This window comes from Acinetobacter pollinis (assembly GCF_015627175.1).
Taxonomy (GTDB): Bacteria; Pseudomonadota; Gammaproteobacteria; order Pseudomonadales; family Moraxellaceae; genus Acinetobacter; species Acinetobacter pollinis.
The window spans coordinates 1-57,671 of sequence record NZ_VTDQ01000001.1 but is presented as its reverse complement, the minus strand read 5'-3'; the positions used below and the strand labels follow the sequence as shown (position 1 = coordinate 57,671).

The window sequence follows — 57,671 nt, the reverse complement described above, 5'->3', positions numbered from 1 at the left end:
AGCATCGTAACTTTATAACGTGGTAGCGACATAAAAATTCCTCAGTTAATACGGGCAATGAGCTACAATGGCACTATTAAACCATTAATTGTTCTAATGAGCCAAATGACTTCGATAAATTCTTCTCATTCTAATTGCACTGAAACAGATTTCAACTTACTTGAAGAGACTGATGATGCAGATAATCATAATTCCTCTACAACTGCAACACATTTATCGTTGCAATTTCAGTTGGATGAACAGTATTTAGGTCTACGTATAGACCAAGCTGCTGCAACGGTATGGCCCGATTTTTCCCGTGAAAAGTTAAAACAATGGATGAAAGATGGCTATTTACTGGTAGATGGAAACAAAATAAAACCTAAATATCGCTGTGAAGGACACGAACGCCTGACCTTAGAGGTTGAACTTGAGCCACAAACACGTAGTACACCAGAAGATATTCCTTTAGATGTTATTTACGAAGATGATGATATCTTGGTGATTAATAAACCTGTTGGAATGGTTGTCCATCCTGGGGCAGGAAATCCGTCGGGTACGTTGGTGAATGCGCTTTTACATTATGCACCTAAAACAGCAGAGCTTGCTCGTGCAGGTTTAGTACATCGTATTGATAAAGATACATCTGGTTTGTTGGTTGTTGCAAAAACTTTAGAAGCACAATTTTCCCTATCTAGACAATTGGCTCGAAAATCGGTGTATCGTGTATATGACTTAATTGTCTACGGCAATATGATTGCTGGCGGTACAGTGGATGAGCCGATTAAGCGTCATCCAGTCGATCGTATAAAAATGGCGGTACTCCCAGGTGGTAGAGACGCAGTCACACACTATAATGTAAAAGAAAGATTCCAAAATTTTACTCGTGTACAAGCACAATTAGAAACAGGGCGAACTCACCAAATTCGAGTACATTTTAGTTATATCGGTTATGGTTTAGTTGGTGATCCTGTCTATATGAGCCGTGTGCGTGTACCTGCAGGTGCATCTGAGCGTCTGGCTGAGACATTAAGAGGATTTCGTCGTCAAGCGTTACATGCTGCCAAGTTGGGTCTAATTCACCCAAGAACGCAAGAAGAAATGTTATTTGAAGCACCTTGGCCAGAAGATTTTAATACTTTGGTTACAGTTCTTCGCGAGGAAAATAAAGCATATTAAATGTGTATGATGGTTAAAGAACTATCAAATTATTTGGTATTTCTTTAACCGCGTTTAAATATATACGGAGTAATTCAATTGATTGAATTTGTTCAAGGACTTCCCGAAGGTATATATGTAGGGCAAACGCAACGCACTTATTTGCAAAGTTTAACTGCTTGTGTGTCAGAATTGGAAGGGTTTAACCTTGCACTGCATGTGGGTGATGAAAATGTACGTGTTCACACCCATCGTATGGCTTTAATGTCTTTATTAAGCCAATATAATGTTCATAAAATGACATGGTTAGAACAAACCCATAGCACACTCTGTCATGTAGTAAATGAAAGCAGTAGTAATTTATTACCTTTAGTTGGGGATGGTTTGGTTACTCAGCAACAAAATCATGCATTGATGATTATGACTGCAGATTGTTTACCTATTATTTTTGGTAGTAACGAAGAAATCGCAAATGTACATGCGGGTTGGCGTGGTCTTGTAGAAGGTATTGTCGAAAATACTATTAATCAAATGAACAACCCTCCAACGTGGGCATGGCTTGGGGCATGTATTAGTCAAAACTGTTTTGAAGTCGGATTAGAAGTAAAAGACGTATTTTGTCAAAAATATAATGTCGAATTTGCATTTAAAACAAAAGAGAATCCCGATAAAACGTATGCAGATCTCTATGCGATTGCAAAATATATTTTACAGTCTTATGGCGTAAAACATATTTTAGGTGGTGAGGCATGTACGTTTACTGAATCTGATAAGTATTTCTCTTATCGTCGACAAGCAAAAACAGGAAGAATGGCCACGTTTGCTTTTATGAATAAGTGATTCATTCGTGTTAAGATCATATCGTCTTATAAATTAAATTTAAACGATATGCCGACATCTACAAAAACTTTATCCATCGTCTATCATAGTCCATATGGGCATACTGCAAGAGTTGCGAGTTATATTGCAAAAGGTGCAGAAAAGATGGGTGTGAAAGTTTTTTTGATGTCCATCGAAGATATTCAATGGGATGCACTTGATCAGTCACATGGCATTATTTTTGGTTCACCTACATACATGGGTAGTGTTTCAGGACCTTTTAAAGTATTTATGGACAGTACTTCTAAACGATGGATGTCAAGAGCATGGCAGGGTAAAATGGCAGCAGGATTTACTAATTCGGGTGGTTTAAGTGGCGATAAGCTTTCCGTTTTACAACAGATTAATCTATTTGCTATGCAACATGGAATGCTATGGACAGGCCTACCTTTACTTTCTAAGGGCCATTCAACTTCAGATTTGAATCGTTTAGCAAGTCATTTAGGGTTAATGACCCAGTCCGATAATGCACCTGTAGATATTACACCACCTGAAGGAGACCTAAAAACAGCACTTTGGTTTGGTGAGTACATTGCATTAACTTTGCAAAGAATAAAAGACTAGCTATGGTTTGACTAAATAAAAATAAAGCCCCAGATGAGGGCTTTATTTTTACTTATGAAACAGTCTTGCTTTATCGCGTTTCCAGTCTCGGTCTTTTTCACTGGCACGTTTGTCGTGCAATTGCTTTCCTTTGACCAATGCAATTTCAAGTTTAACCAGATGACCTTTCCAATAGCTTGCTAAAGGTACACATGAGTAGCCTTTCTGATTTACCGCACCCATGAGTACTTCAAGTTCGCGACGAGAGAGCAAAAGCTTTCTGGTGCGTGTTGCTTCTGGAACAACATGTGAAGACGCGGAAAGAAGCGGTTGGATTTGAGCACCAAAGAGGAAAGCTTCACCATTTTTGAAAATGACATAGCTTTCTACAAGACTCATACGTCCTGCACGTAAGGATTTTACTTCCCAACCTTGTAAAGAAAGGCCTGCTTCAAATTTTTCTTCAATAAAATAATCATGGCGGGCACGTTTGTTCTGAGCAATTGTACCGCCATTATTTTTTTTAACTACTTTTACGTTCGCCATAATCTATATATTCCAAATCTGCATCTATTGTGCCGTAAACTTCAGGCGAGGTGAAGTGTTTATTGCTGTTGTGGTTATGGTGTCCATTCTCTAAAAATCAAGTTTTTGATAGAATAGTATTTCATATGACAAAATTTGAGTACAGTTTGGATGTCTAAGCGTCGTATTATTTATCCGGGAACATTTGATCCAATTACAAAAGGTCATATAGATTTGGTTGTAAGAGCATCAAAGATGTTTGATGAGGTCGTAATTGCAATCGCTGTAGGGCACCATAAAAAGCCATTATTTTCTTTAGAGGAGCGTGTAGCACTTGCTAAAGCGTCTTTTCCTCATTTAGATAATATCCAATTCATTGGTTTCGATGGATTACTGGTTAACTTTTTTAATGAGCAAAAGGCAACGGCAGTTTTACGTGGTTTAAGAGCCATTTCAGATTTTGAATATGAATTTCAACTTGCAAATATGAATAGAACCTTAGATCAAAGATTTGAAACAGTTTTTTTGACGCCGTCTGAACAATATTCTTTTATTTCTTCTACGATGGTTCGGGAAATTGCACGTTTAGATGGAGATGTATCTAAATTTGTACCTGAACATGTTGTTCATGCATTCAAGCGTAAATATGGATAGAAGGTAACTTAAAGTGTCATTATATATTACAGATGAATGTATTAATTGTGATGTCTGCGAGCCAGTGTGTCCCAATGAGGCAATTTATCTGGGTGATGTAATTTATGAAATAGATCCTGCCTTGTGCACAGAGTGTGTGGGGCATTATGACCAGCCACAATGTCAGTTGTTCTGTCCTGTAGACTGTATTCCTAAAGATCCTGAGCATGAAGAAAGTGAAGAGACTTTACTTGCAAAATATCATCGTTTAATTGATCAAAAAAATACGAGCAATTCTGAATAAGATTTGGTACTATGTGCGCCGAAGTGAGCTGGACGGTCGCTGCTATTAAGGTCTTCGTGACTAAAATAGGGGAGGAAAGTCCGGGCTTCATAGGGCAAGGTGCCAGGTAACGCCTGGGTGGCGTAAGCCAACGGAAAGTGCAGCAGAGAGTAGACCGCCATATTTATATGGTAAGGGTGAAAGGGTGCGGTAAGAGCGCACCGCATGTCTGGTAACAGTACATGGCATGGTAAACCCCACCTGAAGCAAGACCAAATAGGAATCCACATAGGTATGGCCCATACTGGATTCGGGTAGGTCGCTTGAGCGTATGAGTGATTATACGCCTAGAGGAATGATCGTTCTCGACAGAACCCGGCTTATAGGCTCACTTCACAGATTTTTAAAAAAGTATTGACTATTTATAGTTTAAAACATAGAATTCGCGAACAGTTTCGGCTATGTAGCTCAGTTGGTTAGAGCACAGCACTCATAATGCTGGGGTCACAGGTTCAAGTCCAGTCATAGCCACCATTTTATAGACCATACACCTTTGTATGGTCTTTTTTTATGCAAGATTATACAGAGACAACGTACTTAAACTGTGTATTTAAATCTATGTCAGCATCTGTAAATAAAGTAGAAATTTCCTCGGGTTTTGCATAGTTAATTCGACTAACTGTGCCCACTTTTGTGTGGTCTGCTAAGATAAATGTATTTTTACTATGCTTAATCATTGCTCTTGCAATTTCAGCTTCATCTGAAGAAAAACTGGTAGCACCATGTTTAGGATGGATGCCAACAGGAGATAAAATAGCGATATCGGCATAGTAGCGCTGAATTTCTGAAATCACTTGCTCACCTTGTGTTTGAGGCCGTTGGAAAATTTTTCCTCCCAAAAGAATAATTTCATGTTTTGCGGTAGTGTTGTCTTGATTAGCCACCGTTAAATTAAAAACAGCTTGCAAACTATTGGTAATGATTGTTAGGCCTGAAAAATATCTTAGTTCATCTGCAAGAATAGAAGTTGTGCTACCCGCATCTAAAAAAATAGTGAGTCCAGGTTTTAAATGCTGTAACACTGCACGCGCAATATTTCTTTTTTCTTTAACCATTTGTGATTGACGAATCGTTAAAGGTGCTTCAGCAGTTACTTCATCTAGACATGTAATACCACCATGAACCCGTTTGAGTAGACCTAGTTTTTCTAGTTCTACAATATCTCTTCTGGCAGTTTCTCTAGAGATGTCTAATTCTTGCATAACACGTTCAGTGCTTAGATTTTTTAAGCTAGACAGAAGTCCAAGAATTCTTTGCTGCCGTTCTTGTTGTAGCATAATTTTCAAAATCTCAAAATATCTACTGCAAATCATACTGTCTCTACAGCATAAAATCGATCTTTTTTGTGTATAAAAAAGTATTTGTGTATTTTATTGCATTTTATTAAAACTATATTTATATTGGAATGATTGAAAAACAATCTAAAGTGACAGCAGGTGAACTCGATGGTTACACGATCAACAATTATGGATACAAATAGTTTTCGAGCTGAGCATGCCGCTGCGCTTGATCATGAAACAAAAGCATTAACAGAAAAGAGAGGTGAGGTATTAGGCGAATCTTATCGTTTATTTTATAGAAATCCCGTACATCTTGTGAAAGGAAAGGGACAGTATTTGTGGGATGCAAAAGGTACGAAGTATCTTGATGTTTATAATAATGTTGCAAGTATTGGCCATTGCCATCCACGTGTTATTGAAGCTGTAACTGCACAAATGCAATGTTTAAATACGCATACTCGATATTTACATGAAAATATTTTAAGCTACAGCGAAAATATATTAAAAACAATGCCTTCTGAGATAGATAGAGCAATGTATATGTGTACAGGTTCTGAAGCAAATGATTTAGCCATTCGTGTGGCACGTGAATATACAGGAGGGACTGGTATTATTGTTTCGCAAGAATCGTATCATGGTACCAGTGAGTTAACTTCTGGATGTTCACCTGCTTTGGGCACAGGACAAGTATTGGCCAACACAACAAGATGTGTACCTGCACCAGATCAATATCGCATTGTTACTGAAGATCTTGGACATTGGTTTGCAGATCAAATACAACGACAAATTGACGATATGCGTGCAAATGGAATTCAGTTTGCAGGATTTCTAGCCGATTCTATTTTCTCATCTGATGGTGTAATGTCTCATCCGATTGGTTTTCTGAAACAAGCAGTAGATGTTGTGCATAGAAACGGCGGTGTTTTTATTGCTGATGAGGTTCAACCAGGCTTTGGTCGAACTGGGGATGCATTTTGGGGCTTTGAGCGCCATGGCGTTGTACCAGATATCATAACAACAGGGAAACCAATGGGAAATGGTATTCCGGTGTCTGGACTATTTGCCAAACATGAGGTTTTATCTGCATTTAGCGATCAAATTCCATATTTTAATACATTCGGAGGTAATCCTGTATCTATGGCTGCAGCACAAGCTGTTTTAGATGTTATACAGGAAGAGGAATTACAACAGCATAGCGAAGAGGTTGGAGCAGTACTTAAGAAAGAACTTAGGTATTTAATGAACAAACATGAATGCATAGGGGATGTACGGGGTGCTGGCTTGTTTATAGGATTTGAGTTAGTTACAGATAGAAATAACAAAAAACCTAATAAAAAACTCGCATTGAATGTCATTGAAGAGTTACGTAATCAACATCATATTTTGACTTCTGTAGCGGGACCTCATGGAAATGTATTGAAGTTACGTCCACCACTTGCATTTCAATATAGTGATATTGATTGGTTAGTAAATGCATTAGATCAGACGTTATCTAATGTGAGAATGTTTGATTAGTGTAATAAATATATCTCGGAAATGTGCAGAAAGTATCATCTGATATTTGAATTTTGCTTTATTTTTATTCAACTGATGACAGCAATCTTCATTGATAACGTGGATTGCTTTTACTTAAAAGAATATCTTTTTTAAAAAAATAAGATATTGATATATAAGTAAATTATTATTTTTTTGTACTAAAAAATAATGCGGAAAAGATTATTTTATATATTTTCTTACATTTATAGGCTCGACAAAAGATACCAACTCAGTGATTAATAATAACAATCCAATAACGAAAAATATCGTATGATTACATTATTGTTTATTGGTTTGGTGGTCACAATTTTATTGACTCCCGGCCCAACAAATACATTACTAGCCTCGTCTGGTATTTATAGTGGCATTAAAAAATCTTGTAACTTAATTCCTTCTGAGGCATTGGGTTATCTCATGTCTATTTCCCTATGGGGTGTTCTAATACATTCTGTTTCAGCGACCGTACCATGGTTACCTGCTGTTTTGAAACTGATTAGCGCATGTTATATTTTTTATTTAGCCATTAAATTATGGCGTACTTCATCTGTCAGTCAAGAATTTACACAGCCTACAATTACACCTAAAACTTTATTTGTTGCAACACTCTTAAATCCAAAAGGATTATTATTTGCTTCGGCAATTTTTCCGCAGGCGGCTTGGACAAGTTTAGCTACTTATGGTTTACATATGTCAGCATTCATAATGCTTATTCTACCAATTGCATTTTTTTGGATTTGCGTCGGTTCTGTATTGGTATCAAATAAAATTGCTTGGTTAAATCAACAAAATTTACAGCGTACCGCATCTATTATTTTAATGAGCTTTTCGTTGCCCTTAAGCTATTCTGCAATTACAGCAATTTAAAAAAGAGTCTACGGACTCTTTTTTAAGTTTTTAGAGAACACATAAAATGAAGAATAAAAAATTAATAATATTAATTCATGGTACATGGTGTAATGGAAACAGCTGGGGCAGTGACTTCATTGAGGCATTGGAATCTTTAGGCTTAACTGTATATACACCTAATTTAAGATACCATGATTTACCTTTAGTGGAAGGCGCAACAAAAATAGCTTCTTTGAGTCTCACAGATTATGTGAATGACTTGGTTGCTTTACTTCGTACTTTTTCCGAACCTGTTTATATATTAGGGCATTCGCTTGGAGGTCTAATCGCACAACTTTTGGTTGCTCGTGAACCTGAGCGGTGTCATGGACTCATATTATTGGGTCCTGCGCCCATGGCTGGGATATATGCACTTTATCCCACGATGATTCAGGCCTTTTATAAACATTTTATACAGTGGAAGTTTTGGAAAAAGCCTCTTATGCCGAACAAAACTACATTAGATCGGTATTGTATGAATTTACAGACTCAGAAAGTGAGAGATCAGTTTTATAATCATCTGGTTGCAGAATCGGGGCGAGCATATGCTGAAATGGCTTTATGGTTTTTTGACGCTAAAAAAGCTGCATATGTAGATACGAAAGTATTATTTGCACCAGTTTTGGTAATTAGTGGCAGTGAAGATAAGGTTGTCGTGTCTTCAATTGCAAAGGCCACTGCAAAAAAATACAAGCATGCAACTTATATTCTTTTGCAGGGTGCAGATCATATGTATATGATGGGGCATTCTTTATCTAAAACCATAAGCTATATTCAGACATGGTTAGAACAGCATAGATCTATTCATTAAACATCAATCATTTGAAGTTCTTTGTTATAGTAGTCTGTATTTGAAAATACCACAGCCTATTTTAAATCAATACTAGTACCCACATGAGCCATTTTATCTGTACTACTCAAGTCGAGAAAATCTTTCTCATGCTTCACGCTGTTTCATTGACTGGGTAAAAAAAATTAGTGACGCCACTGCCTAGGGGTAATATGAAACCATCGCTTAAATGCTCTAGAAAATGCACTTAATTCAGAATAACCTAAGAGAAATGCAATCTCTGAAATTTGTATATGAGGTTGTTTAATATAGTTTTCAGCCATTTCACAGCGAACGCTGTCAACCAGTTTTGTAAAATTTGTGCCTTCGCTTTTAAGTTTACGTATGAAACAGGTAGTCGACATATGAAGATCATTTGCAATACGATCTAAACATGGTTCTCCCTTACTCAATGAAATTTGTATGCGTGAACGTGTCTGATTAACAATATCTTGCCGTTGCTGATTTTGATTTAATAATTTTAAAGTATCTTGAATGACTTTGAGCAAAATTGGATCGGCATCTGGCATTTTGACATAAGTATCAGATTTTTTAATTAAAATGGAGTTATAAGGTTGCTCAAAGTAAACAGGTGCATTAAATAGTTTACGGTGTTCCTGCCATTGAATAGGTCGTGAATGTTCAAAATGAACAGCCCGTGGTGAGTAATTTTGTCCCAATACACCACGAATGACATTCATAAGCATACCTAAAGTAAGTTCTGCATCCTGTCGTCTGCATAGTATGGCACCGTGCTGTACTTGATAGTCAATGCGCCAACAATCTTGATGCTCGACAAATTGCATTAGTGTATCTTTTTGGTGAAAATGGAAGTAATTTGCGATATTTCTGAGTGCTGATGCTAAGTCTGGAGAGCATAACCCAATATAGCCAATCAGTCCTAAGGACTTAGGTTGAAACTGTTGGCCATATTCAAGCCCGAAATTATCACATCCAGAAAGAAAGGCAGCTTGTTCAAGCATTTGACAATAATTAGGTAATTGAATGCTTAGCGTAGGACTGTTTAATAGGTCTGGGTGAACACCATTGGTATCAAAGATATAGGCTGCATCTGCTCCTTTGTGTAAAATGAATTCATTAAGACCTGTTGCAGCAGCAGCCAACACCCCTAGATTCCCAGATTGGGTTTCAAAATGGGAAGTCTCTGCAATTGGGCGCATATAAATCATAATGAGATGCTCTTGTCTTTATCTGTAGTGAATAAAGCAAGATATATACCAATTCATAGTATATTTTATGCTGCACCTAGTGGCATCGCATTGTCACTTTTTAAATATTGTTTACATAATCTTATGGTTTCATTAACCCATTCATTTCCTAAACTTTTTGTCATTTCCGTATATGCATGTGAACCTGTCCATGCCAACATTTGAATTCGTCTTTGCATAATAAAACTTGGAATGAGGGCATATTCTAATTGACTAATATGAGCATTTTTTTCGTAACCATTTAACCACTGATCTACCCATTCTGGTGCATTAGGTAAGTGTTCATTAAAGCTAAGGGCGGCTGCTAAGTCATGCATAAACCAACTTAAACCGCAATCATCGAAATCAATTACACCGACCTGATTGTTTTTTAATAAAAGGTTAGTAAGTCGCAAGTCTGCATGAATAAGTCCATAATATTGTGGAGATTTATCTAACTGATTCAGTTGATGTCCAATTTGAGAGACAGTTTCTTGAATTACCAGTTTATCTGTAGCAGTTAAACTGCTTACACTTGCCCAATTTCCCCAGTGTCCTTCTGAACCAATCATTGTTTCATGATTCCAAACAATACGATTGAACTGTTCAGGTCTTTTCCATATTTTACTGTGTTGGTGTAGTTGAGCAGTAATAGAACCCAGTTGTTTGAATGCTTGAGGATCAACATCTGTTGTTGGCATATCACCTTGAACCCAATGAAATAAAACGGCATGTCTTTCAATGTTTGGTGCACAACAGAGTGTAAGTACATATTCATTGTTTTGATTTGCAATAGGTTCTGGTACAGATATGCCTTCATTATTGAGTGCTTCGAGCCAAAGTAATTCACTATTTATATTTTCCTTAGAATGATAATTTGGTCGATGAATACGAAGTGCATATTTAGAATGAGAGGTATAAATGACAAAGGTTGCATTTTCAGACTGACACAACAATTTAAGCGTACCTTGATATTGTGGCTCATATTGCTTCATTGCTGATTCTGCCAATAGGTACAGGGTTTGTGTATCTAATATTTCATTTTGCATGTTGAACTCACATTGATATTTATAGATGACTTACAGCGTATGTGAGTTTGATTTTGTTTGACTTGACAATACGCACTAAAAAAATAGGCTTTACTGTCAAGTTTTAAATGAAATGACCACGCAATATACATATGGACGGTGTGTAAATATCTATATCTAAGGAAGTCGGTTATGAATCAAAAACTGAAACCAACACTGGGAACATTTCATTTGTGGGGAATCGCAGTCGGGTTGGTAATTTCCGGTGAATATTTCGGTTGGAGTTATGGGTGGGGAGTTGCTGGAACATTAGGATTTTTAGTCACTACCTTAATTATTGCGACAATGTACACTTGTTTTATCTTTAGCTTTACTGAGTTAACCACAGCTATTCCTCATGCAGGGGGACCTTTTGCATATAGCCGAAAAGCTTTTGGAGATACAGGTGGGTTTATTGCTGGAATTGCAACACTTATAGAATTTGTGTTTGCACCTCCTGCTATTGCGATGGCAATTGGGGCATATTTAAATGTACAGTATCCTGATTTAAATCCTAAATATGCGGCTGTAGCTGCGTATTTTATTTTCATGAGTTTAAATATTGTAGGTGTGCAGATTGCCGCAACATTTGAGCTAGTCGTAACAATTTTAGCAGTCATTGAATTGTTGGTTTTTGTTGGGGTTGTTCAACCGAGTTTTAGCTTTTCTAATTTCGTTTTAAATGGATGGGCAAGGCAAGCTCATTTTAGTTTAGACTCAGTATCTGGTATTTTTGCAGCAATTCCTTTTGCAATTTGGTTCTTTCTTGCCATAGAGGGTGCTGCAATGGCGGCAGAAGAAGCAAAAGATCCGAAAAAAACGATTCCAAGAGCATACATTAGCGGTATCTTTACCCTTGTCAGTCTTGCACTAATGGTTATGATTTTTGCAGGCGGTGTAGGCGATTGGAGTAAGTTATCTAATATTAATGATCCATTACCACAAGCAATGCGTGCTGTTGTTGGGCATAACTCTGCATGGATGCACATGCTAGTATGGATTGGATTATTTGGGTTGGTTGCAAGTTTTCATGGGATTATTTTAGGATATTCGCGTCAAATTTATGCACTTGGTAGGGCGGGATTTTTACCGCAAGGTTTAGCTAAATTATCCCGTTTTAATACTCCTTATCGTGCAATTATTGCAGGTGGTATTGTCGGTATTATTGCAATTTTTAGTGATAATATTATTCAAATTCAGGGCATGACACTAACAGCAGCCATTGTAACAATGGCTTGTTTCGGTGCATTATTAATGTACATTATGAGTATGCTGAGTTTATTTAAACTGCGTAAGAGTGCACCTGAACTAGAGCGCTCATTTTTAGCACCAGGCTATCCTATTATTCCAGCTATTGCCTTAGTCATTGCAACCATTTGCTTCTTATCTATGTTTTACTTTAACTTTACGATTGGAAAAATTTTCATTGGCTTTCTGGTTGTAAGCTATATTTATTTTTTAATGACGAAACGACAAAGAGCAATGAGTGAAGAGGCACAACTCACAGATAAAGGGATTGATATCGCATAGGTTTACCCATAAAAAAAGGATGCTTAAGCATCCTTTTTTTATTAAATATTTTAGTACTTATAGTTAAGACCAAGCGAAAGTAAAGAGTCTCTACTGTTGCCAATATCTGCTTGAATATCTTTAATGTTATAACTTGCAGATGCTGCAAAGTGCTTTGTTAGATCAGTTGTAAGCGCCGTTCTTGAGCGGAATGTACGAGAATCTTGACCAAACTCATAGCCTAGATCTTGGTTGAAACGTACAGATGGCGTAATTTTATATTCGTAAAATGCTGCCAGTGTACCTACGAGTTCGTTTGTTGTATCTTGAGGTTCTACTTTCTCTTTACTAAAACGATAACCTGCACCAATTTCAGTAGAAAGAGATTGGCGGTCATCTTTTAGAATGTTAATTCCTAGACCACCTGTTGCACTAATTTGATAGTCAAAAGCACTGCTTAGATCTTTTTCAGCAGTTAATTTACCAAATTGATAGATTGTATCTGAACTGCTGTGAGAAAGTTTCCCAGCCAATAAATAGCGTTCGATATTGTTTGTTGCATTGTCGTCATGTGTACTTACTGCACTTGCAATAACTTCTTGACCCCAAATACCAGCTTGACGTTGAAATAATATACGCGCTGTTAAGTTTGTTTTATTGGTTGAACTACCATCTGTTGTTTTACTATTGTTGAAAAGGTATCCAATATCACCTTCTAAACGGAAAGGTTTGTCATTATCGACCTTAATTGTATTTGCCCCACCTGTACGCGTTGGTCCAAGATCAGCAGCGAAAAGTGATGAGCCTGCTAAAGTTGTTAAAATACCAATAATAATTCTCTTATGCATTTTAATCTCGTATTTTGATTTTGTTTGAGTAAAGATCATGAAATCTTTGAGTAATTGTGCTGTCATCTAAACCAATAAGCAAAAAAAATTACACAACTGATACATAGGTAGCTGAATTTTCTATTTATGAATAACTGAATAATAAATATACAATTATTGTGATCCAAGTTCTACATATAAAAAAACGCTGTATGTCGTTAGAGACATACAGCGTTTAATGATATTTGGGACAAACTAGCCGTTAACCATAATACCGCCATTAATATGCAGTGTTTGGCCAGTAACATAAGAGCCATCTTCACTTGCAAGGAAAACGAATCCTGGGCCAACTTCATGTGGTACGCCATAACGTTGCATAGAGGTGTCTTTACCCAAGTCATCTAACTTCGACTTATCTACATCGCTCCATGTACCTTGAATTGGTGTAAGGATCGGCCCTGGTGCAATTGCATTGACACGAATACCCTGATGTGCAACTTGGTTAGATAGTGCACGTGTAAAGCTGATCATTGCACCTTTAGTTGATGAATAGTCTACTAATTCTTTTAATCCGATATAAGCATTTACAGAAGCGACATTAATGATTGAGTCGCCATCTTTAAACTGTGGTAAGAAAATTTTACTTAGATAGAACATGGCATCTAAGTTAATATTAAACGTTTTTTTCCATTGTTCATCGGAAATATCTGCAAGATTGTTTTTCGGAAATTGTGCACCAGCGTTATTTACAAGTACGTCCACTTTTCCAAAATCACGTAATACATTGTTTGCAAATTCTTGAGTTTTTTCTTTGTCCCCAAGATCTACTTCATAGACGCGGCAAGTTCTTCCAAGTTTTTCAACCCAAGCTTTTAAAGATGCAGCCTGTTCTTGTGAAGAAGTATAGCTCGTAATTGCAAGATCAGCCCCTTCAGTCGCTGCATGCATAGACATTGCACGACCAATACCTGTGCCCCCACCAGTAATTACAACTACTTTTCCTGCAAGCTTGCCTGTGCCTTTATAGCTCTCACGAATGAAGTTTGTAACTTGTTCAACGCTTCTTAAATCAGGATTAGACATGAATGTCCTCCGTTATCATTTTCATTTAAAGTGTTATTTTGACTATAAAAATCTTTAAACCATTGAATGAGAAATAGTTTGAAGAATATTTATAAAATCGTTTTTTGCTATATAAACTCAAATATTAGTATAAAGGGTTCTCTAAAAAATTGGTGAGTTGTTAAAAAAACGAAACAATAGATTTATAGGTGGTTTATGATGGGGCATTCATATTTAAAATTTTAGGTGATGCTCAATGAAAATTGTTGCAGATGAGAACCTTGCTTTTGCATCATATTTTTTTTCAGATATTGCTGAAATTCAGTTACATGCAGGAAGGACATTACAAGCAGCCGATGTATTAGATAGCAATGCTTTGCTGGTGAGATCAGTCACCAACGTAAATAAAGTATTACTTGAGGGAAGTGATGTCAATTTTGTGGGAAGTGCAACGATTGGTACTGACCATTTAGATATTGATTATTTAAATGAAAAAAATATTCAGTGGGCAAATGCTGCGGGTTGTAATGCTCAAGCTGTTGCAGAATATGTAATTACAGCATTACTTCATTTAGATATAAAACGATTAGATGCAGAAGAAAATTTTACTTTAGGTATTGTCGGTTTGGGTAATGTAGGGCGTCGCTTATCTCATGTAGCTCAAAAGCTAGGTTGGAATGTGATTGCTTATGATCCTTTTGTACAATTGGAAACTGTTCAACAAGTATCATTTTCCGAGTTGGTACAAAACTCTAATGCCATTTCAATTCATGTACCTTTAACCAAAGTAGGCGAGTATCCAACCTATCATTTATTTAATAAAGACGTTTTTCGTCAGTTGCCCAAAGAAACCATTTTAATTAATAGTGCGCGTGGTTCCGTTATTTCTGAAGAAGCTTTGCTTGAAGATATAAAAAAGACAGGACGTTCGGTTGTACTCGATGTATTTGAATATGAGCCGAAGATTACGAAAGTGTTATTGGATCATGTTTCTTTAGTAACACCACATATTGCTGGTTATAGTCTGGAAGGTAAGGCACGTGGAACACAAATGGTATATGACGCATTTTGTAACCACTATCAAATGACACCAAATAAAGACTTTAGAACACAACTTCCTAAGTGTGAACAATATTTTAAACAGTCAGATGATTTAAAAGATGTCTTAAGAGCACATATATTTAAAATATATCCAATTTTAGAAGATGATCGTAGACTGCGTACTTGTTTAAAAGACGGTTTAATTGATCAACAAAGCTTTGATGAATTACGTAAAAATTATCCTCTACGCCGTGAATGGTCATCACATGGAGCACAAATATAATGACATTACATTATGCACCTACATGTGATCTTCAAGCATTAAGAGCACGCGCGAAAATGTATAACCAAATTCGTCAATTTTTTAATGAAAGAGATGTACTTGAGGTTGAAACTCCTGTGCTTTCTTCAGCAGGCGTAACAGATGTTCATTTGGCATCGATTTGTGCGCATAGAAATTTAGGCGGAAAACTGAATCACCATTATTTACAAACCTCTCCTGAGTTTGCCATGAAGCGTCTATTGGCCAGTGGTAGTGGGGCAATTTACCAAATTTGTAAAGTTTTTAGGGACGATGAACATGGCAAAAAACACAATAGTGAATTTACCATGTTAGAGTGGTATCGGCCTCATTTTTCGCTGAAAGATTTAATGCATGAGACTGCCGATTTACTACAAGTTTGTTTGTCTGACAAGTTTACAGAAATTAGACCAATTGTTTTAAGTTATAAACATGCTTTTCAGGATCGTTTAGACTTAAACCCTTTAAAAGCAACATTGCAAGAGTTAAGGGAAACAACGAAAAGAGTAGGTATTCATATTGATTTAGGGGACGACCGCCTAGCATACATGGATTTATTATTTTCCCATATTGTAGAGCCAAGTTTAGGTTTTGATACCCCTATTTTTTTAACAGATTTTCCACCAGAAATGGCCTCTTTGGCTAAGACGCGTATAGATGAAGATGGTGAAGAAGTTGCTGCTAGATTTGAGGTTTATATAGAAGGCTTAGAGTTGGCAAATGCATATGATGAATTGGTGGATGCAGAAGTATTACGTCGTCGTTTTGCAGAAGACAATAATGCACGTGAGAAAGAAGGACTAGTACGAATGCCCATCGATGAATACTTACTGGCAGCTTTACCTAATATGCCACCATGTGCAGGAATAGCGCTTGGTATCGACCGTCTATTAATGGTTGCACAAAGTAAGTTTAAAATTTCAGATGTCATCACATTTCCTGCGGAAATTGCTTAAGCTCCTCAAATATTCAATAAAACAGATCTAATTTGAAATGATTAGATCTGTTTTTTCAGCAATACACCAATTTATGGCTGAGCTTGTTTTGCAAGGAATGATGCTTTTAAGGTCTCTAATGCTTTAATACGGTAAGTAATTAGCATCTCACCAATGTCAGGGCCTTTAATATCTTTAGGGAGGTCACTGGCTTTGATTTGACGTACGCACTGAATTGCTTTGCGCATATATTCTGCTTGAGGGTAAGGTCTATTTTCTAAACCAAGTCGCCCACGTGCATCGCATTCGCATGCTTGAATAAACTCTTCTACTTTTTCAGGACGTCTTAAAACATCTAAACGTTGTAATAAGCGCCAGAGTGTACCTGGCTTGAGCGTTAGCGCCTGATGGCACATTAAATGTTCTTTACATACTGAAATTGCTAATTTTTTTGTATTGGTTGGAACTTTTAAGCGTTCACAAAGTTCAGTCACGGGTTTTACACCACGTGCCTCGTGCATAATATGTCGAGGTAGAACATCTTTGGGTGTGAGTGCTTTACCTAGGTCATGTACCAGTACAGCAAATCGTACATCTAAGCTATATTCATTTTTACAAGCTTGTTGTAAAGACATCAGTGTATGAATACCACAGTCAATCTCTGGGTGATATTCAGGGCGCTGTGGGATACCAAATAATGCATCTATTTCTGGGAAAAGCACTTTGAGTGCATCACATTCACGTAAAATTTCAAAATAAACATCTGCATTTTTTTCGAATAGCGCTCGGGATGTTTCTTTCCATACACGCTCAGGCGTGAGACTTTCTAGCTCTCCAGAGTGTACTAATTGGTGCATAAGAGCAAGTGTTTCTGGCGCAATGGTAAAGCCATAGCTTGAATAACGTGCAGCAAAACGGGCAATTCTTAATACACGTAAAGGGTCTTCTACGAATGCATCTGAAACATGACGAAGAATTTTATGCTCAATATCATATTGACCATGGTAAGGATCGTAGATTTGACCTGTGGCCTCGTCTTGAGCAATTGCATTAATGGTCAGATCACGCCGTAGTAAATCTTGTTCTAATGTAATATTTGAATCGGTAATAAACTCAAACCCATGATAACCACGACCTTGCTTTCTTTCAGTTCGTGCCAGCGCATACTCTTCTTTGGTTTGAGGATGTAGAAAAACAGGGAAGTCTTTCCCTACGGGCTGATATCCTTGTTCAATCAACTGTTCAGGAGTTGCACCAACAACGACATAATCTTTTTCTTGATATGGGTGGCCAAGAAGCTGATCTCTGACAGCGCCACCAACTAAATAAACACGCATGAAAAAACCTCTATTCTTAGCATCATCATGCATCAGAATAGAGGTTTGTACAAGTCTGAAATTCAAACCTTTTTAGGTGAAATGTATTATTCGCCTTGTTGCTGTTGAATTTCTGTCACTGTTACTGCTGTCATATTTACTAAACGACGTGTTGTTGCCGTTGGTGTTAAAATATGAACAGGTTTTGCAGCACCTAAAAGAATAGGGCCTACAGTCACATTGTTACCTGCAGTTGACTTTAATAAATTAAAGGCAATATTTGCCGCATCTAAGTTTGGCATAATAAGTAGGTTTGCTGAACCTTTATAGCGTGAATTTGGGAATGCAAAATGACGAATATTTTCATCTAATGCAGCATCTCCATGCATTTCACCTTCTACAATCAGTTCAGGCGCACGCTCAGAAAGCAGTGCATAAACTTTACGCATTTTTTGTGCACTTTCGTCAGTCTGATTGCTACCAAAACTAGAGTGTGATAAGAGTGCAATACGTGGTTCTATACCAAAACGACGAACTTCTTCTGCAGCCATGATCGTCATTTCTGTCAATTGTTCTGCATTTGGATTGGTATTTACATAAGTATCTGCGATAAACAAATTACGATCGCCAAGCATGAGTGCATTGAGTGTAAAGAAGTTATTCATGCCTTCTTTTAGTCCAATGATATTGCTAACAAACTCTAAATGACGCTCGTAACTGCTATATGTACCACAAAGCATACCGTCGGCTTTACCTGTTTTTACAAGCATAGAAGCAATAATGGTTGAACGACGGCGAGCTTCACGTTGTGCATACTCGACAGTAACACCCTTACGCTTCATTACATCGTGATAGTCTTTCCAGAACTCTTCATACTGCGGGTTGTTTTCTTGATCTACGATTTCAATGTTAATGCCATTGTGTAAACGTAAGCCAAGTTTTTGAATGTTCGCTTCAATGACTGTAGTACGACCTACTAAAATTGGACGTGCAATCCCTTCGTCAACAACGACTTGAGCAGCACGAAGAATACGTACGTCTTCACCTTCTGCATATGCAATACGTTTAGGTGCTTTCTTAGCCTGTGCAAAAATAGGCTTCATAATGAAAGCTGTATTGTATACAAATTCAGAAAGTTTTTGATGATATGTGTTCATATCTTCAATCGGGCGAGTTGCTACGCCTGAGTCCATCGCTGCCTGTGCAACAGCAGGTGCGATTTCTAGAATAAGACGTTGATCTAAAGGTCCCGGAATGAGATAGTCGCGACCAAAAGCAGTTGGTTTTTCACCATAAGTGGTTGTGTCTGCTTCTACATGTGCCATACGTGCAATCGCATGTACACATGCAACCTTCATTTCTTCATTGATTGTGGTTGCACCTACATCCAATGCACCACGGAAAATGTAAGGGAAACAAAGCGCGTTATTCACTTGGTTTGGATAGTCAGAACGTCCTGTTGCCATAATGACATCTGAACGAACTTCGTGTGCATGTTCTGGTAAAATTTCAGGATCTGGATTGGCTAAAGCGAAGATAATTGGATCTTCAGCCATTTTCTTCACCATGTCTTGCGTTAAGATACCTGCTGCTGAAAGTCCTAAGAACATATCTGCATTTTCGATGACTTCATGCAATTTTGTTTCAGGAATATCTTGCATATAGCGCTGTTTAGAGGCATCTAAGTTTTCTCTAGACGTAGTGATCAGACCACGCGAGTCAGCAACAATAATATTTTCTTTTTTTGCACCTAATGCGCAAAGTAAGTCGAGGCAAGATAACGCTGCTGCGCCAGCACCTGATGCAATAATCTTTAAAGATTCAATTTTTTTGCCGTTCAGCTCTAATGCATTGAGTAATGCTGCACCAACAATAATACTTGTGCCATGTTGATCGTCATGGAACACAGGGATTTTCATACGTTCGCGTAGTTTTTTCTCAATATAGAAGCACTCTGGTGCTTTAATATCTTCTAAGTTAATCCCACCAAAAGTCGGCTCTAATGCTGCAACAATATCTACAATTTTATCAGGATCATTTTCATCAATTTCGATATCGAAAACATCGACACCTGCAAATTTTTTAAATAAAACCCCTTTACCTTCCATGACAGGTTTAGAAGCCAGTGGGCCAATATTACCAAGTCCTAGTACAGCCGTACCGTTACTGATAACGGCAACTAGATTACCACGTGCCGTGTATTTTGCAGCTGTAGATGGATCACGTGCGATTTCTAAGCAAGGTTCCGCAACCCCTGGAGAGTAAGCAAGGGCTAAATCACGTTGGTTGCTGAGCTGTTTGCTTGGCGTAACGCTGATTTTTCCCGGTGTTGGAAATTCGTGATAATTTAAAGCTTGCTGTTTAAGTGTTTGATCGTCCATTTGAATCTCTTTAGTACAGTTTAATCCAGTGATCTAAGCCGCGCTGGAATATATACGATTTGAATATAGCATTAGTTAAAGCTTTAGCACAGCGATAAAGATACTAAAACTTGAAGTATAAATGACGATAAATAGACTTGCCTATGGCAAATTAAGTTACTGTTCTGACAAAAAGTGTTTTAAATAGTCGCTCGCATTGTTGGGTGATAAAGGCTTGGAGTAGATATAACCTTGTACAATATCGCATTCTTTTTGTCTAAAAAATTCGAGTTGCTCTTTTGTTTCTACGCCTTCAGCTACAATTTTCAGATCCATTGCTTTACCCATAGCAATAATCGCATTTAGAATTGCTTTCTGCGAAATTTGATCCATATTTTGTATAAATTGGCGATCTATTTTAATAATATCGAATGGAAATTCGGTTAAGTAAGCCAGTGAAGAATAACCTGTTCCAAAATCATCTAAAGAGAGTGCAATATGCCTTTGCTTGAGTTGTTGAAGTAATGACTGAACATACAGTGTTTTTTCAATAAGTGATGATTCTGTAATTTCCAATTCAAGATATTTGCCATCTACCTGATATTTTTCAAGGAAAGTATCAATAATGTGTAAAAGTTGGCCTCTATAAAGTTGTTGCGGGTCTACATTAATAGAAATAGTAACAGGTGGAAGTCCTTCGAGTTCCCATGCTTTAAGTTGTTTTATAGACGCTTCAATAACATATCTACCAATATCTGAAATAAGGCTGGTCTGCTTGGCAAACGGTAAAAAATATGCAGGCAAAAGGAGCCCTTGTCTTGGATGGTTCCAACGAATAAGTGCTTCAAATCCAGAAATAATATGCTCTTTTAAATGAATTTTAGGTTGATAATAAACTTCTAACTCACCATTTTTAATAGCTTGTCTGAGTTCATTTTCTAAATTGAGATCTTGAATGTATGAACCATTTTTCTCTTGTGCGTAATACTGGACAGTATTGCCACCTAAATGTTGAGCTTGTCTAAGTGCATGGCTTGCATGATGGTTTAATTGATCAAAATCTAACGCATGCTCTGGATAAAGCGTAACACCAAGCGATACAGTTAAAATAAGTTCTTGCTCTTCAAAGGAGAATGGCTGTGCAAATCCAGCAATAATATCTCCACACAGTTGCTGAATACTTGGTCTTAAATGATTTAACTCATAGACAATTGCAAATTCTTCACGGTTGAGGTAAGCAATCATGAAAGCATGAGGATTAAGTGTCTTCAGCCTTTTTGCAACATGACGTAATAGCATTCCTGTTATTTTATTGCCTAAGAACTCTTCGAGTGCATGAAATCTATCTATCGATAAATAAATAATCGCAACTTTCTTAACATTTTCACGGTGTGTTATTAGAAACTGATACAGCTTATAGTTGTAATAAAAGCGGTTAGGGAGCTGTGTAGTAACATCATAGTTTTCAAGATAGTCTAGACGCTGTTCTTGCTGTTTATAATCTGTAAGATCTGAAATGATACCAATGTATTGAATAATATGCTCATCACGATCTTTAATCGCATGAATGTGGCATCGAATGCTAATTCTTTTACCAGACATAAACGTTTCTTCAAACTCTCCTTTGAACTGAGAATTTTTGAGTAATTCATCGGTAATGGAGTAATGAAGGCTACGTTGCTGTGTGTGATAATCATCTGTAATATCGAAAAGACCTCGACCAGTAATTTGGTTCTTACTTAACCCTGTCATAGTACAAAAAAATGGATTGGCATCTGTATAATTTAAATTGGCATCCAATGTAATAATTCCAACATCAATATGCTGTGTAATCTGCACAGATTGCTCAATACGGTCTTGGTTGCGTTTTTCTTTTTCGATATTTTTGAAGATACCGAGCATTGTAATCGGTTCTTGAGTTTTCGTATGCGTACGAGTAACTTGTCCAACCAATGCGCCCCAAACCCATTGATTCTTATATTTAATGCGACATCGGCATTCAAAAAAATTCCTTTGCTTTGTAAAGTGTTTAGTAAGCTGGCTCACAAGGTTTTTTAAATCATTGACATGCACGATTTCAGATAATTGCATGGAAATAGTTGCATCATTTTGTAACTTGGAGAAAAACTGATTATTCACCTCTAGTGTGCTTTCTAAAATATTCCATTCCCATGTGTGTATAGAAGAAGTTCGATGGGTCAACTCCATGATAAAACACTGTTTTTCAAAAAGTTGGTTGTAGTCATAAACATGCTGTTTCATGCCATGAATATATTGATTGATCAGATTTTCATTTTTCTGAGAAAGCTCTTTTTCTAATGAATAGCTGGTATTGAGTTGTAAAGATAACTTCTGATTTATGCTTTGTAGTTTCTTTAATTTATTGTTGTGATACGTGGTTAAATTTTTTTGCTCAAGCATTCTCTTTGTGTATTTTTTATGACCACGATTTACGCTAATTGCACATAAACAGACCATCATAAAAATGAAGTTGAGAGATACTGGAATAAAGGAATTACTAGGAGCTTCTTGTGTTGGTTGTATGAGTAGGATTGGAAAACACGTTGGCAAGACGACAAGAAAAAAATAAACCAATCGCTGTGTTAAATAGCTTAAAGATGATAGCAACACTGCTACGAGCAAAATAAGTACAATATAAAATATATCATGTACTTGAAGGTATTGGTGATGTAAGGGGATATAAATATATAACGTATATATAAGTAACCCTAAGCAGATACCAATACTTAGGCATATTATTTTATGAATAAAATAAAGATTTTGTGTATCAAAATGTTTTTTTAAACTAATTCTTATTCCAAGTAAACTTAAAAGTAATATAAAAAAATTAATTGAAATAGAGAAATTAATACAGTTGATATAATCTGGGAATCTAAAATTAAAATTAACCGCAATAAATATATTTACAATTAAAATGCTGTAAATAAAAGAAATAATAAGACGTGAAGAGTATTCAACTTGGTATGCTATTATTTCTTTTTGCTGTATATCATTTTGTCTAAATGACATTGCATATCCATAAGTAATAAGAGTATTAGTATTTATATTCTTCAATCGCGTATTATATTATTACCGAGCTTGAGAATATTTTTTTTCTAATATCTACCTTATTATATTTCACCTTTAAAAGTAAAGTTTAAAATTGACAATGCGACAACAGGTGCGGTTTCTGTGCGCAAAACACGCTCTCCAATACACCAATTTTGAAAACCGTAAGTATTGGCTTGTAGAATTTCTGATTCAGAAAGCCCACCTTCTGGACCAATTAATAATGCAATCTGAGGTTTTGCTTGATCAAGTACTTGTTTTTGTTCTTTATTCGGCGCCAATACAAGACGGGTCGGTGGCAGGGGTTGTTCAAACCAATCATTTAAAGAGATAGGCGATAATACTTTTGGTACTTTGTTAAGCCCACATTGTTCGCATGCTGCAATTGCTACAGCTTGCCAATGGTCTATTTTCTTCTGATCTCTATCGTATTTCAAACGCATTTCACAGCGTTCACTTGTGAGAAGCTGAATAGTATGTACGCCTAACTCTACAGCTTTTTGAATAGCATAGTCCATTCGATCTCCTTTAGACATTACCTGTCCTAGAAGCGCCTGAAAGTTTGGCGTACGATCATCTGCTAAATATGTTTGGATGTGAACAAAAGCATTCTTCTTATTTATTTCTACGAGCTCAACTGTATATTCTCCACCTTGACCATTGAAAAATATGGCTTGTTCCCCAACTTTTGCACGTAAAACACGTACCCAATGATGAAAAACCGTTTCTGTAAGTTCAATACGCTCACCTAAGTTTAATGTTGTATCGATATAAAAACGGTTACTCATAAGCTTTGAAACTCTGAAATATTAAGAAATATAGATAAAGATAATTCAAATAGTCAGCATACTGAATATTTGGTGTTTATAGTATAAAAATGTATGTGAGCTACGCTACCTCTAAAGGAGCGTTCGCACAACTTTAGTACAACCTTACATTTATATAGAGTACTATAAATAAACATTTAGAGTGAAATGTATGAATCGCTTTAAAGAGTGCCACAAGAACACTCTTTAAAGACGGGTTTAAAAGTATTTTAAAAATGTAATGTGTTTATTTTGGTGTTTAAAGTGCGAAAAGGCCTTTACAGCAGGATAAAGCGCAATCGAAAGTAAAATACTGGTGATCCAAACCGAGCTGATATGACTGAAACCAAAGTATTTTTCATGATTTAAACCAAAGATACTTACGCAAATAAGATAAAGTAGTTTAAGTACAAATAAATGTAAAATATAAAAAAACATAGGTACAGAACCAAAAGTAATTAAGGGTTTTAGCCAGTTTTTATGTTCAAATTTTTCTAAAAATAGCAGGATGAGCAGTCCTATACCACCATTCCATAGAATAAAAAATAATGAAGGTGGATATTTCGTTAAGTTGAAAAAACTCATAAAAGTTTCTAAGGCTGTTGGCATATATTGCCATGAGTGATCACCATAAATGTTGATAAGCCTAAGAACAATAAATAGAAGAATACTAACAATAGCAGTGGTAAGAATATTTTTTCTGCGGTGCACTTGAGTAATATGCTTTTGGAACCATGTTCGTCCGAAGCAATATCCTATCAATATAAGTCCAATCCATGGTAATACAGGATAGGTTGTACGAATACGTAATCCATTTTCAAAGTTAATCCATCCTCGTTGGTGAAGAATATTCCAAAATGATTGTAGAGTTTGGTTTTGAAATGTTACTGGATCAAGAAGATTATGCCCAAAAATAATAATTAATGCGATGAACCATTGCCATAGACGAGGTAAAGCAATAAGCCCTGCAAGACAGACCATACTAATTCCTATAGCCCAAATAACTTGTAAATAAATAGTTTGAGGGGGGAACTGTCCAGTCCATGCAAAATTAACTAATGTGAGCTCTAAAGCGATAAGAAATATTCCACGTTTTAATAAAAAAGATTGTGTCATCTTTAGGTTATTATTTTTTTGTTGGTATAAATATGCTGAAAGCCCAGTAAGTAATACAAAAACAGGTGCACATATATGAGCCAAAGTTCGACTCAAAAAGAGCATGGGCTCTGTTTCACTAATGACCATTGGATCGGGTACTTGATGATGTAAAAAAAAAGTTTCTCTTACGTGGTCGAGCATCATAATGAGAATGACAAAACCGCGAAGTGCATCTATAGCATATAGACGCTGTGAAAGTTGTTTGACTGACATGAGAAAAGTATAAATATACAAATAATATGTTATAAGATAACATAACACTATGTCTAATCCTATTTTATTTTTATATTCTAAATATTAAACTATTGAAAATAATATATATTTAATCTACTGTAGGGAATTAACGAAAAATATAAATGAGACCAATACACCAATGCATACATTTGAAATAGAGAGCGAAAAAGATATTCATGATTTAGCTGAGTTATTTAATGCATATAGAGTGTTTTATAAGCAAGAAGACAATTTAGAAATTGCAAAAGCGTTTATAAAAGCACGATTACAAAATAATGATTCAAAGTTTATTATTTATAAAAATGAGCAGGGTAAAGTAGTTGGTTTTATTCAGTTATATCCTATATTTTCTTCTGTTTCGATGAAAAAAGCATGGATTTTAAACGACTTATATGTGGATAGCTTATTTCGTAGACAAGGAATTGCTGAGTATTTAATGACACAAGCAATTCAATTGGCCAATACAACTGATGCAAAATTTCTAATGTTAGAAACGTGTGTCAGTAATACATCAGCACAGCGTCTTTATAAGAAGATGGGTTTTGCTGAGGATAAAGAAACATTATTTATGACATACAACTGTCAATAAAAGACAAAAGAAGTGCTATCTGCTTTTGTCTTTTATATTTTAAAACTGATTAGATTAAGCGATAGTACTTGTACGTTGCATTGCCACTATACACAGCATAACTATTTTGTCTAAAGTCAGAAACCCAATCTGAACCTGTATAGCCTGCAATATGACCGTATTCGTGAGATCGAGTACGACCAATAATATAGATATCACCTTTGCGTGGACTATCAAATGCCGGTGAAATTTGTCTATAGCCAATTTTTTCTAAGGTATGCCCCCAATCCGCAGCTGCAACAGGATGGTTTGTAACATTTGCTCCTGCAGATTCTAGCGCCAGTCGAACATGTCTAGCACATTTTTCTGTACTTTTACGACGTGCATTCACAGCCAATGTATGAGTAAACTTATTTACATTAATATGGTTATGACTGGCTTTATTAGGTTGAGCTTTAGCATTAAAGGTATGTTGATGCGCTCTCTTTTTCGCAGATTTTACGGTGTGTTTAGCAACAACCGCTTTTTTTGCTTTAGAGTGCGTAGAAGTGTGTTGCTTTTGCTTATGTTTACCACTGTTTTTACTTTTAGTGGCAGACGCGTGAGTATGGGCAACAATATGTGTAGGAGCACTATGATGAACGTGGTCTTGGTGATGCGTATGGTGAATCATTGCAAAAACATTCCCGGTAACACATGGTACGGAGCAGAGGATTTCGTACCCAGCTAAGTTAAGATTTATGGAATACTATAACATTGACCAAATACAAGCCATCTTAAATTGACCAAAAGAGAAAAAATGACGTTACAAAATGTTAAAGATTTTTTAATACAAAATATATATATATTAATTATTCAAATAATTTTTTTAAAAACAAATATTAACCGAGTATGACAGACCGTTATGTCTATTATATATAGTTAAATTATATAAAAAAGAAAATGAGGGTAATATCTGGCATTCATATTGCATCGTATTTATTTAGAGAATATCACTATGTGTTGTAAAAATTAAATAGATAAAAAGAGGTGTGTAATGAAAGGATATACAAAGTATCGTTACTCAATATTTATGCTTTTATTCACACTTATTCTAATTAACTATATTGATCGTGGTGCATTGCCATTCGCAATTAATGATATCGCCGTAGAATATGCTTTATCTAAAGTACAGATTGGTGCGGTACTCGGATATTTTGGATTTGGTTACCTAATTGGTGCACTTATAGGTGGTGGTCTTGCAGATCGCTTTGGAGCTAAAAGAGTGTGGTTGTTTTTTGGTTTAGCATGGTCTGTTATTGAAATATTAACTGCATGGGCGGGAAATATCGGTACATTCTTCTTTGGTTCTGCGCTAATGGGATTTGCTATGTTCAGGGTTTTATTTGGTATAGCAGAAGGGCCAGCATATCCATTATTAAATAAATCCATTTCCAATTGGTCTCCTAAAAGTGAACGCAGTTTTTCTTTGAGTTTGGGATTACTCAGTACACAGGTAGCTGGGTTGTTGACCGCACCAATTGCAGTTTTTCTTTTAATGTCAACACACAGTTGGCGAACAATGTTTATTGTTCTTGGTATTATTTCATTTGTATTTATGATTATTTTTTATTTTGTATTCCAAGATTTACCTGAAAATCATAAGAAAGTCACTGCAAATGAGTTAGCAGAAATTCAAAAAGATCGAGTAGATCATGCTGAAAAATTACCATGGTGGGCATTCTTTCAAAATCGTACATTAATATTAAATGCTTTTGGCTATTTTGCATTTTTGTATGTCACTTTCACAATTATGTCTTGGGGGCCTAAGTATCTACAAGATACCTTTCATTATAACCTGAACGCACTGTGGTATATGGCAATGATCCCATGGGTTGGATCAACACTTACTGTTGTGCTTGGTGGATATGTGAGTGATTATTTATATCAAAAATACAGTTTAAAGGTTGCTCGTAATAGTTTTGCTGCTGTCATGCTGGCTTTAACGGCAATTTGTTTTGCAATGGTGCCTTTAATGCATACAGCAACTACAATTATTATTTTTATCGCATTAGGTAATGCATGTAATGCCATGATTAATAATATCTATTATTCAGTAATTATGGATGTTTCTCCTTATCAAAATATTGGAGTTTTCTCAGGGGTTACACTTGCGATTGGAAATATCTCGGCTATTGTCTCACCCTTACTTTCTGGTTGGCTTGCACAATACTATTCATATCATACTATTTTTTATGCAACGGCTTGTGTTGCTGGCTTGAGTGTATGTTGTATGGCAATGCTACAGCCTCATAAAAAAATTCAAGTGGATCTACCACAGAAACAAACTATTCCTGCCACTCATTGAAAGGTAAGGAAACCTATTCATTTTCTACTTTGGAGTAAATCGTGAAGGACTTACAAGATGCAATTTCAATCGCAATACAGTTTCAAAAAAGAACGCTTAATCCTGTTCAAGCTTTAGAAAATGCATTTGAAAAAATTCAGCATACAGAAAGTGTATATATAGAATGCTGTGAAAAACGTGCTTATCGTGAGGCGAAGGCTGCCAAAGAAAGATGGGATGTAGGACAACCACTCTCAATTTTCGATGGTATTCCAATATCATGGAAAGATTTATTTAATATTCAAGGGTATAAAACAACTGCAGGTTCGCCAGTTTTAAATGAAAGTGAAATAAAAACTTCAGATGCGAGTATGGTGGCGACATTAACACAACAAGGGATGGTAAATGTTGGTAAAACAAACTTATCAGAGTTTGCTTATTCTGGTTTAGGTTTAAATCCATATTTTGGTCATCCTAAAAATATATATGACCAAACATGTGTTTCGGGTGGATCATCTTCAGGTGCGGCAATTTCGGTAGGTGTTGGTACCGTACCGATTGCAATGGGTTCAGATACAGCAGGTTCTATTCGCATACCGGCTGCGTTCAATGGTTTGGTTGGATATAGAAGTAGTTATACGCGTTATGCAAAAGATGGCGTATTTGAGCTTGCCAAAACTTTAGATACTTTAGGGCCTTTGGCATTAACTGTACGTGATTGTAAAGCATTAGATAATTTGCTGCTTGGAAAGAAAAGTTTTGATATACCTCAAGTGCAGGTTAAGCCACAGCAGTTAAGTTTTGTTGTCGATGAGCGTATATTTTCTCATCCTCAAACGTGTGAAGATGTAAAAAATAATTTTGCTCAAAGTGTAGAGAAACTTAAAGAGCAAGGCTGCTTAGTAGAATACCGTTCAATTGATGCTTTTCAACAAAGTTTAGATTTGGTTGATGATGGATTATGGTTGGGTGCTGCTGAAGCATTCACTTTACATGAAAAATTACTTGATTCATCTGATGCCGAAAAAATGGATCAGTACATTCGTGCTAGATTAGAAACAGCACGCCATTTTCCTGCTTCTAAGCAAATTAAATTGTATTTCTTAAAGCAACAACTACAGCAAAAAATTCGTGCTGAACTTGATGGTTCTTTATTGTTAACGCCAACCGTAATGCATACTGCACCTAAGCTTGCACCTTTATTAGACAGTGAAGAAACATTTTTTAGCTGGAATAAGCGTAGTTTGCGTTTAACTATGCCCGGAAGTTTTTTAGATACGCCTGCAATTACAGTGCCCAATGGCTTTTGTAAACAGGGATTACCGACGGGATTACTTATTTCTTCATATTCTGGAGATGATGAAGCGGTATTTCGGGCAGCACATTTTTTTGAAGGGTTATAAGTTTGTTCAAAGGTGACTAAATACGGGATTTAGTCACCTTTTAAAATTAAGCTTCGATCGCTTGTACAGCAATTTTTTTCGCAGGATCCACTTTTCTGCGAACTTGTGGTACAGGCTCGCCGTAGTATTGACGATCTGCAAAGTAACTTGACCGTACCATAGGTGCAGACCAAATGTTTCTAAATCCAAGTTTGCGACCATGCTCTGCATAGCGCTCAAACTCTTCTGGAGTTACGAAACGTTCAAGTGCAGCATGTTCCTTAGATGGTTGTAAGTACTGACCAATTGTTACGTAGTCGACACCATGTGCATGTAAATCATCTAGTAAAGAAATAACCTCTTCTTCAGTTTCTCCAATACCTACCATTAATCCGCATTTCGTTGGAATATCTGGACGCATTTCTTTAAAGCGTTGCAGTAATGTTAAAGAGTGTTGGTAGTCAGAGCCAGGACGCATGGCTTTATACAGGCGAGGTACGGTTTCAATATTATGGTTAAACACATCAGGTGGGCATGCTGCCATAATATCGAGTGCAACGTCCATACGACCTCTGAAATCGGGAACTAAAATTTCTAACAGCGTATTTGGACTGAGGGCACGTGCTTCTTTAATACAATCTACAAAATGCTGTGCACCACCATCAAGTAGATCATCTCGATCGACAGAGGTAATTACCGCATATTTGAGGTGCAGGTTTGCAATTGTTTCTGCCATATGGCGTGGTTCATCTGCATCTAAGGCATTTGGTCGACCATGTGCAACATCACAAAATGGGCAGCGACGAGTACAAATATCGCCCATAATCATAAAGGTTGCTGTACCACCACCAAAACATTCAGGTAGGTTGGGACATGCTGCCTCTTCACAAACGGTATGCAGTTTTTGTGCGCGTAAAGTCGTTTTTATACGCTGAACTTCTTCAGGTGCTGTCATTTTTACCCGAATCCAGTCAGGCTTACGTGGCACTTCAACCGTAGGAATCACTTTTACAGGAATTCTAGCGACTTTATCAGCGCCGCGAAGTTTTACCCCCTGTTCTGGCTTACGGTTTTTCGTCATTTTCAACATTTCCACTGTTTGACAATTTTTAAATGGCTCTTTGCTATACAGTAGCATTATAACGAAAAATGTGCCATTGCGTAGAGTAATAGAGATTTGTTAAAGAAATGAAAAATAACGGTGTATAACTTGGTGAAAATAACGCAAAGTAGCATCTCAAAGAACCTGAATTACGCTAAAATAATCCAAAACAATGGAAGGAGAGGTATATGTCACGTAAGAAAGAAGTGATTAGAGGGAGTTTTAGTCAATACGATGCCATTGTCTTAGGTTCAGGTCCTGCAGGTGAAGGTGCAGCAATGAAATTGACCAAATCTGGCAAGCGCGTTGCGATTGTGGATATGCGTGGTCAATTGGGAGGAAATTGTACGCATGTAGGCACAATTCCAAGTAAAGCTTTACGTCAGACCGTTTCAAGCATTATGCGTTATCAGCGCGATCCGATGTTTCAAAAAGTAGGTGAATGGAAAAATTTCACCATGAAACAGGTTTTAAGCCATGCACATCGAGTTATTCAAAAGCAAGTAGCGACACATAGTCGTTTTTATGATCGCAATAATATTGATGTATTTTATGGTCGTGCTTATATTCAAGATAAAAATACGGTCGTTGTATTTACACCAGATGGTGTGAAAGAGACCATATTATTTACGGAGCTTGTGATTGCGACAGGAAGTCGTCCATATCATCCACAAGGTTTAGATTTTAATCATCCTCGTGTATTTGATTCAGATAAAATTTTAGACTTAGATTATACCATCAAGAAAATTATTATTTATGGTGCAGGCGTGATTGGTTGTGAGTATGCCTCTATTTTTATTGGTTTGAATCATAAAGTCGATTTAATTAATACCCAGCCAAAGCTACTGAGTTATTTAGATGCAGAAATTTCAGATGCCTTGTCTTATCATCTTCGTGAACAAGGCGTGCTTATTCGACATAATGAGCAAATTGACCACTTAGAAACAGCTGATGATTATGTCATTTTATATTTACAAAGCGGTAAAAAAATTAAGGCTGACGCAATTTTGTGGTGTAATGGCCGTTCAGGAAATACGGATGGTTTAGGTCTTGAAAATGTTGGCTTAACGCCAAATAGTCGAGGTCAGCTTTCAGTGAACGATCAATATCAGACCTCAGTTGAACATATTTATGCTGCAGGTGATGTTGTGGGATGGCCATCACTTGCATCTGCTGCATATGACCAAGGGCGTTGCGCTGGCTCCAATATGAGCGGTGAAGAAAATGTAAAACCTGTAACGGATATTCCAACGGGTATTTATACAATTCCTGAAATTTCATGTTTTGGAAAAAGTGAACAAGAATTGACAGAAGAAAAAGTGCCTTATGAAGTTGGGCAATCATCATTTCGTCATTTGGCGCGTGCACAAATTACAGGCGATACAGTGGGCGAGCTTAAAATACTTTTCCACCGTGACAGTTTAGAAATTCTAGGAATACATTGTTTTGGTAATAATGCAGCTGAGATTATTCATATTGGTCAAGCCATTATGCAAAGTCAAAATAACTCACTTAAATATTTTGTGGAAACTACATTTAACTATCCAACAATGGCAGAGGCATATCGAGTTGCAGCCTTAAATGGATTGAATCGTCTTTTTTAAATTATTTGAATTGAATGTAGAGGATTTTCTAAAATCCTCTACATTCATTGTTAAATAGAATATTTAATTCTTAAATTGCTTATCATTTATTCTAAAAATAAACAAATAAATCACACAAAATTTCAAATATTTTTTATAAGCTATATTTCATATATAAACGCTCCAGTTTATTCATTATAAGAATAGAAAAATTTTAAGCTATAGGTATTAGTGGTGATCTGCACTAATGATGTCTTACCTTCAGGTCGTTATGGAAGATAAAATAAAGTCAAAACTATTAATTTTTAAGACTTTATGAGTATGAATAATTAAATAATAGAGGATAAAAATGAATCAAAAAACAGCATATACTGATCAATTTAATCAGTTAAAAGATAAGTCTTACGAATCTGCTGATGAGTTAATCGCATTTTTTGATACCTTGCCTGAAATATCGATAGAGAATATTTATGGTAAATGGAAAGGAGGATTATTCGATGGTCCTTGGGATTTTGAATTTTCTAAAAAAATTAATTGGTTCGGTAAATGGTTTCAAGATCAATTTACTACCGATTCTGTGATCTGTTATAACGACAAAGGTGAACTATTTTCTAATAAAGAAGTCATGCGTGGAGGGGCAAGTTTATGGAATATAGATTTTAGAGGCAAAACATCGGCTACACTTGTTTATGATCACGTGCCACTATTTGGACATTTTCGTCAAGTAGATGAAAATATAGTAATGGGCGTAATGAGTGGTAAACCTTTTGAGGGTGCGCCTAGTTATCTTCTCGAAGAAAGAAATGGTGTCTTTTACTTAGAAAGAATTCAGGAATTTCCTGCAAAGTTTGTAGAATCATAATTTAAATAGATATAGTTAGGGTCACTCAAAATTTGAAACTCTAACTATAATTTTTTAATACAATATTTTGCTAACGATTGTTACTGCTTTGTTTTAATATGAAACATAAGCTCGATACAGCGTAAAAGTTGAGCTATTTTATAACCATAACGATTTTAAATTCCATTGTTCTATACAAGAGGATACTATGACAACAAAGACGAAAACATTAGGTCGCGTTTACACACGTAATAACCTTGACGAAAAAATTAAAGAATCTACATTAAAAATTTTGAATCAAATTCTATCGAATCTGATTGATTTATCTTTAATTACAAAACAAGCCCACTGGAATATGCGTGGTAGCAACTTTATTGCTGTGCATGAAATGTTAGATACATTTAGAACATCTATTATTGCACACCTAGACAATGTTGCTGAACGTGCGGTGCAAATTGGCGGTACTGCACTAGGTACGACTCAAGTTGTAGGTAAAGACTCTCAGCTCAAAGCATATCCGACTGATGTGTATGATGTGCAGGATCACCTTGTACAGCTTGCAGACCGTTATGCTGTTGTGGCTAATCATCTTCGCGCTACAACCGAGGAAATTGAAGACCCAATTTCTGAAGATATTATCCATGCTGCACTTGAAGACTTAGATCAGTATCTTTGGTTTATTGAAGCGAATATTGAAAAGAATTAAGATCTACCTAAATAAAAAACCAGCTTAATTGCTGGTTTTTTTTATCTGGGTCTATTTAAAAAATAACTATAAATGATTACGGATTATTCACAATCATTAAAATAAACTCAGGCAAACTGATTGATATTCAATATGCAATGATCGACTTATGAAACATTTTTGGATTTTTATCCTATGTTTATTATCAGTTGCAGGATGTATTGTGGTACCGATCCATGCTGGTACTGTGCAAACACAGGTATATAGTGATTTTCCACACCTTATTAATTCTACATTAGATAATGGGTATTTTGATGACGATGGTTTAGAGCATCAACCACCGCCACCTCATAACATGCATGAGACCATGATGCGTCTCAAGCTATTTAAAGATCGAGAAAAAATAGAAGGTGAAGATGATTAATTTTAATCATTATGCTTTCTATATAGCCCAGCTTGTACAGTCCCTGCTTTAGTTTCTTTAATTTTTTCCCAAGATACTGGTAGTCGAATTTGTGCCAATGGTCGATCGGCTTCAATGTAAATAAAAGCTTCTGGTTTAAGTAGAGGATCAATTAAATGGGATAAATCTTCCCAAAGTTCTAGACTATAGGGTGGGTCTAAGAAAACAACATCAAATGCCTTTTTTAACTTGGGGAGTACATCTTCAGCAGTGCTGAGATGGAGGTTACATTTATCTTGAATATTTAGTGTTTGAATATTCTCCTGCAAAAACTGTGCTTGCTTTTTATTGGGCTCAATGAGTGTAACATGTGATGCACCGCGAGAAAGTGCTTCGAATGCTAAGGCGCCAGAACCTGTACAGGTATCTAAAACCACAGCATTTTGAATATCCCACATTAGCCAATTAAACAGTGTCTCTCTTACACGGTCTGGGGTAGGCCTTAATCCATCAATAGAAGCAAATTGAAGTTGTTGACGTTTCCATTCTCCACCAATAATACGCAATTGATTTTTCATACTTTATCTATTCACTAATATCTGTGTCTGGTACATCACCTGTTGCTCGGCTTGAAGCGGCTGGGGTAGATGTTGGTTTAACGAGGTTTGCAACAGGACTGCTACTTGAAATGGCATTCGGATCTGCCTCAAGCATTCTTCCTGCACTTGGTAGCTGACCCGGTTTGAGCCCCGCTGTCATTAATCCACCATTAATTTGCTGTGCTGTGGGTTTAATTGGGTTGGTTTTTCTTTGCACCATCCAGTAGTCAAATACAGGTTTGGCAATATGTGCAGCAGCACCGCCATGTCGACCATTCTCCCAAATCACTGCAATTGCAATTTCAGGGTTTTCAGCAGGTGCAAAGCCAACAAAAAGTCCATGATCGTATTCACGTTGTGTAAGTAATGCTTCATTATACTTTTTACCCTGAGCAATACTTTTGACTTGGGCGGTTCCTGTTTTACCTGCAATTTGGTATGCATTGGTTTTAATGCTTCGACCTGTACCGTGGTTAATTACATCAACCATTGCGTCACGCATTTTTAACCAATCATCTTGTGTACCATTAAACTGAACCATACCGTCTGTATCATTATGGATCGGGTGAGGCAGTGCACCTTTAACTGACGAAAGCACGTGTGGTGTAATATGTTTACCTTGATTTGATAAAATCGCGATGGCCATGGCCAGTTGTACAGGTGTAGCAGTAAATGCGCCTTGGCCAATACTGACAGAAATTGTTTCACCACGAAGCCATTTAGACTTATAGTTTTTCATTTTCCATTCAGGGTTTGGATAGATTCCAGCGCTTTCACTTGGTAAATCTAATCCAGTCTTTGCGCCAAAACCAAATTGACGCATCCATTCGTTCATATGCTCAATGCCCATTTGGTTAGCTAAAATATAAAAATAGGTATCACAAGATTCTTGAATTGCCTTATTCATATTTACTAAACCATGACCCGTCTTTTTCCAGTCGCGGAATTTATGAGGGTCGCCGGGTAGTTGAAAATAGCCTGGGTCATGAATTGCAGTAGACCAATCTACAACACCATAATTAATACCACCTAATCCTTCGACAGGTTTAATGGTTGAACCAGGGGGGTAGGTTCCTTGTACTGCACGGTTGTATAAAGGCTGGTCTAAGTTGTCGCGTAAAGCGGCGTAGTCTTTGCCACTGATGCCTGTAACAAACAGGTTTGGATTAAAACTTGGGCTTGAAACCAGTGCCAAAATTTCACCTGTTTTTGGGTTAATTGCAACAACAGCACCACGTCTTCCTGCAAGCTGCTCAGATGCAACCACCTGTAAGCCATAATCAATAGAGAGGTATAGGTCATCGCCCTGAGCAGGTTCTTTTCGTCCCAAATGCCTTAAAATATTGCCATGTGCATCCGCTTCTACAGCTTCATTTCCTGGAATACCATGAAGTAAATTTTCATAATATCTTTCTACACCACTTTTACCAATCAGATTGGTACCTGCATAAGTATCTTTATTAATGCTTTTGAGTTCTTTATCGTTAATTCGCCCAACGTACCCAATAATATGAGCGAAGAGTTCGCCATATGGGTAATAGCGAGTCATCTGAGTTTCAATTTGTACACCAGGAAATTGATACTTTGCTTCGCTAAAGCGAGCAATTTCAGCCTCATTAATATTTAATTTAAGTGCAACACGCTCTGTTTTTTTTGCAGTTTTAATACGTGTGTTGAACTTTTCAATATCATCTTCCGACAAATCTAAAATGGGTTTTAAGCGTTCGACAGTCTCGTCAATATCATCTACATCGGCCTTGCTTAGTGTGGCTGTAAAAACAGGATAGTTATCTGCGAGCAGAATGCCATTTCGGTCGTAAATATAACCACGAGTTGGAGCAATAGGCTGTAATCTAATACGATTGTTGTCAGAAGCTGTTGAAAAGTCTTTATAATGAACAACTTGAAGATAAAAATATCGAGCAATCAGTACACAAAAACAAAAAAGTACCAGTCCAACAGCAATAAATATACGGTTTCGGTAAATGCGTCTTTCTTGTTGTACGTTTTTTAAAGGAAAATGTTGCTTCATATAGACGGCATCAGCACGAGGTCGAGTTTAAAACGTGTTATTTTAACCGAAGCTTGATATGAATAAAGACTCTATTCACGTTATTATGTAACTTATTTTCTATATTTTTCTATAAAAATAATCTTTTATCGTATCTTATAGAACACAAAAAGTTCGCAACGATAAATTATCGTTGCGAGTAGGAATTAAAATACACCTTGTGCCAGCATTGCATCAGCAACTTTAACAAATCCGGCAATATTGGCACCATCAACATAGTTGACGAATCCATTCTCTTTTGTACCATATTTGACACAGTTATTATGAATCTCGTGCATAATATTTTTTAAGCGTGCATCAACTTCATCCTGTGACCATGACAAGCGAATTGCATTTTGTGACATTTCGAAGCCAGATGTTGCAACTCCTCCTGCATTAGATGCTTTGCCTGGTGCATAGAGTACTTGTGCTTCAATAAATTTTTCTACTGCATCTAAATTGCATGGCATATTTGCACCTTCTGCGACACAGATAACGCCATTTTTAATTAATTGCTCAGCATCTTCACCTGTGAGCTCATTTTGTGTTGCACAAGGTAACGCAATATCTACAGGGATATGCCAAGGGGTCTGCTTCTCAAAATATTGAAAATTATATTGCTGCGCAAAATCTGAAATACGTCCGCGCATTTCATTTTTTATGGTCATAACAGCTTTAAGCAGTTCTAATGTAAAACCATCTGGAATATAAACTGTTCCGTTTGAATCGGAAAGAGTGACTACTTTCGCTCCCAGTGAAATTGCTTTTTCAGCAGCAAACTGAGCTACATTTCCTGATCCTGAAATGGAAACAATTTTATCTTTAAAATTCTGCTGCTTTGTTTTTAGCATTTCTTCCGCGAAATATACTGTACCGTACCCAGTAGCTTCAGGGCGGATGAGACTACCGCCGAATGAAATTCCTTTGCCAGTAAAAACAGCTGAAGTATCGTTACTTAGCTTTTTCATCATACCTGCCATGTAACCAACTTCACGTCCGCCTACACCAATATCTCCAGCTGGAATATCTGTATTTGGCCCCAAGTGACGATATAATTCAACAATAAGTGCCTGACAAAAGCGCATAATTTCATTATCTGATTTTCCTTTTGGATCAAAATCAGAACCGCCTTTACCCCCACCCATAGGTAGTGTAGTCAGTGCATTTTTAAAAATTTGCTCGAAACCTAAAAACTTTAAAATAGATTGATTTACAGAAGGGTGAAAGCGCATACCTCCTTTAAATGGACCAAGTGCTGAATTGTATTGCACTCTAAATGCGCGATTCACTTGTGTTTCACCTTGATCATCTACCCAAGCAACTCGGAATTGAATAACGCGCTCCGGTTCTACTAGACGGTCAAGTAATCCTTGTTTGGTATATTGAGGATTTTTCTCAATAAAAGGCCATAAACTGGTCATCACTTCTTCTACAGCCTGTAAAAACTCTGGCTGATGGGGATTACGTTGTTCTACAGTAGCTAAGAATGCTTGAAGGTTATTGTATTTCAAGGGACTGATCCTTATTTTTAAGTCATGTTTAATTTAATATCTCGATACGATAAAAAGCAACATGCGCTTTGAAATGGAGCATATTAAAAGGTAGGTAAGTTAATATCATATGATTTATATTGAATATATAATATTTTAGGATAAGCCAGTTGGCTAGACCTTAAATTAAATAGTCTATCTATCGAAATAGATTTTTGTTTGTCTTTTCATGCTTATATTTGTGCTTCGGCACAGGTTGCATGCTAATATATAATTTATGCATAAAATAATATTTTACGCTTTATGCGTGCCGTTTTTTCATATATCCAGCTTAGATATTTGAAGATAAAGTTCTTCCAGTCAGGTTAAAAGAATCTGGTAAGTAAACAACTAGAGAGTGTTTCATGTTTGAGTATTTAAGTCATCTGTGGCAATTATTCTTGCTCCGTCCAGACCATTTGGCGGTGCTAAGTATTATCCCAGTGACTGCTTTTGTAACATGGGCACATGTTTGGATGGCACTACGTATGGTGTTTTATCCAATACACTTTTGGGGAATACACATTGGACGATTACCTTTGGGTTGGCAAGGAATTGTTCCACGAAAGGCTGGCAGAATTTCAGGAATTATTACAGACAATACGCTAAAAAAAATAGGTTCACTCAGTGAGTTTTTAGATGCCATGGATCCAGATGAAATGGCAAATATCATTGGGAAGCAAGTCGACGCACAGCTTGAGAATCTTATTGATGAAGTCATGCATGAGCGCAATGCTGTTCTATGGGAGAATCTTCCTTACTCGATCAAACGTCGTATTTATGAACATGCACACAAGCAATTACCTTCTGTTTTACATGATCTCGTCATTGATCTGACATCTCATGTTGAATCTTTAGTTGATATGCGAGATATGGTTGTTCATCAGATGGAAAATGACCGTCGTTTAATGGTTCGCATGTTCCTAAAAGTTGGTTCAAAAGAAATTAATTTTATTTGGCATATTAGTGCATTAATAGGATGCTTCTTTGGTCTTATTCAAATGTTGGTTTGGTTTATTGTACCATGGCATTGGACAGTACCTTTTTGGGCCGCAATTTGGGGGCTTTTAACCAATTGGATTGCGATTTGGATGGTATTTAATCCTATTTATCCGCATTATGTTCGTTATCCTCAGTTTTTTAGACGAACAAAGAATCATACATTTCCATGGTTTGTTCCTGTTATACCAAGAGTAGGTACATACAATATTCAAGGTGCTTTTATGAAGCGTCAAGAAGAAGTATCAGATGTATTTGCTAAGGTTGTTACAGAAGAACTTATTACATTAAAAACAATTATGATGGAAATGATGTATGGGGATAAAAAAGATAAAACACGTCAAATTGTAAAAAAACATATTCATCCAATTATGGATACACCATTAGTGCGTACAACTTTACAGCTTTCATTAGGCCCAAAAGAGTATGCAAAGTTAAAAACAGACTTGATTGACCGCTCAATAGAAATTACGATGGTGCCTGTTTGTGATCCTGCATTCAATGCAAGTCGCGCCCGTAAGATATTTAAAATGTTTCGAGATCGTATTCGTGATCTCACACCGCACGAATTTCAGAATTTACTTCGTCCTGCTTTTAAAGAGGACGAGTGGATTTTAATCGTGTTGGGAGGGGTAACTGGTTTTATCGCTGGTACAATACATCTTTTTGTTGCTTTTTTATAAGACCATATCAGTACTTTTTAATATTTATGAAGTATGTTGATTTGGTAAAAATTTTGTTAAATGAGGATTTATTAGATGCGCATTATTTTACTCGGACCACCTGGAGCAGGTAAAGGTACACAAGCTCAGTTGATCTGTAAGCGCTATGATATCCCACAAATTTCAACTGGTGATATGCTCCGTGCTGCAATCCGTGAAGGAACTGAACTCGGCCTAAAAGCAAAAAGCGTGATGGAATCTGGTGGTTTAGTTTCAGATGAGCTTATTTTGGGATTAGTAAAAGAACGTATTGCGCAACCTGATTGTGTTAATGGTTGTATTTTTGACGGATTCCCTCGTACGATTCCACAAGCTGAAGCATTAGAAAATGAAGGTATTGCAATTGATCATGTGATTGAAATTGAAGTACCTGATGAAGAAATTGTAAAGCGTTTATCGGGTCGTCGTCAGCATCCTGCTTCTGGACGTGTATATCATGTTGAATATAATCCACCAAAAGTAGAAGGCAAAGATGACGTTACAGGTGAAGATCTAGTACAGCGTCAAGATGACCAAGAGGAAACTATTCGTAAACGCTTAACAGCATATCATGCTGAAACCGCACAATTGGTAGGCTTTTATCAATCTAGAGCGACTGCAGCAGAACAAGCAGCAACTTACAACAAGTTGAATGGTTTACGTCCAATTGATCAAGTGCAACAAGAATTATTTGCAATTTTAGATAAATAATTTGACTAAGATGTATTTTGATTAAACAAAGGCCCGAAACGATAAAAGGGCCTTTGTTTTTTAAGGAAAAGTAAATGAAGATTGCATTAATTGGTCTAGTAATTCTAAGTATTCTGATACTACTTGCATTATTGTGGCAGAGTAAAAAAATGCTAAGTGAAGTGATGAAGGAAAATAAAACGAGACCGAAGCAGCCTAGACCTCGTCAATTACATCCAAAGTTAAAAAAGGATGAAAATACTTAAAATCTAGTGGGGTGCACCAAATTCGAACCGCTCAGACCAGTTACAGACATCTGAAACAACGCATTCATTGCACTTTGGTTTACGTGCCACACAGCAATATCGTCCATGTAGAATAAGCCAATGGTGTGCATCTATTATAAATTCCTTGGGAATCACTTTAATCAGGCGTTGCTCAACTTCAAGTACATTTTTACCTACCGCTAGTCCTGTGCGATTACCTAAACGAAAAATATGTGTATCTACTGCCATGGTCGGTTGGCCAAATGCAGTGTTTAAAACAACGTTTGCCGTTTTTCGACCCACACCTGGTAGTGCTTCTAGTGCTTTACGTGTGTTGGGAACTTCGCTGTCATGCTGTTCGATGAGAATTTTACAGGTTTTAATGACATTTTCTGCTTTTGAGTTATATAAACCAATTGTTTTTATATATACCTTAAGACCTTCTACACCCAGTGCATAAATACTTTCAGGAGTATTGGCAACAGGATAAAGCTTATCCGTCGCTTTATTCACACTCACATCTGTGGCCTGCGCAGAGAGCATAACTGCAATAAGTAGTTCAAATGCTGAGGTGTAGTTGAGCTCAGTTTGAGGATGTGGGCGCTGTGCTTGTAAACGTGTAAAGAATGTCTGAACTTGTTTTCGTGTCATATTTTTTGTAGTCATACACTCATACCTTGTAGGTCGTTTAATTCAGCTTCTAACGTTTTCAGTTGAATGCGTTTCTTTTCATCTTCACGAACGCTGAGTTGCTTTTCTAGCTTTTTAATTTGAGTACGTAAACGCGCAAGTTGAATTGTGGTTTTGGCATCTATATTTAGACCAGTTTCTGTTGTTTTGCACTGGACTTCAACGATGGGAACGCTTTTAACATGTTTAGAGAAATCTGCAAATAAAGTAGTATCAATCTCTGCACGTACAATAGGGCCACGTCTTTCTAAACGTCTTTTCTCTTCGCGGGTAATATGTGAGTAATAACGATTACGTAAGTTATCTTGTAATCCAATTTGCTCTTGGGCTGAGGGCAATAGATTATTATCTTCAACAAGGTCGATACAGTCTACAGGACAGGGTGGAATACACAACTCACATCCTGTACATAAGTCTGTGAAAATGGTGTGCATGAGTTTACCACTACCAACAATTGCATCGACTGGGCATGCACTGATACATTTTGTACATCCAATACATTCCTCTTCACGAATAATTGCTTTCATTCGCTGAGGACGACCATCTTGTTGTATTGGCCATACACTTTCTTCAGCCTGTAAAATAGGTCGATTGAGCAAATTTGCTAGTTGATCTGCAACGGGCTGACCACCAGGAATACATTTATTAGCAGCTTCACCTTCCGAAATTGCTTTCGCATAGGGTAGGCAACCATCGCGATGACCGCATAGCCCACACTGTGTTTGAGGAAGAAGCGCATCAATTTGCTGGATGAGAGGGAAATTTAAACTCATGTGGCTCGTTAATGTATGTGCAAAACAGGGGATTGTGCAGAAAAATAGCACTTAGGACAAGTCTATTCTCGCTAAAAATAAAAAGCCGATGTAGAACATCGGCTTTCTTGTATGAAAAATTTTATTTTTCTACAAAAGCACGTTCGATAACATAGTCACCCATTTCACCCATACGTGGTGACTCTTTTAGACCATGTTCATCTAGTAACGTAGCAACATCTTTTAAGAATGCTGGACTACCACATAGCATTGCTCTATCTGTTTCACGATTGAAGCGAGGTAAACCGATCTTTTCGAATAATTCGCCAGTTTCAATGGCTGTCGTTACACGGCCTTGAGTATGGAACTCTTCACGAGTTACTGTTGGGTAGTAAACAAGCTTTTCTTGCACACCCAACTCTTGGAAGAATTCATGGTTTGGTAACTCATCTAAAATAAGATCTTGGTAGGCAAGCTCACTCACATAGCGTGTACCATGAACCACAATGACTTTCTCAAAACGTTCATATGTTTCAGGATCGCGAATAATAGATAAGAAAGGAGCTAAACCTGTTCCTGAAGACAATAAATAGAGGTTTTTCCCTGGTAGTAAGTCATCATGAACAAGTGTACCTGTTGGTTTTCTTGAAACTAAAATCTCATCGCCAACTTGTACTTTTTGTAAAATTGATGTGAGTGGCCCGTCAGGTACTTTAATTGAGAAGAATTCAAGTTCTTCTTCGTAATTTGCACTTGCGATCGAATAAGCACGCATCAAAGGCTTACCATTCACTTGGAGGCCAATCATGACAAACTGACCATTTTTATAGCGTAAACTTTGGTCACGTGTTGTTTTAAAGCTAAATAATGTGTCATTCCAATGGTGAACGTGAGTGATACGTTCAACGTTAAAAGCAGCCATGTAAAGGTCCAATTATGAATATTAAAAACGGTTTCTATTTTAATCTAAAATTAATCCCTATAAACTGAATATATTTAATTGTCTTTATAAGAAAAAGTGATGAAAGCTTTTGAACCGATTCAATTCCCCGTCATTGGTATGATGCATTCGCCGTTTCGAGAGAAATTTGGTATACCTAGGCAACCCAATTTAGTGAATATTGAAACATATATTCAGTTATGTGCCCCATACAATAATATTTCTGCATTTGAGGGAATCGAAGAATTTAGTCATTTATGGCTATTATGGCATTTTCATGAGAATAAAAACTTAAATCAATCGAGTTTTAGACCACAGGTTAGACCTCCTCGTTTAGGAGGAAATCAGCGAAAAGGGGTTTTTGCCACACGAAGTATGTATAGACCTGCGCCTATAGGGATGTCGGTAGTTCAATTGAATCGAATTGAGTGTGTTGGAAAAGAACTTCGAGTTTATGTTATGGGAAGTGATTTACTCCACGGCACACCTATTTTAGATATTAAACCGTATATTCACTATTCTGATGCGATTGATAATGCTCAAAGTGGTTATGCAGATATACAACCTCCAATAAAACCAGTGATTTGGAGTGACAATGCAAGTCAACAATGTCAATCACTCATTGTAGATGGTTTAACAACTTTAAAAATAATTGAGTCGCTTGAACAAGTGCTTGCTTTAGATCCTCGGCCTGCATATCAGCACGATGAACAACGTCTTTATGGTATGAGTTTTGATCAACTAAATGTTCAATTTCAGGTGAAAGAAGAAAATGTTTTTGTTGTGAGTATTTGCACAGTATTTTAGTAAAATTAGTAATAAATCACGTTAATTTTAAATAAATTGATACTTTTCAACCTTGAAAGATATGAGTGTAATGATTAATGTGAATCTTATCTTCCAAATGCTTGAAATTTTGTGCAATTGAAAGCACACATTTAATTACATTTACTCGGCTCATTATTTTTCGGGATTATTTATGTACACTCGTTCGTCAAGTCACCACTATTCTTATTCAATTGATTTACAGTGGTGCTTAGAGCATTTAATGCAAGATGGTTTAGTGAGTGAACGAGATAAGATTCTCATTCAAACAACCCATCGTAAAAAAGAACATTTGAGTTTACACCCTCTCCAGTGGATTGCTGAATTTAACTTATCAAATCAACAGAATACTTCGCAAAAATTAAACTTGGTTAATCTATGCCAATGGCTAGCCAAGAAAGCAAATATTCCATTATTTATTATTGATCCTTTAAAATCCGATGTTGAATCTTTAACAAAGATTATGTCTGAAGAGTTTGCAATTCATAACAACTTACTTGCAGTTGATGTGAATGATGATGAAGTAACGATTGGTACTGATCAACCATTCATGACAGATTGGATAAGAAGTTTAGAACATATTGTTAAACCCAAAAAAATTAAACTTGCATTATTAACGCCTGAACAACTCAGACGATATTTGGTTGAATATTATCAGGTAAGTCGAGCTGTTTTTTCTTCTGAAAAGAACCAAAAAAATGAAAATAGGGCTGTTGAATCTCTACTTCAAATTGGAGATATGCAGAATCAAAATCCTGATGCAAATGATCAACATATTGTAAAACTTGTAGATTGGGTTTTGCAGTTTGCGTTTGAACAGGGTGCCAGTGATATTCACTTAGAGCCAAGAAAAGAAAAAGGAAAAGTGAGGTTCCGTATCGATGGTGTACTCAATACGATTTATCAAATGCCAGCAAATACCTTAAATGCGGTAATTGCACGTATTAAGATTTTAGGTCGTATGAATGTAGCAGAGAAGAGAAAACCACAAGATGGGCGACTAAAAACCCGTACACCACGAGGTGTAGAAACAGAGTTGCGTTTAGCAACTTTACCAACAGCTTTGGGCGAGAAAATGGTACTGAGGGTATTTGACCCTGAAGTACTGGTAAGAGATTTCCAGCAATTAGGCTTTGATGAAAAGCTTATGGATCAGTGGAAAACGTTAACCAGCAATACGCATGGTATTATCTTGGTTACAGGACCTACAGGTTCGGGTAAAACCACAACACTTTATTCATCTTTAAAGAAGTTGGCAACGGATGATGTGAACGTATGTACCATTGAAGACCCAATTGAGATGCAAGAAGATAGCTTTAACCAAATGCAAGTCAATGCCAATATTGATTTAGGCTTTGCAGATGGAATTCGTGCACTTATGCGACAAGATCCAGATATTGTCATGATTGGTGAGATTCGAGATAAAGATACAGCAGATATGGCAATTCAAGCGGCACTCACGGGGCATTTAGTTTTATCTACACTTCACACGAATGATGCACCATCAAGTTTAACGAGATTACATGATTTGGGTATTCAACCATTTTTAAGCTCTGCGACACTCTTAGGTGTATTAGCTCAACGATTGGTTAGAAGATTATGTTCGTGTAAAAAGGAAGTATCTATTAATGAGCCTGAATGGGAGCAACTCACAGCAGGTTATGAAATCGAAAAACCTAGTCGCTTATACGAGCCTGTAGGGTGTGATACATGTAGACATACAGGATATAAAGGCCGTGTAGGATTATATGAATTTATGCCAATGTCGTTTTCATTGAAACAACTGGTAAGTGATAATGCAAAACTCTCTGATATTAAAGAACAAGCCAAAAAAGAAGGTGTTGAGCCATTACGTATAGCTGGTGCTCGACAGGTCTTACTAGGTACGACTTCAATAGAGGAAGTACTTCGAGTTGTGCCTTTAAGTTAAAGTTCTAAAAGCAGTAATTACACCTGTATATTACTGCTTTCCCACGTTATTTTACGCTACTCGTAATCCGTAATTTTATTTTGTTAATATGAGACGATTGTTACGAGTTAGTCTTAAGCGATATTCCTCTCCCGCATGCATAATGCGAATTTCACGACCTAAAGCAAATAAATTATTCGAATGAAGCATTGGTAGATTTTGGTTTGATTCTGTGCTGCGAGTAAATAAGTTAAACGGTGCGTTCATTTCTAATTCTCCGTGGAGTTGAGAAGTTGGCTAATGTTTTAAATGATAATCATTATCGAATAATACTGTCAATTATAATTTGTGCTTTTTTATAAAAAACTTTGAACCAGTTACAATATGTAAAATTTGTCGAGAATGATGGAGGATTACAATATGAGCAAGACTGAAGTCAAAGTTGCCATTGGATTGCTTTTTTCACATGGTCGTGTGTTAGTTGGCTGGAGAGATAAACAACAACATCAAGGAAACAAAAATGAATTTCCAGGTGGCAAGATAGAACATCACGAAACCCCTATATCTGCTTGTAAGCGTGAGATTTTTGAAGAAGTAGGTATTGAAGTTGATGAGTGGTTTGCGTGGGATGAAATTTATCATGAGTATGATGATATTATTGTTCGTCTATATTTATTTTACAGTTTTATTCCAGATCAGCTTCTAGGCAGTATTCAAGATCCATGGACATGGTACTCTAGGTCTGATCTAACCTCATTAAACTTTCCTAAAGCAAACGATATCATTTTAGAAAGATTACTTTGGCCTCATTATATTAAAATTAGTCATGAATGCATGGATGTTTATCATCTGCCGTCAGATCGAATTGTATATTTAAGAGACGCAAATTTTGATGAAATAAACGATTTAGAAGAGATATATTTAAATAAAATAATTGTAAATATAGAAATTGCCAAGAATTTAGATTTAGATAAACAAAAAAAACTGAATGCGATTCATATTAAACAGAGTCAACTTGCCAGTTTAACAAAAAAAGATTTAGTCATGGGGTGTCGCTATATTGCTGCATGTCATGACTTAGAAAGTATAAGTATGGCACAGCGTATAGGGTGCGAGGCTATTTTTATTAGTCCTGTACAAAAAACGAATACCCATATCAACGCTCAGCCACTGGGGTGGAGTAACTTTCAAAGTTTGACAAAAGCAACACACGCTTTGGTTTTTGCATTAGGAGGATTAACACCGAATGACCTAAAAACCGCACAAGATTTTCAGGCCTACGGTGTTGCAGGTGTATCAGCGTTTTAGTTTAAGTTGTTTATTGCCGCTTCTGCTTTGTTTACTAAATCATTGTTATGTTGCTGTTGAGCAGACTTAGAAATAACCTGCCAAAATTGCTTTTTGGTTGTTTTATCTGGTGCGAAAATCATACCTCTTTGTGCAAGAGATTGGGCTTGTGAAAACTGTTTTTTCTGCAAAGCAATTCTTGAAAGCATGACATAGCTTCCTGAAGCTTGTGGTGCTATTCGCTGAGCTAGAATAGCTAAATGTTCGGCTTTGTCTAGTTGCTGTTGTTGATAAGCAATTTGTGACTGGTTAATTAAATTACGAAAAGCAGGTGGCTGTGCATTGCTGACTGTAATTGTATTACTAATCGGTTGTTGAGGTTTTGGTGTAGGTAATGGAGCCTGTGGCTGTGGCTGTGGCTGTGGCTGTGGCTGTGGCTGTGGCTGTGGCTGTGGCTGTGGCTGTGGCTGTGGCTGTGGCTGTGGCTGTGGCTGTGGCTGTGGAATAGGCATAGATTCATGCTTAATCTCACCCGGATTATAAGGCGTAGTTGTTACACCAGTATTCGGTTGTTTGACTTGAGTCGGTGGAGTCATCGGCTCAGCGTCAATTTTAGGTGCTGTTGTTGTTCTTGTTGGTTGCTGACTATGGTGTAAGCTTGGAAGTTGGCTACATCCCACCATACCGAGTAGCATTAAGCTACTCGTTAATAATTTTAATCTCATTTATGTTCTCCAAAAATTAATTATAACTGCCCGATGAAATCACCTGTGGTGGCGAAGTAGGGGTAGCATTATTATTAGAACGATCTTCGGTCGTTTGTTGAATAAGATTTTCCAAAGGATCATCTGAAGATGTAGCTGGTGCAGATGCATTGCTGTCTGGTATGAATTGATTTGGCATTGCACATGATGTTGATTGTGTTGGTACATGTCCGGCTAAAAGAGGAATATACATAGCGTTACTACAACCTTGAGCAGAAAGGTTACCTGTAGCTACGTCAATCCATTGCCACTGCACATCATCAGGCTGGGTTAAATTTACGGGTTGCTGATGCAATTGCTTCATTACATTCGTCCATACCGGTAAAGCACCTGATGAACCTGTTAATCCAGTAATTTTATTATTGTCTAGACCTAACCAAACAACAGCAACATAGTTGCCAGAATAACCTGCAAACCATGAGTCTCGTGCATCATTTGTTGTACCAGACTTTCCTGCAAGATTTAGATTGCTTGGTAAACTGCGATAAGCAGCTTGTCCTGTACCTGAGCGCATAACCTGTTGCAATCCATAGTTTAAGACATAAGCAGCTGCAGGATCGATGGTTTGTTGTACATTTAAGCCATAGCGGTCGAGTACTTTACCATTTTGGTCAACTACCGCACGAATAGATTTAGTTGGATATTTAAACCCACCTGTCGCAAAGTTTCCATAGATACTAAGCACTTCCATTGGCGACATATTAATAGCACCAAGAAATGTTGAAGGATAAGATGGAATATCACTGGTTACGCCAAACTTACGTAAGTTATTTATAAATGCAGGCACACCAAATTCTTGACCCATGCGTACTGCTGCAAGGTTATAGGAGTGTTCTAGGGCTTGTACCATAGGTACCATACCATGTTCACCACCACCATAGTTTTTAGGTGTCCAAGTTTTACCATTTGCACTAATACTAATTGAACTATCTGGAATTAAGCTTGCCCAGTTATAACGACCTGATTCAATGGCATTAATATAAATTGCTGGTTTCAGTAGAGAACCCACTTGACGTTTTGCATCAATCGTACGGTTAAATCCTGTAAAATCTTGCGATGAACCCACGGCTGCAACAAGCTCACCATTATCTGGTCGTTGAATAAGTACTGCACCTTGTAAATCGTTTAATGCACGTGGATTGCGTTTTGTAAGATTTTCAACACTATCTTTAAACGCATTTTGAACATTGGTTTGTGCTACGGGGTCTAAGGTCGTAAAGATTCTGAGTCCTTGGTTTGTTAGGTCTGAATCTTGATATTCAGCACGCAGTTGACGGCGTACAATATCCATGAAATCTGGGAATTTTGTTGGCCCTAGAGACGGTTTATCAATAACACCAAGTGGGCGAGCAACTTCAGTATCGTACTGTTGCTGTGTAATATAGCCTGTAGTAAGCATATTATTGAGTACGACATTACGTCTTTCTTTTGCACGCTCTGGATTACGCCATGGATTATATAAAGATGGCCCTTGAACTAGACCAACCAAGAAGGCTTGTTGCGAAATATTAAGCTCACGTAGTGGTAGACCAAAGTAAAATTGTGATGCAAGACCGTAGCCATTAATGGAATAGTTACCGTTTTGACCTAAATGTACTTCATTTAGATAGGTTTCTAATATCTCTGATTTGCTGTAATGCATTTCTAACAGAAAAGCCATCAACGCTTCATTAATTTTACGTTTATACGTTTGTTCAGGCGATAAGAAAAAGTTTTTAACCAATTGTTGGGTAAGGGTAGATCCCCCTTGTCTGCGTCCACCTGTGATATTACTGAAAATAGCACGTCCCGTACCACGAACGGAAATCCCATGGTGTGTATAGAAGTCACGGTCTTCTGTTGCAATTAATGCATTAATAAGAGGCTGAGGTACATTTTGTAATTTTATGAGTACACGGTCTTCATTATGCTGAGGGTAAATACCGCCAATCAGTAATGGCTCGAGACGAGTCATACCTGTTTCAGAAGGTTTTGTTGTTTTAACATTTACGATTTCATCTTGTGCAAATGCTAAGTCAAGAACTTGCTCTGGTTCATTACTGTCGCCAAAGTCAAAACCACGTGTATGTACTAAAACATTGTTCCCTTTGAGGACATATGAACCTGGATGCTCATAGTTATCTGCTTTATGATAACCGAGCATGTTTAGCTCTTGAATTAAGTTGGCTTCACTGACAGGAGCTTGGTTATAAATTTCTAATGGTCGTGCATAGACTTTTGCAGGAATATCCCAACGTTGCCCCTCAAATTTTGAGCGGATAACATTATCTAAACGAATAATATAGAAACTAAAGGCAATACAACCAACAATGACTAGTATCAAAAAGATGACTAGAAAAAAACTAAGACCACGTTGCGACTTCATAAAAAGTGATAAGCTATCCGAGACAAACCCTATAATCATGCGAATGTTTTTCACATTTTGCAATAATTATTGCGGTAACGATACAAAAAATATCCGAGAAAACAGGAAGCAACCCATCATGTTGCAACATGTTTTTGATGAAATGTACATGTTATTATAAAGTTATTCTTGTACGGAGCGCTGAATTTAGTGAAGATTTCCCATAAGTCGTTTCGCAACATTGGACTCATTGGTAGACCAGACAAATCTGCTGTAGTAAGTACGTTGTGTTTAATTCATGACCATTTAATTAAATTGGGCTTACATCCTATTTTTGATGAAGAAACAGCACAGCTTGTACCTTATCAAGATTGTCAAATGATCAGTCGAAAAATGATGGGTGAGGTTGCAGACTTAGTAATTGTGGTTGGAGGAGATGGGTCTCTACTACATGCTGCACGTGCACTGGTAAAACATAATACACCTGTTGTAGGTGTGAACCGAGGTCGATTGGGCTTTTTGACAGATATTAAGCCTTCAGATGTTTTGGCAAAATTAGACCAAGTTTTACAAGGAAAATTTTTATTAGATCGTCGGTTTTTATTAGAATTAGAAATTCGTGCAGAAGATGAGATTTTATATCAAGCAATTGCTTTAAATGATATCGTGCTACATTCTGGAAAGTCTGTGCATATGATTGATTTTGAACTTGAAATAGATGGCCATTTTGTCTATAGACAACATAGCGATGGGTTAATTATTGCCACACCAACAGGTTCTACAGCATATGCATTGTCTGGAGGAGGCCCTATTATCCATCCAAGTATGGAAGCAATTTCATTGGTACCCATGCATCCCCATACATTGTCTTCACGTCCTATTATCGTCGGCGATCAAAGTGAGATTAAAATTACAGCGAGAGAGTCACGTTGGATGCCGATGGTGAGTGCCGATGGTCAACCGAGTGTTTCATTAAACGATGGTGAATCGCTACATATCCGTAAGTATCCATTTAAGTTGAATTTATTGCATCCACCTGGATATGATTTTTATATGGCATGTCGTACGAAGTTAGGGTGGAATCAAGATTTTGAAGCATTACAGCAACAGGAAGATGAATGAATATAGAGCAAATGTTATCTGTTTTAGATGCTGATATTGTAAAGCGGTTAAAAACAGCTGTAGAAATTGGAAAATGGCCAAACGGTATTGTACTTTCCAAAGAGCAAAGAGAAACATGCATGCAAGCTGTACTGGCTTGGGAATATACCCATTTACCAGAAGATGAACGGACAGGTTATATCGATAAGGGTAAGAAAAAGGAAGGAGATGTTTGTGATGACGACTCATCTCCAAGACCGATTCGATTCACTTAAGTTTGTTGTCTATTTTTCCATAAGTGTGTTGCTGTTTGCATTGCTTCTGCAAAGCTTTCAGCTTTTTGCATCGTATATAGTGCAATGCCTATAGTTTCAATAATTGCCATTTCACCATAGGGGTGTGTGGCTCTACCTTCCCAGACGTCTTTAAAGAAAGCGAGATCTAGAAATTCTTCTGTTGGACTACGGTCAGGGGTGAGTTTAGGAAGTTCATGTTCATAAAGTTGACCATTTTTGATACCGCAAATAAGTGTTTTTGCATCTGGATTTCGTTCAAACTCTCCGCCTTCACCTTTAATAACAGCACTGTTTTGATACCCTAAATTTAACGCAGCATGTTGATGTGAGTTTCGATAGGCAGGATGAAAAATAGATTGTAGTGTGGCTTTTGCATTAAATGGATTAATAAGGCGAGCAAGTGTATGAATGGGTGAGCGAAGACCCATGACATTTCTCAATTGAATCAGGTCGTTTAGGGTAGGTGAAAGCTGTTCTAAAGGAAGGTAAGCAAATGATCGTTGATTGAGTTGTTGTTCGATATCTGTTTGTGTGTGACAGATAGGGAAACCAAGATATTCAAGAACTTCTTCTGTATACACTCGATTGATAGTATGACCTGATGCACCATGCATAAAAATACGATAGCCATAATGTGCTAGTGTAAGTGCAGAAAGAATAAACCAAGGATAATGCTTGCGTTTTCCAGCATAAGATGGCCAGTCTAAATCTACATTTATTGGTGAAAATTCAAGTTTATCTTTGGTGGCTTGAACGAAACCTGTCAGCTCATCAATTGATTCTTCTTTAACCCGAAGTAACATCAAAAAAGCACCAACTTGAACATCTAGCACTTCTTTTTCTAAGATTAAACGAAAAGCATTGTAGGCTTCTTCTTGGGTAAGTGAGCGTGAACCTGTCTTGCCTTTGCCAATAATACGAATGTATTGTGCAAAAGGATGTTCTAAATCTTTGTATAAGTTGCGCTTAGTATTCATAAATAAGATTTTTCTGCAGAATCTACTTTTAATATATCAGTTTCAGTTCTGAGAAGTCATTATTGTGGATCAAGTTGTTCATGACATGCTACTAGAGAGTTACAACTTGTGAGTAAAATGGCTTTGGGAAGTGTTGAATAAAGATTCATAATATGTTGGTCGCCAGGTTGTATATATGTCCACGTATTGTCTGTATTTTTTAAACTTGAAAATAGCTTATCTCTCATCTCTTTTGCATGATGAACTGTATCTCCGCTGGGTCCAGCACCTTCATTTGAACCAAAAGTAATCATAAGCATTTGATTATTTTTTAATTTAAAAGGTTTGTTGATGGTTTCATATTGGTTAAACCAAATGGAGGGGCTAGCAGCAATAAATCGATTAAATAAATGATTTTTTTGAGATAGTAGGTTCAAAACAAATAAACCGCCTAGCGAATGACCATAAATGGCTTGAGCTTGAGTATTAATAAAATATTCATGTTCAATACGAGGTTGAAGCTCTTTTTCGATAAATTTACTAAATAGTTGTGCACCACCAAATACGGTAGGTGGACGAGCATATTGTTGAGTATTAGGTGTGGGAGTATAGTCTAATGCTCTTTGTACAGTATTAAATCCATTTTTTGCAGTGATGTAACCAATTGAAACGAGGGCGACGGGAGTGGTATTTGCTGAAGATTTAGATGAGGTCGTTAAAATATTTGTAAGCGTTTTGGCACTCTCTATAACAGCATTGCCATCAAGTAAATAGAGGACATGGTAGCCTTCGGAAGGTAAGTTTGAGCTAGGGGGAAAATAGATATCAATTTGATATTGTTGATGTGTATATGCTGAAAGCATATTAAAAGAAGTGCTTTGCGTACTTTTTGTTGTAATTTGCATAGGGTCTTGAGCGTAACTCATTGGAGTAAGACTGAATAAGCCACATAAAAATAATGTGTTAAGTCTATGCTTTTTAGGAGAGTTCATATTATTCTTAAATTGTGTTTTTATAAAAGATAATCATTTTCATTATTAAAGTCCAATAAAAACATCATTCGAATTTTTAGTGAATGCAAATAGCACTTCTGATTTGAATATGGTTATACTTGCATGAATGCTTATTTATATATGTGTGGGATGATTTCAAATGGGTCATGACGGTCAAAAGAAAACTTCTTTAAATTTAGATCAAATTCGTTCAGATATTGATGGTGTTGATCAGCAAATTCATGCTTTGATTAATCGCCGTGCATCTTTAGCAGAAGCAGTTGCACATGCTAAGTTTGCAGAAGAAGATAACCCATTGTTTTATCGTCCTGAGCGTGAAGCACAGGTGTTGCGTAAGGTTATGGAAAGAAATGAAGGTCCATTGTCTGATGCAACGGTAGCACGCTTATTTCGTGAAATTATGTCTGCATGTTTGGCGCTAGAGGCACCACAGAGTATTGCATTTTTAGGGCCTGAAGGAACGTTTACCCAAGCTGCTGCCTTAAAACATTTTGGACAAGACGCGGTAGTACGTCCAGTAACAACCATTGATGAAATTTTTCGTGAAGTCGAAGCTGGAATTGCACACTACGGTGTAGTACCTGTAGAAAACTCATCTGAGGGTGTGGTTAATCATACGTTGGATTGTTTTAAATCTTCACATTTAAATGTGATTGGTGAAGTAGAGCTAAGAATACATCATCAATTTTTAGTCTCTGAGCACACGCGCAAAGACAGCATTAAGCAAATTTATGCGCATCAACAAGCATTGGCACAATGCCGTCAATGGCTAGAAGCAAATTATCCTGGTGTAGAGTGTGTGGCTTTAAGTTCAAATGCTGAGGCAGCTCGCCGTATTCGTAGTGAATGGCATTCTGCTGCAATTGCTTCCGATGTGGCTGCAAGTACCTATGGTTTAGAAATTCTACATAACAATATTGAAGATAATCCTGAGAATACAACAAGGTTTCTTGTGATCGGTCGTGAAAAGATTCCACAAAGTGGCAATGACAAAACTTCTTTACTTATTTCAGCCCATAACCGTTCGGGCGCTTTGCTTGAAATTTTAGAGCCTTTTTCGAAACACCGTATTAGTTTAACGAGTATAGAAACACGACCAGACCTACATGAAAAATGGACGTATATCTTCTTTATTGATTTAGAAGGTCATATTGATCAAGAAAATGTAAAGGCAGCGATTGATGAAATTAGACCACTGGCGAAAGAACTTCGCATTTTAGGTTCTTATCCACTTGCTGTAATTTAAGATAAAGTCCGTGTTAGAAAGTATAGGATATTCATGGTGTTAGTAAAAATTTCGGGTGCAATCACATGACACCTGTATTATTTGAAAAAGTTGCTTTTATTGGCTTGGGATTAATTGGATCTAGCCTAGCACGTGTCATTCATGCGAAAAAACTAGCAAAGCTTGTTGTGGCATCGACAAGATCTGAGAAAACTTTGGAAGATGCGAAAGCATTGGGTTTAATTGAAGCAGGATATACCGATGCAATTGAAGCTGTAAAAGGTGCAGATTTGGTTGTTCTTGCACTACCTGTACGTGCCACAGCACATATTTTAAGTACGATTCAGCCTTATTTAAATGCAAATGTTATTCTTACAGATGTAGGTAGCACCAAAGCAAATGTTGTTGAGGCGGCAAAAGCGGTATTTGGAGAGGCATTGCCTGAAGGGTTTGTGCCAGGTCATCCGATTGCTGGTAGTGAAAACACAGGGGTGCATGCAGGAAAAGCTGATTTGTTCGCACACCATAAAGTGATTTTAACACCTTTGGAAACAAGTGCGCCGTGGGCTGTTGCAAAGCTTACACAACTTTGGAAAGCTGCAGATGCCGAAGTCATTTGTATGGATGTTCAAAAGCACGATGAAGTACTTGCACATACCAGTCATTTGCCACATTTAATGGCATTTAATTTAGTAGAGCAACTTGCAAGTCGTGAAGATAATTTAGATATATTTCGTTATGCGGCGGGTGGGTTTAGAGATTTTTCACGCATAGCCGCATCTGATCCCCAAATGTGGCATGACATTTTCTTCTCAAATAAAAAGTCTATCTTGGATGCCGTAGATGGATTTGATGCTCAATTAAAAGTTATTCGCCGTATTATCGAACAAGATGATTCTCAGGCATTAATGGGGCTGTTAGAGCATGCCCAAGCCGCCAGACAACATTTTAATCATATGCTCACAAAAAAGACAGTGATGGAGAACGTATCAGTGACTCAGAAATTTACAATTTTGCCTAAAGATCATCAGTTTAAGGGGACTTTTTCCATACCGGGAGATAAGTCGGTTTCACATCGTTCAATTATGTTTGGTGCAATTGCAGAAGGGACAACACGAGTTACGGGGTTCCTTGAAGGTGAAGATGCATTGGCTACATTACAGTCTTTTAAAGACATGGGCGTAAAAATTGAAGGACCAGAAAATGGTCATGTTACGATTCATGGTGTGGGAATGTCTGGACTGAAAGCACCAGAAAAAGCACTTTATATGGGTAACTCAGGTACAAGTATGCGTTTACTTTCAGGCATGCTTGCTGCACAACAGTTTGATACAGTCATGACTGGAGATGCTTCTTTATCTAAGCGTCCGATGGAGCGTATTGCTAAACCACTGCGTTTAATGGGTGCACAGATTCAAACTACAGGTGAAAAAGGTACACCTCCTGTAAGTATTACAGGTAAACAGAATTTAAAAGGTATTCAGTATGATTTACCAATGGCATCTGCACAGGTAAAGTCAGGTATTTTACTTGCTGGCCTTTGGGCTGAGGGTGAAACATCAGTAACTGAGCCTGAACCAACACGCGACCATACAGAGCGTATGCTTCGTGCATTTGGCTATGAAGTAAAAACTGAAGGAAATAGAATTAGTTTAGTCGGTGGTGGAAAATTAGTTGGTACGAACATTCAAGTGCCTTCAGATATTTCATCTGCTGCATTTTTCATGGTAGGTGCGGCTATTTGTAAAGATTCAGATGTTACACTTGAAGCGGTTGGTATTAATCCAACAAGAACAGGTGTTATTGAAATTTTAAAACAGATGGGTGCAGATATTACTGTTCTAAATGAGCGGATTGCAGGCGGTGAACCAATTGCAGATATTCGTATTCGTGGAACACAAACTCTAAAAGGAATACATATTCCTGAAGATCAGGTACCTTTAGCAATTGATGAATTTCCTGCACTCTTTGTTGCGGCATCTTGCGCTGAAGGACAAACTGTACTTACAGGTGCAGCAGAGTTACGCGTGAAAGAATCTGATCGTATTCAAGTCATGGCAGATGGTTTACAAGCTATGGGTATCCAGTGTGAACCGACTCCTGATGGTATTGTCATTGAAGGTAAAGGTAAAACTGGAAATTGGGATCCTATTTTTAAGGGTGCAGAAATTCAATCTCATCACGATCACCGTATTGCAATGAGTTTTAGTATCGCAGGTTTGCGTGCAAGTGAAGCAATTACTATTCATGGTACAGAAACAGTAGCAACAAGTTTTCCTACATTCACACAGCTAACGAATGAAGCTGGTTTTAGTATTCAAACATTAGACTAAGTTTCTTGTAAAAAAAGCCAGTTAAGTAC

The 57,671-nt window shown here is 37.0% G+C and carries 53 protein-coding genes, 1 tRNA gene and 1 other RNA gene (1 of these 55 running past the window's edge); 30 read left to right on the top strand and 25 right to left on the bottom strand.

Going from position 1 to position 57,671, the window contains the following annotated elements; translation table 11 throughout:
• Positions 1 to 32 carry the 5' portion of an outer membrane protein assembly factor BamD gene (locus tag I2F23_RS00275; protein WP_195770608.1) on the bottom strand. Its footprint begins 1,069 nt before the window's first position, so the window shows 32 of its 1,101 coding nt (coding positions 1–32); it begins with the start codon at positions 30 to 32; its stop codon lies beyond the left edge, outside the window.
• Between the two features lie 73 nt (positions 33 to 105).
• Between I2F23_RS00275 and rluD the strand changes: the two genes are divergently transcribed.
• From rluD to I2F23_RS00260, 3 genes are all read left to right on the top strand, one after another.
• Entirely contained in the window at positions 106 to 1,158 is a 1,053-nt protein-coding gene (gene rluD / locus I2F23_RS00270) for a 23S rRNA pseudouridine(1911/1915/1917) synthase RluD (RefSeq protein ID WP_195770607.1), read from the top strand.
• Positions 1,159 to 1,239: 81 nt separating this feature from the next.
• Positions 1,240 to 1,977, top strand: a complete 738-nt coding sequence (gene pgeF, locus I2F23_RS00265; protein ID WP_195770701.1) for a peptidoglycan editing factor PgeF — start codon at positions 1,240 to 1,242, stop codon at positions 1,975 to 1,977.
• A 48-nt stretch (positions 1,978 to 2,025) separates the two neighbouring features.
• Positions 2,026 to 2,580, top strand: coding sequence for a flavodoxin family protein (locus I2F23_RS00260; RefSeq protein WP_195770606.1), 555 nt, complete (start codon positions 2,026 to 2,028; stop codon positions 2,578 to 2,580).
• Positions 2,581 to 2,628: 48 nt separating this feature from the next.
• Here the strand turns inward: I2F23_RS00260 and smpB are convergent, their stop codons facing one another.
• A complete protein-coding gene (gene smpB, locus I2F23_RS00255; protein ID WP_195770605.1) occupies positions 2,629 to 3,105 on the bottom strand; it encodes an SsrA-binding protein SmpB in 477 nt (158 codons plus the stop codon).
• Positions 3,106 to 3,255: 150 nt separating this feature from the next.
• On the opposite strand from smpB, the gene coaD reads away from it, so the two are divergent.
• The 4 genes from coaD (at position 3,256) to I2F23_RS00235 (ending at position 4,534) form a co-directional block, all read left to right on the top strand.
• Positions 3,256 to 3,738 carry a pantetheine-phosphate adenylyltransferase gene (coaD, locus tag I2F23_RS00250; protein WP_195770604.1) on the top strand — a complete coding sequence of 161 codons (483 nt, stop codon included), beginning with the start codon at positions 3,256 to 3,258 and terminating at the stop codon, positions 3,736 to 3,738.
• Positions 3,739 to 3,751: 13 nt separating this feature from the next.
• Positions 3,752 to 4,021, top strand: a complete 270-nt coding sequence (locus tag I2F23_RS00245; protein WP_195770603.1) for a YfhL family 4Fe-4S dicluster ferredoxin — start codon at positions 3,752 to 3,754, stop codon at positions 4,019 to 4,021.
• Between the two features lie 20 nt (positions 4,022 to 4,041).
• Positions 4,042 to 4,399: RNase P RNA component class A (rnpB, locus tag I2F23_RS00240), an RNA gene on the top strand.
• Positions 4,400 to 4,457: 58 nt separating this feature from the next.
• Positions 4,458 to 4,534, top strand: a tRNA-Met gene (locus I2F23_RS00235).
• 44 nt (positions 4,535 to 4,578) lie between these two features.
• Here the strand turns inward: I2F23_RS00235 and I2F23_RS00230 are convergent.
• Positions 4,579 to 5,337: a DeoR/GlpR family DNA-binding transcription regulator gene (locus I2F23_RS00230; RefSeq protein WP_195770602.1), complete on the bottom strand. Its 759-nt coding sequence runs from the start codon at positions 5,335 to 5,337 to the stop codon at positions 4,579 to 4,581.
• A 168-nt stretch (positions 5,338 to 5,505) separates the two neighbouring features.
• Between I2F23_RS00230 and I2F23_RS00225 the strand changes: the two genes are divergently transcribed.
• The 3 genes from I2F23_RS00225 (at position 5,506) to I2F23_RS00215 (ending at position 8,572) form a co-directional block, all read left to right on the top strand.
• Positions 5,506 to 6,855, top strand: a complete 1,350-nt coding sequence (locus tag I2F23_RS00225; RefSeq protein ID WP_195770601.1) for an aspartate aminotransferase family protein — start codon at positions 5,506 to 5,508, stop codon at positions 6,853 to 6,855.
• Positions 6,856 to 7,146: 291 nt separating this feature from the next.
• On the top strand, positions 7,147 to 7,740 hold the full coding sequence (locus I2F23_RS00220; RefSeq protein ID WP_195770600.1) for a LysE family translocator: 594 nt from the start codon (positions 7,147 to 7,149) through the stop codon (positions 7,738 to 7,740).
• A gap of 46 nt (positions 7,741 to 7,786) precedes the next feature.
• The gene (locus I2F23_RS00215) at positions 7,787 to 8,572 is read left to right on the top strand and encodes an alpha/beta hydrolase (RefSeq protein ID WP_195770599.1); all 786 of its coding nucleotides are present in this window, start codon (positions 7,787 to 7,789) and stop codon (positions 8,570 to 8,572) included.
• Positions 8,573 to 8,736: 164 nt separating this feature from the next.
• Here I2F23_RS00215 and qhpR read toward each other — a convergent pair whose 3' ends face one another.
• Together qhpR and I2F23_RS00205 are read right to left on the bottom strand one after the other, a co-directional pair.
• Positions 8,737 to 9,780 (bottom strand): AraC-like transcriptional regulator QhpR, encoded by a 1,044-nt coding sequence (gene qhpR / locus I2F23_RS00210; protein ID WP_195770598.1) that lies wholly within the window; start codon positions 9,778 to 9,780, stop codon positions 8,737 to 8,739.
• A gap of 65 nt (positions 9,781 to 9,845) precedes the next feature.
• On the bottom strand, positions 9,846 to 10,847 hold the full coding sequence (locus tag I2F23_RS00205) for a phosphotransferase enzyme family protein (protein ID WP_195770597.1): 1,002 nt from the start codon (positions 10,845 to 10,847) through the stop codon (positions 9,846 to 9,848).
• A 171-nt stretch (positions 10,848 to 11,018) separates the two neighbouring features.
• Between I2F23_RS00205 and eat the strand changes: the two genes are divergently transcribed.
• A complete protein-coding gene (gene eat, locus I2F23_RS00200; protein ID WP_195770596.1) occupies positions 11,019 to 12,395 on the top strand; it encodes an ethanolamine permease in 1,377 nt (458 codons plus the stop codon).
• A 50-nt stretch (positions 12,396 to 12,445) separates the two neighbouring features.
• Here eat and I2F23_RS00195 read toward each other — a convergent pair whose 3' ends face one another.
• Positions 12,446 to 13,222: a DUF481 domain-containing protein gene (locus tag I2F23_RS00195; protein WP_195770595.1), complete on the bottom strand. Its 777-nt coding sequence runs from the start codon at positions 13,220 to 13,222 to the stop codon at positions 12,446 to 12,448.
• A 234-nt stretch (positions 13,223 to 13,456) separates the two neighbouring features.
• The gene (locus tag I2F23_RS00190; protein ID WP_195770594.1) at positions 13,457 to 14,284 is read right to left on the bottom strand and encodes an SDR family oxidoreductase; all 828 of its coding nucleotides are present in this window, start codon (positions 14,282 to 14,284) and stop codon (positions 13,457 to 13,459) included.
• Between the two features lie 235 nt (positions 14,285 to 14,519).
• On the opposite strand from I2F23_RS00190, the gene I2F23_RS00185 reads away from it, so the two are divergent.
• Positions 14,520 to 15,587, top strand: coding sequence for a 4-phosphoerythronate dehydrogenase (locus I2F23_RS00185; RefSeq protein ID WP_195770593.1), 1,068 nt, complete (start codon positions 14,520 to 14,522; stop codon positions 15,585 to 15,587).
• Entirely contained in the window at positions 15,587 to 16,561 is a 975-nt protein-coding gene (gene epmA, locus I2F23_RS00180) for an EF-P lysine aminoacylase EpmA (protein ID WP_195770592.1), read from the top strand. Before I2F23_RS00185 ends, epmA begins: the two co-directional genes overlap by 1 nt.
• A gap of 71 nt (positions 16,562 to 16,632) precedes the next feature.
• Here epmA and I2F23_RS00175 read toward each other — a convergent pair whose 3' ends face one another.
• From I2F23_RS00175 to I2F23_RS00155, 5 genes are all read right to left on the bottom strand, one after another.
• Positions 16,633 to 17,877: a multifunctional CCA addition/repair protein gene (locus I2F23_RS00175; RefSeq protein ID WP_195770591.1), complete on the bottom strand. Its 1,245-nt coding sequence runs from the start codon at positions 17,875 to 17,877 to the stop codon at positions 16,633 to 16,635.
• A gap of 86 nt (positions 17,878 to 17,963) precedes the next feature.
• The gene (locus tag I2F23_RS00170) at positions 17,964 to 20,237 is read right to left on the bottom strand and encodes an NADP-dependent malic enzyme (protein ID WP_195770590.1); all 2,274 of its coding nucleotides are present in this window, start codon (positions 20,235 to 20,237) and stop codon (positions 17,964 to 17,966) included.
• A gap of 156 nt (positions 20,238 to 20,393) precedes the next feature.
• Positions 20,394 to 22,637 (bottom strand): putative bifunctional diguanylate cyclase/phosphodiesterase, encoded by a 2,244-nt coding sequence (locus tag I2F23_RS00165; protein WP_195770589.1) that lies wholly within the window; start codon positions 22,635 to 22,637, stop codon positions 20,394 to 20,396.
• A gap of 710 nt (positions 22,638 to 23,347) precedes the next feature.
• Positions 23,348 to 24,073, bottom strand: coding sequence for a 16S rRNA (uracil(1498)-N(3))-methyltransferase (locus I2F23_RS00160; protein WP_195770588.1), 726 nt, complete (start codon positions 24,071 to 24,073; stop codon positions 23,348 to 23,350).
• Positions 24,074 to 24,310: 237 nt separating this feature from the next.
• Entirely contained in the window at positions 24,311 to 25,462 is a 1,152-nt protein-coding gene (locus tag I2F23_RS00155; protein ID WP_195770587.1) for a DUF1624 domain-containing protein, read from the bottom strand.
• Between the two features lie 160 nt (positions 25,463 to 25,622).
• On the opposite strand from I2F23_RS00155, the gene I2F23_RS00150 reads away from it, so the two are divergent.
• Positions 25,623 to 26,072, top strand: coding sequence for a GNAT family N-acetyltransferase (locus tag I2F23_RS00150; RefSeq protein WP_195770586.1), 450 nt, complete (start codon positions 25,623 to 25,625; stop codon positions 26,070 to 26,072).
• Positions 26,073 to 26,121: 49 nt separating this feature from the next.
• On the opposite strand, the gene I2F23_RS14030 is transcribed toward I2F23_RS00150, so the two are convergent.
• The gene (locus I2F23_RS14030; RefSeq protein ID WP_407647978.1) at positions 26,122 to 26,721 is read right to left on the bottom strand and encodes a CHAP domain-containing protein; all 600 of its coding nucleotides are present in this window, start codon (positions 26,719 to 26,721) and stop codon (positions 26,122 to 26,124) included.
• A 366-nt stretch (positions 26,722 to 27,087) separates the two neighbouring features.
• Between I2F23_RS14030 and I2F23_RS00140 the strand changes: the two genes are divergently transcribed.
• Positions 27,088 to 28,398, top strand: coding sequence for an MFS transporter (locus I2F23_RS00140; protein ID WP_195770585.1), 1,311 nt, complete (start codon positions 27,088 to 27,090; stop codon positions 28,396 to 28,398).
• 41 nt (positions 28,399 to 28,439) lie between these two features.
• Positions 28,440 to 29,780 (top strand): amidase family protein, encoded by a 1,341-nt coding sequence (locus I2F23_RS00135; protein WP_195770584.1) that lies wholly within the window; start codon positions 28,440 to 28,442, stop codon positions 29,778 to 29,780.
• Between the two features lie 46 nt (positions 29,781 to 29,826).
• Here I2F23_RS00135 and lipA read toward each other — a convergent pair whose 3' ends face one another.
• Positions 29,827 to 30,840 carry a lipoyl synthase gene (gene lipA / locus I2F23_RS00130; protein ID WP_195770583.1) on the bottom strand — a complete coding sequence of 338 codons (1,014 nt, stop codon included), beginning with the start codon at positions 30,838 to 30,840 and terminating at the stop codon, positions 29,827 to 29,829.
• 209 nt (positions 30,841 to 31,049) lie between these two features.
• Between lipA and sthA the strand changes: the two genes are divergently transcribed.
• The 4 genes from sthA (at position 31,050) to I2F23_RS00110 (ending at position 34,394) form a co-directional block, all read left to right on the top strand.
• On the top strand, positions 31,050 to 32,465 hold the full coding sequence (gene sthA, locus I2F23_RS00125; RefSeq protein WP_195770582.1) for a Si-specific NAD(P)(+) transhydrogenase: 1,416 nt from the start codon (positions 31,050 to 31,052) through the stop codon (positions 32,463 to 32,465).
• 328 nt (positions 32,466 to 32,793) lie between these two features.
• On the top strand, positions 32,794 to 33,306 hold the full coding sequence (locus I2F23_RS00120; RefSeq protein ID WP_195770581.1) for a DUF4334 domain-containing protein: 513 nt from the start codon (positions 32,794 to 32,796) through the stop codon (positions 33,304 to 33,306).
• Between the two features lie 187 nt (positions 33,307 to 33,493).
• A complete protein-coding gene (dps, locus tag I2F23_RS00115; protein WP_195770580.1) occupies positions 33,494 to 33,991 on the top strand; it encodes a DNA starvation/stationary phase protection protein Dps in 498 nt (165 codons plus the stop codon).
• A gap of 148 nt (positions 33,992 to 34,139) precedes the next feature.
• Positions 34,140 to 34,394: a hypothetical protein gene (locus I2F23_RS00110; protein ID WP_195770579.1), complete on the top strand. Its 255-nt coding sequence runs from the start codon at positions 34,140 to 34,142 to the stop codon at positions 34,392 to 34,394.
• Between the two features lie 2 nt (positions 34,395 to 34,396).
• Here the strand turns inward: I2F23_RS00110 and rsmD are convergent, their stop codons facing one another.
• From rsmD to gdhA, 3 genes are all read right to left on the bottom strand, one after another.
• On the bottom strand, positions 34,397 to 34,951 hold the full coding sequence (gene rsmD / locus I2F23_RS00105) for a 16S rRNA (guanine(966)-N(2))-methyltransferase RsmD (protein WP_195770578.1): 555 nt from the start codon (positions 34,949 to 34,951) through the stop codon (positions 34,397 to 34,399).
• Positions 34,952 to 34,958: 7 nt separating this feature from the next.
• Positions 34,959 to 37,004: a penicillin-binding protein 2 gene (mrdA, locus tag I2F23_RS00100; RefSeq protein ID WP_195770577.1), complete on the bottom strand. Its 2,046-nt coding sequence runs from the start codon at positions 37,002 to 37,004 to the stop codon at positions 34,959 to 34,961.
• Positions 37,005 to 37,189: 185 nt separating this feature from the next.
• Positions 37,190 to 38,533, bottom strand: coding sequence for an NADP-specific glutamate dehydrogenase (gene gdhA / locus I2F23_RS00095; RefSeq protein ID WP_195770576.1), 1,344 nt, complete (start codon positions 38,531 to 38,533; stop codon positions 37,190 to 37,192).
• Positions 38,534 to 38,916: 383 nt separating this feature from the next.
• On the opposite strand from gdhA, the gene I2F23_RS00090 reads away from it, so the two are divergent.
• The 3 genes from I2F23_RS00090 to I2F23_RS00080 all read left to right on the top strand — a co-directional run bounded on the left by I2F23_RS00090 (position 38,917) and on the right by I2F23_RS00080 (position 41,207).
• Positions 38,917 to 40,233 carry a hypothetical protein gene (locus tag I2F23_RS00090; RefSeq protein WP_195770575.1) on the top strand — a complete coding sequence of 439 codons (1,317 nt, stop codon included), beginning with the start codon at positions 38,917 to 38,919 and terminating at the stop codon, positions 40,231 to 40,233.
• Between the two features lie 75 nt (positions 40,234 to 40,308).
• Positions 40,309 to 40,962: an adenylate kinase gene (gene adk, locus I2F23_RS00085; RefSeq protein WP_195770574.1), complete on the top strand. Its 654-nt coding sequence runs from the start codon at positions 40,309 to 40,311 to the stop codon at positions 40,960 to 40,962.
• A 74-nt stretch (positions 40,963 to 41,036) separates the two neighbouring features.
• Positions 41,037 to 41,207 (top strand): hypothetical protein, encoded by a 171-nt coding sequence (locus tag I2F23_RS00080; RefSeq protein ID WP_195770573.1) that lies wholly within the window; start codon positions 41,037 to 41,039, stop codon positions 41,205 to 41,207.
• 3 nt (positions 41,208 to 41,210) lie between these two features.
• Here I2F23_RS00080 and nth read toward each other — a convergent pair whose 3' ends face one another.
• From nth to I2F23_RS00065, 3 genes are all read right to left on the bottom strand, one after another.
• Positions 41,211 to 41,873, bottom strand: a complete 663-nt coding sequence (gene nth, locus I2F23_RS00075; RefSeq protein WP_195770572.1) for an endonuclease III — start codon at positions 41,871 to 41,873, stop codon at positions 41,211 to 41,213.
• The gene (locus I2F23_RS00070) at positions 41,870 to 42,670 is read right to left on the bottom strand and encodes an RnfABCDGE type electron transport complex subunit B (protein WP_195770571.1); all 801 of its coding nucleotides are present in this window, start codon (positions 42,668 to 42,670) and stop codon (positions 41,870 to 41,872) included. The genes nth and I2F23_RS00070 overlap by 4 nt, the downstream gene beginning before the upstream one ends.
• Before the next feature lie 121 nt (positions 42,671 to 42,791).
• The gene (locus I2F23_RS00065) at positions 42,792 to 43,571 is read right to left on the bottom strand and encodes a ferredoxin--NADP reductase (RefSeq protein WP_195770570.1); all 780 of its coding nucleotides are present in this window, start codon (positions 43,569 to 43,571) and stop codon (positions 42,792 to 42,794) included.
• A gap of 99 nt (positions 43,572 to 43,670) precedes the next feature.
• Here I2F23_RS00065 and tsaA point away from each other — a divergent pair, with 99 nt between their 5' ends.
• Positions 43,671 to 44,396 carry a tRNA (N6-threonylcarbamoyladenosine(37)-N6)-methyltransferase TrmO gene (gene tsaA, locus I2F23_RS00060; RefSeq protein WP_195770569.1) on the top strand — a complete coding sequence of 242 codons (726 nt, stop codon included), beginning with the start codon at positions 43,671 to 43,673 and terminating at the stop codon, positions 44,394 to 44,396.
• 172 nt (positions 44,397 to 44,568) lie between these two features.
• Positions 44,569 to 46,344: a GspE/PulE family protein gene (locus I2F23_RS00055; protein ID WP_195770568.1), complete on the top strand. Its 1,776-nt coding sequence runs from the start codon at positions 44,569 to 44,571 to the stop codon at positions 46,342 to 46,344.
• A 75-nt stretch (positions 46,345 to 46,419) separates the two neighbouring features.
• On the opposite strand, the gene hemP is transcribed toward I2F23_RS00055, so the two are convergent.
• Entirely contained in the window at positions 46,420 to 46,590 is a 171-nt protein-coding gene (hemP, locus tag I2F23_RS00050; RefSeq protein WP_023273815.1) for a hemin uptake protein HemP, read from the bottom strand.
• A 153-nt stretch (positions 46,591 to 46,743) separates the two neighbouring features.
• On the opposite strand from hemP, the gene I2F23_RS00045 reads away from it, so the two are divergent.
• A complete protein-coding gene (locus I2F23_RS00045; protein ID WP_195770567.1) occupies positions 46,744 to 47,631 on the top strand; it encodes an NUDIX domain-containing protein in 888 nt (295 codons plus the stop codon).
• Here I2F23_RS00045 and I2F23_RS00040 read toward each other — a convergent pair.
• Positions 47,628 to 48,335, bottom strand: coding sequence for a flagellar basal body L-ring protein FlgH (locus I2F23_RS00040; protein WP_195770566.1), 708 nt, complete (start codon positions 48,333 to 48,335; stop codon positions 47,628 to 47,630). The genes I2F23_RS00045 and I2F23_RS00040 overlap by 4 nt on opposite strands.
• Before the next feature lie 16 nt (positions 48,336 to 48,351).
• Positions 48,352 to 50,739 (bottom strand): penicillin-binding protein 1B, encoded by a 2,388-nt coding sequence (gene mrcB / locus I2F23_RS00035; RefSeq protein WP_195770565.1) that lies wholly within the window; start codon positions 50,737 to 50,739, stop codon positions 48,352 to 48,354.
• Between the two features lie 189 nt (positions 50,740 to 50,928).
• Here mrcB and I2F23_RS00030 point away from each other — a divergent pair, with 189 nt between their 5' ends.
• Positions 50,929 to 51,840 carry an NAD(+) kinase gene (locus I2F23_RS00030; RefSeq protein ID WP_195770564.1) on the top strand — a complete coding sequence of 304 codons (912 nt, stop codon included), beginning with the start codon at positions 50,929 to 50,931 and terminating at the stop codon, positions 51,838 to 51,840.
• Entirely contained in the window at positions 51,837 to 52,094 is a 258-nt protein-coding gene (locus I2F23_RS00025) for a YeaC family protein (RefSeq protein WP_195770563.1), read from the top strand. The genes I2F23_RS00030 and I2F23_RS00025 overlap by 4 nt, the downstream gene beginning before the upstream one ends.
• Here I2F23_RS00025 and I2F23_RS00020 read toward each other — a convergent pair.
• Together I2F23_RS00020 and I2F23_RS00015 are read right to left on the bottom strand one after the other, a co-directional pair.
• Positions 52,091 to 53,092 carry a glycosyl transferase family protein gene (locus I2F23_RS00020; RefSeq protein WP_195770562.1) on the bottom strand — a complete coding sequence of 334 codons (1,002 nt, stop codon included), beginning with the start codon at positions 53,090 to 53,092 and terminating at the stop codon, positions 52,091 to 52,093. The genes I2F23_RS00025 and I2F23_RS00020 overlap by 4 nt on opposite strands.
• A gap of 59 nt (positions 53,093 to 53,151) precedes the next feature.
• A complete protein-coding gene (locus I2F23_RS00015) occupies positions 53,152 to 54,063 on the bottom strand; it encodes an alpha/beta hydrolase (protein WP_195770561.1) in 912 nt (303 codons plus the stop codon).
• A gap of 160 nt (positions 54,064 to 54,223) precedes the next feature.
• On the opposite strand from I2F23_RS00015, the gene pheA reads away from it, so the two are divergent.
• Positions 54,224 to 55,330 carry a prephenate dehydratase gene (gene pheA / locus I2F23_RS00010; RefSeq protein WP_195770560.1) on the top strand — a complete coding sequence of 369 codons (1,107 nt, stop codon included), beginning with the start codon at positions 54,224 to 54,226 and terminating at the stop codon, positions 55,328 to 55,330.
• A gap of 65 nt (positions 55,331 to 55,395) precedes the next feature.
• Entirely contained in the window at positions 55,396 to 57,642 is a 2,247-nt protein-coding gene (locus I2F23_RS00005; protein ID WP_195770559.1) for a bifunctional prephenate dehydrogenase/3-phosphoshikimate 1-carboxyvinyltransferase, read from the top strand.
• The last annotated feature ends 29 nt before the right edge of the window (positions 57,643 to 57,671 follow it).

Bases quoted from the DNA above. Each gene is read 5' to 3' on its own strand.
- hemP (WP_023273815.1), bottom strand. From the start codon at position 46,590: ATGAACGCACCGTTTAACTTATTTACTCGCAGCACAGAATCAAACCAA.
- adk (WP_195770574.1), top strand. From the start codon at position 40,309: ATGCGCATTATTTTACTCGGACCACCTGGAGCAGGTAAAGGTACACAA.
- I2F23_RS00110 (WP_195770579.1), top strand. From the start codon at position 34,140: ATGAAACATTTTTGGATTTTTATCCTATGTTTATTATCAGTTGCAGGA.
- mrcB (WP_195770565.1), bottom strand. From the start codon at position 50,739: ATGAAGTCGCAACGTGGTCTTAGTTTTTTTCTAGTCATCTTTTTGATA.
- eat (WP_195770596.1), top strand. From the start codon at position 11,019: ATGAATCAAAAACTGAAACCAACACTGGGAACATTTCATTTGTGGGGA.
- sthA (WP_195770582.1), top strand. From the start codon at position 31,050: ATGTCACGTAAGAAAGAAGTGATTAGAGGGAGTTTTAGTCAATACGAT.
- I2F23_RS00025 (WP_195770563.1), top strand. From the start codon at position 51,837: ATGAATATAGAGCAAATGTTATCTGTTTTAGATGCTGATATTGTAAAG.
- I2F23_RS00185 (WP_195770593.1), top strand. From the start codon at position 14,520: ATGAAAATTGTTGCAGATGAGAACCTTGCTTTTGCATCATATTTTTTT.
- I2F23_RS00020 (WP_195770562.1), bottom strand. From the start codon at position 53,092: ATGAATACTAAGCGCAACTTATACAAAGATTTAGAACATCCTTTTGCA.
- coaD (WP_195770604.1), top strand. From the start codon at position 3,256: ATGTCTAAGCGTCGTATTATTTATCCGGGAACATTTGATCCAATTACA.
- I2F23_RS00225 (WP_195770601.1), top strand. From the start codon at position 5,506: ATGGTTACACGATCAACAATTATGGATACAAATAGTTTTCGAGCTGAG.
- dps (WP_195770580.1), top strand. From the start codon at position 33,494: ATGACAACAAAGACGAAAACATTAGGTCGCGTTTACACACGTAATAAC.
- smpB (WP_195770605.1), bottom strand. From the start codon at position 3,105: ATGGCGAACGTAAAAGTAGTTAAAAAAAATAATGGCGGTACAATTGCT.
- I2F23_RS00140 (WP_195770585.1), top strand. From the start codon at position 27,088: ATGAAAGGATATACAAAGTATCGTTACTCAATATTTATGCTTTTATTC.
- I2F23_RS00165 (WP_195770589.1), bottom strand. From the start codon at position 22,637: ATGCTTGAGCAAAAAAATTTAACCACGTATCACAACAATAAATTAAAG.
- I2F23_RS00230 (WP_195770602.1), bottom strand. From the start codon at position 5,337: ATGCTACAACAAGAACGGCAGCAAAGAATTCTTGGACTTCTGTCTAGC.
- I2F23_RS00160 (WP_195770588.1), bottom strand. From the start codon at position 24,073: ATGAGTAACCGTTTTTATATCGATACAACATTAAACTTAGGTGAGCGT.
- rsmD (WP_195770578.1), bottom strand. From the start codon at position 34,951: ATGAAAAATCAATTGCGTATTATTGGTGGAGAATGGAAACGTCAACAA.
- I2F23_RS00015 (WP_195770561.1), bottom strand. From the start codon at position 54,063: ATGAACTCTCCTAAAAAGCATAGACTTAACACATTATTTTTATGTGGC.
- I2F23_RS00005 (WP_195770559.1), top strand. From the start codon at position 55,396: ATGACACCTGTATTATTTGAAAAAGTTGCTTTTATTGGCTTGGGATTA.
- I2F23_RS00040 (WP_195770566.1), bottom strand. From the start codon at position 48,335: ATGAGATTAAAATTATTAACGAGTAGCTTAATGCTACTCGGTATGGTG.
- pheA (WP_195770560.1), top strand. From the start codon at position 54,224: ATGGGTCATGACGGTCAAAAGAAAACTTCTTTAAATTTAGATCAAATT.
- I2F23_RS00045 (WP_195770567.1), top strand. From the start codon at position 46,744: ATGAGCAAGACTGAAGTCAAAGTTGCCATTGGATTGCTTTTTTCACAT.
- I2F23_RS00055 (WP_195770568.1), top strand. From the start codon at position 44,569: ATGTACACTCGTTCGTCAAGTCACCACTATTCTTATTCAATTGATTTA.
- I2F23_RS00080 (WP_195770573.1), top strand. From the start codon at position 41,037: ATGAAGATTGCATTAATTGGTCTAGTAATTCTAAGTATTCTGATACTA.
- I2F23_RS00120 (WP_195770581.1), top strand. From the start codon at position 32,794: ATGAATCAAAAAACAGCATATACTGATCAATTTAATCAGTTAAAAGAT.
- I2F23_RS00090 (WP_195770575.1), top strand. From the start codon at position 38,917: ATGTTTGAGTATTTAAGTCATCTGTGGCAATTATTCTTGCTCCGTCCA.
- I2F23_RS00175 (WP_195770591.1), bottom strand. From the start codon at position 17,877: ATGCGTGTTTATTTAGTTGGTGGCGCTGTCAGAGATCAGCTTCTTGGC.
- rluD (WP_195770607.1), top strand. From the start codon at position 106: ATGACTTCGATAAATTCTTCTCATTCTAATTGCACTGAAACAGATTTC.
- I2F23_RS00195 (WP_195770595.1), bottom strand. From the start codon at position 13,222: ATGCATAAGAGAATTATTATTGGTATTTTAACAACTTTAGCAGGCTCA.
- I2F23_RS00155 (WP_195770587.1), bottom strand. From the start codon at position 25,462: ATGTCAGTCAAACAACTTTCACAGCGTCTATATGCTATAGATGCACTT.
- I2F23_RS00170 (WP_195770590.1), bottom strand. From the start codon at position 20,237: ATGGACGATCAAACACTTAAACAGCAAGCTTTAAATTATCACGAATTT.
- lipA (WP_195770583.1), bottom strand. From the start codon at position 30,840: ATGACGAAAAACCGTAAGCCAGAACAGGGGGTAAAACTTCGCGGCGCT.
- I2F23_RS00260 (WP_195770606.1), top strand. From the start codon at position 2,026: ATGCCGACATCTACAAAAACTTTATCCATCGTCTATCATAGTCCATAT.
- epmA (WP_195770592.1), top strand. From the start codon at position 15,587: ATGACATTACATTATGCACCTACATGTGATCTTCAAGCATTAAGAGCA.
- tsaA (WP_195770569.1), top strand. From the start codon at position 43,671: ATGAAAGCTTTTGAACCGATTCAATTCCCCGTCATTGGTATGATGCAT.
- I2F23_RS00205 (WP_195770597.1), bottom strand. From the start codon at position 10,847: ATGCAAAATGAAATATTAGATACACAAACCCTGTACCTATTGGCAGAA.
- I2F23_RS00190 (WP_195770594.1), bottom strand. From the start codon at position 14,284: ATGTCTAATCCTGATTTAAGAAGCGTTGAACAAGTTACAAACTTCATT.
- I2F23_RS00065 (WP_195770570.1), bottom strand. From the start codon at position 43,571: ATGGCTGCTTTTAACGTTGAACGTATCACTCACGTTCACCATTGGAAT.
- qhpR (WP_195770598.1), bottom strand. From the start codon at position 9,780: ATGATTTATATGCGCCCAATTGCAGAGACTTCCCATTTTGAAACCCAA.
- I2F23_RS00215 (WP_195770599.1), top strand. From the start codon at position 7,787: ATGAAGAATAAAAAATTAATAATATTAATTCATGGTACATGGTGTAAT.
- mrdA (WP_195770577.1), bottom strand. From the start codon at position 37,004: ATGAAGCAACATTTTCCTTTAAAAAACGTACAACAAGAAAGACGCATT.
- nth (WP_195770572.1), bottom strand. From the start codon at position 41,873: ATGACTACAAAAAATATGACACGAAAACAAGTTCAGACATTCTTTACA.
- I2F23_RS00220 (WP_195770600.1), top strand. From the start codon at position 7,147: ATGATTACATTATTGTTTATTGGTTTGGTGGTCACAATTTTATTGACT.
- I2F23_RS00150 (WP_195770586.1), top strand. From the start codon at position 25,623: ATGCATACATTTGAAATAGAGAGCGAAAAAGATATTCATGATTTAGCT.
- I2F23_RS00070 (WP_195770571.1), bottom strand. From the start codon at position 42,670: ATGAGTTTAAATTTCCCTCTCATCCAGCAAATTGATGCGCTTCTTCCT.